We start from the raw sequence: 51,902 nt of genomic DNA, 5'->3' as shown, positions 1-51,902 counted from the left end.
CGATCCAGGGGAGGCTGGCCAGCGCTTCCCAGCGGGTGTCGGCCAGCTTGGCCTCCCAGCCCGGGGGCGCCACCACGTGGTAATGAAAGTGGGTCAGCTCACGCCAGGCCAGGGCGTCATGGGCTGGGCCTTCACCGGGCGGTGCCAGAAAGAAGCCCACATCCAGCTCGCTGTGCACCACGTCTTCCAGCACGCTGCCGCTCATGCCGTGGTGCAGCTCCGTTTCCAGCTGGGGCGCGCGGGCCATCAGGCGGCTCAAAAAATCGCCCAGGCGGATGAATTCAGGGTCCACGATGGTGCCGATGCGCAGCTTGCCACGCAGGGTGCTGTGCAGGGCACTGGCGCTTTGTTCGAATGCCAGCGCACTGGCCAGGGCGTTTTCGGCGGCGGGCAGCAGGGCATAGCCATCGGCAGTGAGGCGCAAGCCCTGAGGGCGCCGGGTGAACAGCGTCAGGCCAAGGTGTTGTTGAAGCTGCTTCAACTTTAGGCTGACGGCAGGCTGAGTGAGGTGAAGCTGTTCAGCGGCGCGAGACACGCTGCCGGTATGGGCAACGGCCACAAAGGCCCGTAGCGTGGCGTACTCCTGCATGGTCGATGACCTTCGTTGTCATGTTATTAGCAGAGCTTATATCCGGGTTAAAAATTACTCAATTGCTTGGCCTGTGGCGCCGGGTAGTCTAGGGCAGATTCTCCTCGTCACTTAAACGATGTTTATAAAGGTAGCGACAATGACAACTCACGCCATTCACCACTTCATCAACGGCCAGCGCAGCGAAGGCACCTCCGGTACTGCCCAGGACGTTTTCAATCCGGCCACGGGTCAGGTCACCGGCCGCGTGGCACTGGCGTCGGCGGCGGATGTGGACACGGCCGTGCAGGCGGCCCAGGCGGCCTTCCCTGCCTGGGCCGACACGCCCCCCATTCGCCGCGCTCGGGTGATGTTCAAGTTTCTGGAGCTGCTCAATACACACAAGGATGCGCTGGCCGAAGCGATCACCAAAGAGCACGGCAAGGTGTTCACCGACGCCCAGGGGGAAGTGGCGCGTGGCATCGATATCGTCGAGTTTGCCTGTGGCATCCCTCAGCTGTTGAAGGGTGACTATACCGAGCAGGTGAGTACCGGCATCGACAACTGGACCGTGCGACAGCCGCTGGGCGTGGTGGCGGGGATCACCCCGTTCAACTTCCCGGCCATGGTGCCCATGTGGATGTTCCCCATCGCGATTGCCGCCGGGAATACGTTCATTCTCAAGCCCAGCCCGCTGGACCCCAGCGCTTCGCTGATGATTGCCGACCTGTTGCAGCAGGCGGGCCTGCCGGATGGCGTGTTCAACGTGGTGCAGGGCGACAAGGACTCCGTGGAAGCGCTGATCGATCATCCGGAGGTGAAGGCGCTGTCGTTCGTCGGTTCCACCCCCATTGCCAACCTGATTTACGAGCGCGGCGCGAAGCACGGCAAGCGAGTGCAGGCGCTGGGCGGCGCCAAGAACCACATGGTGGTGATGCCCGATGCCCACCTGGACAAGGCCGTCGATGCGCTGATCGGTGCCGCCTACGGCAGCGCCGGTGAGCGCTGTATGGCCATCAGCGTGGCCGTGCTGGTGGGCGACGTTGCCGATAAAGTCGTGCCGATGCTCACCGAGCGAGCCCAGGCGCTGAAGGTCAAGGATGGCATGCAGCTGGATGCCGAAATGGGCCCCATCGTGACCCGTCAGGCCCATCAGCGCATTACCGGTTACATCGAAAAGGGCGTGGCCGAGGGTGCACGGCTGATCGTCGATGGCCGTGAATTCGACGGCGCCAACGCGGGAGAAGGCTGTGCCGAGGGGTTCTGGATGGGCGGCACGCTGTTCGATCACGTGACCCCCGACATGACGATCTATAAAGAAGAGATCTTCGGCCCGGTGCTGGTGTGCGTGCGCGTGCCGGACGTGGCCACCGCCATTCAGCTGATCAACGACCATGAGTTTGGTAACGGCGTGAGCTGCTTCACCGAAAGCGGTAGCGTTGCCCGTGAGTTTGGCCGCCGTATCCAGGTGGGCATGGTCGGTATCAACGTGCCGATTCCCGTGCCCATGGCGTGGCATGGTTTCGGCGGCTGGAAGCGCTCTCTGTTTGGCGATACCCATGCCTATGGCGAAGAGGGCGTGCGCTTCTATACCAAGCAGAAGTCGATCATGCAGCGCTGGTCTGACTCCATCGACGCCGGTGCCGAATTCGTGATGCCCACGGCGAAGTAACGCCCGCTCTTCACCGGAGTCACCCGCATGTCCAACAATACAACTACCCCCATGGCGGCTCATGCCGCCATGCAATGCTTTGACTATATCGTGGTAGGCGCAGGCACCGCAGGGTGCCTGATGGCCAACCGACTGAGCGCCGACCCGAACAATCGGGTGCTGCTGATCGAAGCCGGTGGCCGAGACAACTACCACTGGATTCATATACCCGTCGGGTACCTGTATTGCATCAACAACCCGCGCACCGACTGGCTGTTTCGCACGGAGCCCGACCAGGGGTTGAACGGTCGCTCGCTGATCTATCCGCGCGGCAAGACCCTGGGCGGCTGCTCCAGTATCAACGGCATGATCTACATGCGCGGCCAGGCGCGAGATTACGACCACTGGGCGGAAGTGACCGGTAGCGATGCCTGGCGCTGGGAGAACTGCCTGCCGGACTTTATCAAACACGAAAACCACTACCGATTGGATAAAGGCAGCGACGGTGATGACACTCACCGCGCGTTTCATGGCCACGGCGGCGAGTGGCGGGTGGAGAAGCAGCGCCTGAAGTGGCAGGTGCTGGATGACTTTGCCGAAGCTGCCGTTCAGGCCGGTATTCCTCGAACCGAGGACTTCAATCGAGGCAGTAACGAAGGCGTTGCCTATTTCGAAGTCAACCAGCGCGACGGCTGGCGCTGGAACACGGTCAAGGCGTTCTTGCGCTCGGCCTTGAAGCGGGGCAACCTGACGCTGTGGCACTCCACCCAGGTGAACCGGCTCTGCTTCGAGCGTGATCAGGCCGTCCCGCGCTGCGAAGGAGTCGAAGTGGTGCGAGCAGGCAAGACTCTGCGTGTGCAGGCCAGCAAGGAAGTCGTGCTGTGTGCCGGCGCGATTGGCTCGCCCCACCTGCTGCAGTTATCGGGCATCGGTCCCGCCGAGCACCTTGCCGAGCACGACATCGAGGTCGTGCACGACTTGCCGGGGGTGGGTGAGAACCTGCAAGATCACCTCCAGATACGTTCGGTGTATCGTGTCAGCAATGCCAAAACGCTGAACGCCATGGCCAGCACGTTATGGGGCAAAGCCGGCATCGGATGGGAGTACCTCACGCGGCGCACGGGGCCCATGAGCATGGCGCCGTCGCAGTTGGGCGCCTTCACGCGTAGTTCCGACGACCAGCCGTATCCCAATATCCAGTACCACGTGCAGCCGTTGAGTCTCGAAGCCTTTGGGCAGCCTCTGCACCCGTACCCTGCGATCACCGCCAGCGTATGCAACTTGAACCCCACCAGCCGAGGCACCGTGCGCCTGAAAAGCGCCGACCCGCGCCAGCCACCGGCGATCGCGCCGAACTATCTGAGCACGCCCGAGGACCGCAAGGTGGCCGCCGATTCGCTGCGGGTGACGCGACGCATCGCCGAGCAGCCCGCCTTTGCCAGATACGCCCCGGAGGAGATCAAGCCGGGCGTGGAGTACCAGACCGACGAGGAACTGGCCCGCTTGGCCGGGGATATTGGCACGACGATTTTCCATCCGGTCGGCACCACGCGGATGGGAAAAGACGACGACCCCATGGCCGTGGTGGATGCGCAATTGCGGGTTCGCGGGGTGTCTGGACTGCGGGTGGCCGACGCGGGAGTGATGCCCACCATCACCAGTGGCAACACCAATTCGCCGACGCTGATGATCGCCGAAAAGGCCGCTGGATGGATTTTGGAAGAAAAGTCATTGCACTGACATTTTTTTCCATCATAGTGTTGACGTGCAGCGTCGTTAAGCGCATGCTGCATGCAGTTGGTTAGCAAGTCGAACGTAGTCAGCAGTATCGAAACGCTCTCGCGTTGAGTCTGGTGAAAGTTTCTTGTTCTACCCACTGCAACTCGGGTATTACCCGGCTCTTCATTAAGCTACATCGAGGATTTCGATCATGGCAACTGGTACCGTTAAGTGGTTTAACGACACTAAAGGCTTCGGCTTCATTTCTCCGGACGACAATGGCGACGACCTGTTCGCGCACTTCTCCGAAATTCAAGCTGACGGCTTCAAAACTCTGCAAGACGGCCAGAAGGTTTCCTTCGACGTCACCCAGGGTAAAAAAGGCCTTCAGGCTTCCAACATCAAAGTTCTGTAATCTGAACGAATGATGTTGTCAGGTGACCTACGGGTCAGCCTGTAAAAAAACCCCGCCTTCGTGCGGGGTTTTTTGTTTGTCACGATTTTCCCCTCACCCCTCATGGGTATATTCTATTTTGTTCTTACTGTGTTTCTAAAAATAACTTTTTAGAATATTGAGCAGGCGGCACAATATCCCCAGGTTCGTTTATCAAGGATATGGGTTTATGTCGCTGGATGCCTGGATTGCCGTTGGGGTGGTACTGACGATTTTCCCCCTCATGGCGCTGTCGCGCCTGGGCCCCGATATCATTCTAATGGGGGCCGTGGTGGTATTGCTGACCCTGGGGGTCATCGACCCGCAGCAGGCGCTGGGGGGCTTCTCCAACAGCGGCCTGTTCACCGTAGCGTTCATGTACGTGCTGGTGGCCAGCATCCGTGAAACCGGCGGCATCGATTTGATCATTCGCTATGTGCTGGGCCGCCCGGGCACCGAGCGGGGCGCCCTGACCCGGCTGCTGCTGCCGGTGGCAACGCTGAGCGGCTTCCTCAACAATACCCCGGTGGTGGCCACCTATATCCCTGCGGTGATGAGCTGGAGCCGCCGTTTGAAGCTGTCTCCCCAGCGGCTGCTGATGCCGCTGAGCTTTGCCTCCATCCTGGGCGGGACCATCACGCTGATCGGCACCAGCACCAATCTGGTGGTGCATGGGCTGCTGGTGGAGCGCTACCCGGAGCTGGCCATGGGACTGTTCGACCTGGCCTGGGTTGGCCTGCCGGTGGCTCTGGCCGGGCTTACCTACCTGATCGTGCTGGGTCCGCGCATCCTGCCTGCCCGTAAAGGCGTCGCCAATGCTTTTGCCAACCCGAGGGAGTTTACCATCGAGATGGAGGTGGACCCCACCGGCGTGCTGGTGAACCGCACCGTGGAGGAGGCGGGGCTGCGGCATCTTCAGGAGCTGTTTCTGGTCGAGATCGAGCGTGACGGTAACGTGGTCAGCGTGGTGGGGCCGGGCGAGCAGCTCAAGGGCGGTGACCGGCTGGTGTTCGTGGGCACGTCGGCGGCGGCCGTGGAGCTGCAGCAGATCCGGGGGCTGATTCCCTCTCGGGATGGTGCCTCCAGCCTGGAGAAGGAGTTCAAGGAGCGACGGTTGGTAGAAGCCGTGGTCTCCAGCCAGTGCCAGTTCATTGGCCAGCGCATTCGCGACGGCCGCTTTCGAACCCTGTACGGAGCGGCGGTGTTGGCGATTTGCCGCGGCGGCGAGCGGGTGACCGGCAACCTCGGGCAGGTACGCCTGCAGCCAGCGGACGTTCTGCTGCTGGAGGCTCGCCCGCCGTTCATCGAGCGCCATCGCCAGTCCAGAGATTTCCTGCTGATCAGTGAGCTCAACGGTGCGGCCAGGCCGGTGCATGAAAAGGCACCGCTGGCCTGGGCGATCCTGCTGGGGGCGGTGATGCTGGCGACCTTTGGCGTGCTCAGCATGCTCAATGCCGCCATGCTGGGCGCTGCCATGGTGCTGCTGACCGGTTGCTGTACGGTAGGCGCGGCCAAGCGGGGTCTGGATACTCAGGTCCTGCTGACCATTGCCGCCTCGTTCGGGGTGGGGGCGGCGCTGCAAACCTCTGGAGCAGCCGACGTACTGGCGGGCGGTATTCTCTCGCTGGTGGCAGGCAACCCCTGGCTACTGCTGTTGGGCACCTACTGCGTGGTGGCGCTGCTCACCGAGATGGTGACCAATAACGCGGCGGCGGTGATCATCTTTCCGGTGGTAATGGCGGCGGCCGAAAGCCTGGGCGTCAATCCCATGCCCTACGTGGTGGCCGTCATGTTTGCTGCGTCGGCCAGTTTCCTGACCCCCATTGGCTACCAGACCAATCTGATGGTGCATGGCCCAGGGGGGTATCGGCTGGGGGACTTTCTGCGCGTAGGAGGTGGATTGAACCTGCTGACCGGGGCCATTGCGGTGACGTTGATTCCGTGGGTGTGGCCGTTTTAAGCGGGGAAGGACTCGCCCAACGCGCCGCTTTACGCTAGGGTGGCGCTTTTGATAGCCACCAAGGAATGCGACATGACAGCTCCAGGCGAACTGATTATCGAGCCGCAACATGGTCAACCCGCCGATGCGTGCGTGTTCATCATTCATGGACTCGGTGCCGACGGGCACGATTTCGAGCCGCTGGTGCCTGCGCTGGCCTTGCCGGAAAGCGCCCATGTGCGCTTCATCATGCCCCATGCGCCGCGCCTGCCGGTGACCATCAATGGGGGCATGGTGATGCCCGCCTGGTACGACATTCTGGCCATGGACCTGGGGCGCCGGGTGGACGAAGTGCAGCTTAAAACCTCCGCTGAGCGTATTCAGGCGCTGATTCAGGAGCAGATCGATCAAGGCATCGATAGCCAGCGCATCATCGTGGCGGGGTTCTCTCAGGGCGGCGCCGTGGCTTATCAGGCAGCCCTCTCGTTTCCCCAGCCATTGGGCGGATTGCTGGCGATGTCGACCTACTTTGCCACCGCCGACAGCATTGAACTGGCCGAGGCCAACCGCCATATCCCCCTTGAGGTGCATCATGGTAACTTTGACCCCATCGTGCCTGAAACGCTTGGCCGCTCTGGCGTCGAGCGTCTCAAGGCACTCGGTTACTCGGTGAACTATCGTCAATATCCCATGGCCCACGCGCTCTGCCCGCAGCAGGTCAACGATATTGGCAGGTGGTTGAGCGAACGGCTCGCATAGCACGGCCTCCTTTTCGCTGGCCAATGCACAGGATAGGCGGGGGCACTTCATGATGTCGGTGGATATATTGGAAGCTGGGCTGGCGCTCTGCCTGGTGGCAGTGGCGCTTGACTGTCTGTTGGACCGCCACCTGCTGCGGACCTGTCGGCTGTTTTTGCTGTTTACGCTGCTGATGAGTCTGGCCTGGTGGCAGTGGCAGGCGCCCTGGCTGGGGCTGATGGAGCTGGTGCTGGGCGGCGCGCTCACCGGCGGCAGCTTCTTCTATGCCCTGAAGGCATTTCCCTCGGCTCACCCGGAGGCTGCCCACTACGACCGAGTGCAGCACGGGGCCGGGCATGTCATTAGCCGTGGGCTGCTGGCGCTGGCGTGGAGCGTGATGATCGGCGCCGCGCTGCGCTATCTCTTGCCCGACATGGCCTACTCGTTGAGCGAACACCCCTTGATGCTGGCGGCGGTGGTCATGGTCTCGGCGGCCATGGGGGCTTTTGCACTGCATCGACATTGGCTGCGTCGGCTGATGGCCTTCAACGTTCTGGGGTCGGGTGTGTTTCTGCTGTTGGCAGGCATGGCGGGCCCCTTGCCCAATGCCCAGGCGCTGATTGGCGTGGGCTTGCTGATTGCCTGGCTGGGCACCCTGCTGGGCGTGCTGTTGATACGACATCTGCTGCAGCTGGAAGGGGTGTCGGCGCTGGTCGATGAGCCGTCAGACTCCCAGGCAACCCGTGAGGCTTCACAATGAGCTGGCGTTTTGGCTTGTATGACAGCGCTCTGGACCCGTTGTGGTCAAGCCACTGGGCGCTGCTGGTCGTTCTGCTGCTACCTACCCTGATAGGCCTGCTGGGGGCCTGGTTGCGTCCCGCGCGCATGGTGCCCATCCTGCTGGCCTGTACGCCGGTGCTGGTGGCGGGCCTGTGGCTGGTCATGGATGCCCAGCAGGCGGGCGTGTTGCGCTGGCAGTGGCAGCTGGCAGGGGTGGATCTGGCGCTGCGCTTCAGTGGCGTGAGCGGTTTCATGCTGCTGATTACCCAATGGGTCGCGCTGGCCGCCGCGCTGTATACCCCCGGGCACCTGGCGCTTTCCCGGCCTGGCCCTCAGGGGCGATGGCTGTGGCCGCTCATGGGCGTTCTGGTGAGCACGCTGTCGTTGATCTGGATGGCGGCCGATTTGCTGACGCTCTACGCCGCCTTGGAGCTAATGGGGCTGGCCGCCGTCGGCATGCTGTTGCTGTCGGGCAAGGGCAGTGCGCTCAAGGCCGGTATGCGCTACCTGCTGCTGGCCCTGGTGGGGTCGTTGGCGTTCCTGCTGGGCATTGCCCTGCTGCTGGGGTACTGGGGGGAACTGACGCTGATGGGCCTGGCCCAGGTGGTCGAGCCAGGCCCGGTGAGCTGGATTGCGGCGGCGCTGATAGGCGCGGGGCTGGCGCTGAAGGCGGCGCTGTTTCCGCTACATGGCTGGCTGACCCCGGTGCACGAAAACGCTTGGACGCCGGTGAGTGCACTGCACGCGGCGCTGGTCATCAAGGCCTCGCTGTTCATTCTGCTGATGGTGTGGAGCGTGCTGCTGCCCGATACCCGGCTGGCCCCGCAGCTGGTGGGCTGGCTGGGGATGGCGGCCATCCTGTGGGGCGGGCTGGTGGCATGGCGGGCAGCGTCGCTGAAAACCCTGATCGCCTCGTCCACGGTGGGCCAGCTGGGCTATTTGATGGTGGCATTTCCGCTACTGCTGGGGCCGCAAACCTCGCCACTGCCCCAGGCGCTGGCCTGGGAGGGGTTCTGGCTACAGCTGATGGGGCACTCGCTGGCCAAGGCGGCGATGTTCCTGGCGGCCGGCAATCTGCTGCTGGCCACCGGCAAGAGCGCTCTGCAGGCGCTGGCGGGCACCAGCCGCCGACTGCCGCTCTCGCTGCTGACGTTCGGCATCGCGTCCATCACGCTGATGGGCCTGCCACCCAGCAGCGGTTTCACGGCCAAGTGGCTGCTGCTGCAGGCCATGGTGCTCACTCAGCAGTGGCTTGCCGTTGCCGCCCTGTTGGTGGGCACCCTGCTGACCGCGGCCTATGTGTTCAGGGTCTTTCGCTACTCGTTCGATGAAACCGCACCGCGCCATGACTACCAGCCGTTGGCACCGGGCATGGATGCGGTGGCACTGGCGCTCGCCCTGGCCGCGCTGCTGCTGGGTCTGTTGGCCCACTGGCCGTTGGCCCTGCTACAAGGAGGTGGCGCATGAACGCAGCCTGGTTACCGCTGACCACACTGGCGACCTCTCTGCTGGCCGCCGTGGCCATCTTTGCGCTACCCGAAGAGGCGCGGCGCTGGCGTACCGGCATCAACCTGCTGGCGGCGGTCAGCAAGATCGTGCTGGTCGTGCTGATGGTCGGGCGCGTGGCGGAAGGCTACGAGGACACGTTCAGCTTCCAGATTGTCGAAGGCGTCGATTTCGTGCTGCGCGCCGATGCGCTGGGCGTGATGTTTGCCGGGCTCTCATCGCTGCTTTGGCTGTGCACCACGGTGTATGCCATTGGCTACCTGGAGCATGCGGCCAACCGCAAGCGCTTCTTTGGCTTTTTCAGCCTCTGCGTGGCCAGCACGCTGGGCATTGCGCTCTCCGGTAACCTGTTTACCTTCCTGATCTTCTATGAACTGTTGACGCTGTCGACTTACCCGCTGGTAGTGCATTCGGGCACCGCCAAGGCGCTGGCGGCAGGGCGCGTGTATTTGCGTTACACCCTGACCGGCGGGGTCGTGCTGTTGTTGGGGGTCGTGCTGCTGTATAGCCTGACAGGCGACCACTCCTTTGCCTCCGAGCGGGGGCTGTCGCCTTACCTGACCGACCACCGTGGCCTACTGACGCTGATCTTCGCGCTGCTGGTCGGCGGCCTGGCGGTCAAGGCGGCCATGGTGCCGCTGCATGGCTGGCTGCCCAGAGCCATGGTGGCGCCTGCGCCGGTGAGCGCGCTGTTGCATGCCGTGGCGGTGGTCAAGGCGGGGGCCTTCGGCATTCTCCGCGTGATCTATGACCTCTACGGTATCGAGCTGAGCGTCGAACTGGGGGTGACCACGGCCTTGGCCATCGCGGCCTCCATCACCATCATCTACGGCTCGCTGAGGGCCATCGCCCAGCAGGAGCTCAAGCCACGACTGGCCTTCTCGACCATCAGTCAGGTGTCGTATGTGATTCTGGGGGTCAGCCTGTTTGGGCCTTTCGGCACTATCGGTGCGCTCGCCCATCTGCTCCACCAGGGGCTGATGAAGGTCACGCTGTTTTTCTGCGCGGGCAACTACGCCGAAGAGCTGGGCATTCACCGCATCGATGAGATGGACGGTGCTGGCAAGCGCATGCCGCTGACCAGTCTGGCCTTTACCGTGGGGGCACTGGGCATGATCGGGCTGCCGCCCATTGCGGGGTTCATCACCAAGTGGTACCTGGGCATTGGCGCCATTCAGGCCGAGATGTATTGGGTGGTGGCGGTACTGGTGACCAGCAGCACGCTGAACGCCATTTACTTCCTGCCGATCCTGCATCGACTCTGGTTCCGGCAAGGGCCCGGTCACGGGGTGGGTGCGTGGCCCAACGAGCAGCGTCTGGGGCGCCTGGAAACCCATGGCTGGCTGTTGTGGCCAGCCGTGTTTACCGCGCTGGCCAGCCTGGGGGCCGGGTTGCTGGCAGGCTTGCCGTTTAGCCCCCTGGACTGGGCAACGCGGGTGGCGGTAGGGGAGTATCTACCATGATGACGACACTGCTGCTGGTCGTGGCCTTGCTCTGGCCGCTGTGCGTGGCTGCCGGGGCGGTATGGCATGCCTACCGCACCCCGTCAGCGCAGCGGCGCTACTGTTCGTGGCTGTGGGTCAGCGCCGCCTGGCCTGCGTTACTGCTGGCTTATATGGGTGAAGGCCGTTGGGTGCTGGAAGCCTGGATGCTGGGGGGCTGGTGGGAGCTGAATGCGCTCAGCCGCCCCTGGCTGGCCTTCAGCGCGCTGCTATGGAGCCTGGCAGCGCTGCATGCCCGGGGCTACTTTGCCGCCGAAGAAGCCTTGGCCCGAGGGGGCGATGACGACGCCCAGCGGCGCTTGCAGCGGTTGACGCTGCTGTGGCCATTGGCCCTGCTGGGCAACGTCCTGCTGATCCTTGCCCAGGACATTGCCAGTTTTTACCTGGGCTTTGCGCTCATGACCTTTGCCGCTTACGCGCTGGTGGTGCATAGCGGCAGCGCCGAGGCACGGCTGGGGGCTCGAGCCTACCTGATCCTCGCCGTGCTGGGCGAAGGGCTGATTCTGGGGGGGCTGCTATGGGCGGCTGGCTCCATCGACACCTTGACCCTGGAGGGCGTTCGCGAGGCCATTGCCCGCTCGGAGCACGGTGCCTGGATGGCACTGCTGCTATGGCTGGGGTTTGGCGTCAAGGCCGGGGTGGTGGGGCTGCATGTGTGGCTTCCGCTGGCCCACCCGGTCGCCCCTGCGCCTGCCAGCGCGGTGCTCAGCGGTGCCATGATCAAGGCCGGGCTATTGGGCTGGCTGAACGTGCTGCCCTTGGGCGAGTCGGGTCTGGCACCTGAACTGGTACTGCTGGGCCAGACCATGATGGCGCTGGGGCTGGCCGCCGCGTTCGGGGCTGCCCTGTATGGTGTGTGGCAGCGTCACCCCAAGGCCGTGCTGGCCTATTCGAGTATCAGCCAGATGGGTATGCTGACGGCGTTGGTAGGCACCGGGTTGACGGTGCCTCAGGCGTGGCTACTGCTGCTGCCCGGGCTGGTGCTGTTTGCGGCCCATCATGCGCTGGCCAAAGGGGCGCTGTTCATGGGGACCAGCGTCAGCGAACACATGCCCCGCTGGCGCGTACCACTTGTGTTTGCGCTGATGGCGCTGCCGGGCGTATCGCTGACAGGTGCCCTGGCTGCCGGGCTGGTCAGCAAGTGGGGAGTCAAGTCAGTACTTTACGATGCCCAACTGACCACGCTGGTGCTGTTGCTGACCTGGGCGGCCGTGGGCACCTCGCTGCTGGTGAGCGTTTGCCTGTGGCGGCAGTGGCAGCTGCGCAAGAGCGGGGGCAGCCACCCCATGCAGTGGGGCGCCTGGTTGGCCGCCGTGGTGGCCGCGCTGGCCACCCCGCTGTGGCTGCCGCTGCACGGTGCCGAGGTGCCGCCGTTGGCCGAGTGGGCCGGGATCGTCTGGCCTTTCCCGGTGGGTCTGTTGGCGTTGGTGGTAGCACTTTCCCTGCGCCAGCGTGTGAAAGTTTCTCCACCGCCAGCGGGCGATCTATGGTGGCTATACGCGCCGCTGGCAGGCTATGCCCTGCAGGGCTGTCAGCGCTTCAGTGATACGCTGGGGCGCGTCAAAGCTGCGTCGGTGGCGCGCGGTCTGGCTTTCGAGCGCGCTGTCATGCAACTGCTCAGGCGAAGCCTGGATGCAGAGCCCTGGCTGCGCCAGCACGGCAGCGGGTTGATGATGGCCATGGCCGTGCTGCTGGCGCTACTGTTGATGTGGGAGGGGCTGGCATGAGCAAGCCGCAGACGGGGTCGCAAGCATACCAGGAAGACCGAGGGCGTCAGGCCGTGACGCCGGATGACATACCCCGACAGGGCTGGCTGGATATCGGCTGGCGCGTGTTGAGGGCGGCCCGCCGAGACCGGGTGACCATGTACGCTGCCTGCGTGGCGTTCTACGCCTTGCTGGCGCTGTTCCCCACCATCGCCGCCGTGATTTCCATCTGGGGGCTGCTGTTCGACCCGGTAGAAGCAGGGCGGCAGCTTTATGAAATCAGCCGTTTCATGCCGCCCGATGCGGCCAACCTGATCGACCAGCAGGCCCAGGAGGTGGTGGAAAGTGCCCAGCGTGGCAACGTCATGGCCGCCCTGGCTGGGTTGCTGGTGGCCATGTACATCGCTTCCAAAGGAGTGTCGGCGCTGGTGGTGGGGCTCAACGTGGTTTACGGCGAGCGTGAGAAGCGGCCCGCACTGTTGCGCCTGGTCGTGCTGGTGGCGCTGACGTTCGGGCTCATCGGCATGACGCTGGTGTCGCTTGGGTTCATTGCCGTGGTGCCCATGCTGGTGGAGTGGCTGATGGTGGAACCGCCCTTTGACAGGCTACTGCAGTGGCTGCGCTGGCCAGCGCTGCTGGTGCTGATGAGCCTGCTGATTGCGCTGCTGTATCGCTTTGCACCGTACCGTCGCGCGGCCAAGTGGCGCTGGCTGAGCTACGGCACGCTGCTGGCTACCGCTACGTGGCTGCTGGGATCTGGGGGGTTGTCGCTTTACGTGCGCTACTTCTCCACGTTCAGCGAGCTCTACGGTTCACTGGGCGCCGTAGTGGCGCTGATGCTGTGGTTCTGGATGTCGGCTTTCGTGGTGCTGCTGGGGGCCGAGATCAACTGCGAAATGGAGCGCCAGACCTACCAGGACACCACCACTGGCGAGCCGCGCCCGCTGGGTGAAAGAGACGCCTTTGCCGCGGATACGGTGGGCGTGAAGACCCCCTGGCAGGATCGCGACTCTCAGGATTGAGCAGCGGCGACCGCCCAGCCAGGCTGGGCGGTCGTGGGTTGGAGGGTGGGTGGGGACGTTAGCGGCTGTTCAAAGCAGCTCTTCTGCTGCCAGTGCCAGCCGTGAGCGCTCGACGCTTTTCAGCGTTATGTGACCTGCATGGGGCCAATCCCGGAACCGCTCCACCACGGCGGCCATGCCGCAGGTATTGGCGGTCAGGTAGGGGGTGTCGATCTGTCCCACGTTGCCGAGGCAGACGATCTTGGTGTTACGCCCTGCTCGCGTCACCAGCGACTTGAGCTGCTTGGGCGTAAAGTTTTGCGCCTCGTCGATGATCAGAAACGTATCGTTGAGCGTGCGCCCGCGCATGAAACTGGGCGAGCGGATCTGCACTCGCGAGCCGATCAGCTGCCGCGTGGCACCGTTGTCCCAGCTCGACTCTCCCTCCTCGTTGCGCAGCAGGTTATCCATATTGTCATGGAAGGCCCCCATCCACGGCGACATCTTTTCCTCTTCCGTGCCCGGCAGAAAGCCGATGTCTTCGCCCATGGGAATGGGGGCTCGAGTGAACACGATGCGCTCGAAGTGTTTGCTGTCCAGGGTCTGCTGAAACGCGGCGGCCAGGGTCATGAAGGTTTTACCGGTGCCCGCATTACCGGCAATGGTCACCAGGTCGATCTCGGGGTCCATGAGCAGGTTGAGGGTGAAGTTCTGGCGGCTGTCATGGGCGTGCACCCCCCAGACGCCCGCGTGGTGGCGGTAGTTGGTAAGCAGCTGCAAGCGGGCAGAGGAGGGCGATAGCTCCCGAACGATGGCTTCGAATTCCGCGCCGTTTTCGCTATCCGACACCAGCATGCCCACATGCCAGTCCCGGGGCATGGTGCCGCTGAGCTGGTAGAAAGTGTGGTGCGCGACGCGCTCGACATTGACCTCCACGTTGAGACTTTCCCAAAGCGAGGCACCGCCCAGGCCTGCGGCCTCGTACACCTTGGCCCCTTCGATCATCGCATCGCTATCGGAGAAGGCGCGGTCGTTGAGGTAGTCCTCGACGGGCACTTTCAGCGCGGCAGCCTTGACGCGAAGATTGATGTCCTTGGTGATCAGAATCACCGAGGCATCCGGGCGCTCGTCACGCAGGCGGCAGGTCTCTGCCAGGATGCGGTTGTCGGGACTGTCATCCAGCGCGTCGAACGGCTTCAGGTCGTTGTAGCATAAAAAGTGCAGCCGACCGGACTCCCCGCTGATACGCGGAATGGGGATGCCTTTCTGGATTTCATCGAAGGTGACCTGATTGGTCAGGTCGGACAGGGTGCGGCTGATCTGGCGAGCGGTGCGGGCAATTTCACGGATGCCGTTCTTGTGCTTGTCCAGCTCTTCAAGCACGGTCATGGGGATGACCACATCGTGCTCATCGAAATGATAGAGCGCGGCGGGGTCGTGAATCAGGACGTTGGTATCTAGCACATACAGCCTGGTGGCTTTCTTATCGAGTCGTACCATCGCGGAAACTACTCCTTGGTTGACGGCAATACCGACACTGGCAGATGCTCTTTACGCTTGGATGACACTTACCTGTGCCGCTTCGCTAGCGTGTCCTGCTCCTCCTTGTTAAGTACTTGCTTATAGCGTGGAAGGCTTTGGCCATTTTCGCCACAGCGTTATTTCAACGCAGTCATTGATCCATATTGCGATGACGTTCGAGGCCTAGCGGGTCGCGCTCAGAAAACGCGTAACGCTGGTCAATAGCGCGGTGGCTACCACGCCAAGGCTTTCTCCCTCCACGTAGCGGTAGTAGTGGCTCTCCAGCGCCAGGTCATGATTGAGCGCGCAGAGCTGGCCGTTGGCCAATGCTTCTTTGACCAACGGGTAGGGCAGGAGTGCCCAGCCGGTGCCGTTGATCGCCGCATCACGGATCACCTCGAACATCGTCAACCCCAGGTAGTTGGTCGAAAACAGCGCTTCGCTGACCAGCCTGTCGCCCTGGTCGAAGGTCAGGCACACCTGCGTGTACTGGGCCAGATCATCTCGAGTGACGCTGGGCAGGCGGCTGAGCGGGTGATCGGCAGCGGCCACCAGGCTCATGCTGACCGGTGCCAGATGATTGGCCTTCACCGTGGTGCCCTCGGCGGTATACAGGCCGAAAGCGATGTCCACGGTTTGGCGCACCACGAACTGCGGGTGCTCTTGCGGGGGCAGCAGGTACACCGAAATGGCGGTCAGCGGGTAGCGCTGCTTCAGTTCGTGCATGACCTGACGCCAGAAGGCTTCGGGCAGCGCATCGTCGCGGGCAATGCACAGCTGGCTCTCGACGCCTTGCAAATGCTGCTGGCAATGCTTCTTGATCCGGCTGGCACTGGTCAGCAGGCGGTAGCAGTCCGGCAGCACGCTTTCGCCCACCGCCGTGAGCTGCAGGCTGTTGCCCGAGCGTTCGAACAGCGCCACCCCCAGGCTATCTTCCAGGGCGTTCACGGCCGCACTGAGCGTGCTGCGTTTCATGCCGGTATGCCGAGCCGCCGCCGCAAAGGAGCCGTGTTCGGTCACTTCGATAAACGCTTCCACCTGTTCTGCGCGCATGATGTTGCCTTCCTGGGTGCCAATAATATTGGCGCTGAGCGATTGGTTTAACGTAGCAGGTCTCCCTATGATACCCCGCGCTATACCTACTTTTCATGGAGCAATTCGCGTGACCCCCTTCATCGCAGAGCGCCGTGCGCTCAGATTTTCCGCTATTTCTGCCAGTCTGTTCGCGTTTACCGGCCTTGCGCTCGGTCTGGCCAGTGGCTCGATCACGATACTCTTCGACAGCGGCTATTCGCTATTAAGTTTAGTGCTGGCCTCGCTGTCGCTGTTTGCCCTTCAGCAGGCGCGCAAGCCCGCTGATGATCACTACCCCTTTGGGCGGCTGACGGTAGAGCCGTTGGCAGTGCTGCTCAAAGGCGTGGTGATTGCCCTGGTCTGTCTGTTTTCGCTGGTCTCGGCGCTGTGGAGCCTGGCTCAGGGAGGTCGCCTGGTGACCCTGGACCTGGCTCTGATCTTTGGGGTGGTCAACGTCACGGGGTGTCTGGTGACGTGGTGGTGGCTGGCGCGTCATGCGCGGGTTGCCCAGTCTTCGCTATTGAATGCCGAGCTTCGTCAGTGGCAGATGGATACCTGGCTGAGTGCCGCCGTGATGCTGGGGTTCGCGCTGACCTGGGGGCTGACGTTGACGCCCTGGGCGCATCTGGCACGCTTCGCCGACCCGGTCATGGTGCTGATTATCGCGGGCTATTTCCTGCCCATGCCGATTCGCATGGTCAAGGATGCCTTGCGTGAGCTGATGTTCGGTGAGCCCGTGGGCAGCGTGCGTCAGGAAGTGATTCAGGAAGTGGCGGATTTCGATATTGCCGACGACGATGTGCGCCTGGCCCAGGTGGGCAGTTTCCTGATGGTGGATATCCAACTGGACAAGCAGCAGATCGATGACGCCGAAGAGATCGTGGAAAGCGTCGAACAGCACTGCAAGCAGCGTAATTTGCGCCCGGTCATGAGCATTACACTGGTGACCTGAGCCCGCATCAAAAAAGATTGACGGTGGCGCTGGGCGAGTGGTATCTAGCGCTACCGACAACTGGTGTCGGTTTATCACTGCTTGTGAGGGTTGTAAAAACATGCCATTGCGCCGCTGTTTGCCCGTACTGCTGGCTACCGTCCTGGTGGCTGGCTGTGCCAGTAATACCGTTGCCCCCCGTTACACCACGGATAACCCGGACGTCATGCGTATCGGTGGCGAGCGCCCCGCCAGCGCTGACCCGCGCACGGAAGATGCAGGCTCCTACTGCCTGGAAACCACCGAGCGCTGGAACGAGCACGGCCGCACGCCGGATGGCCAGACGCTATGGGCCAAGGATACCCTGCGTCGCGTGGTGCCTTGCCCCTGAGCGAAGGCACCTAAAGCCTCGCGCCAGCCTGCGTGCTGGCGCGGTACTCACGCTTCGCGTTTTTGTGGTTTCCCCTTGCGTGGCGTGCCTGCCTGTCGGTTGACTGCCAAAGCGTTGGCACGCTATTAAGTTTGGCAGTAGACGATGAGATGTCCACCGCTTCAACTCACGAGACCTCCATGACCCCGGCCATCAATAGTGCACGGCAAGCAGGCATTGCCTTTCAGGTACACGACTATCCACATGATGCAGCGGCCACGTCCTACGGCCTGGAAGCCGCCGAAAAGCTGGGTGTTTCACCGGCACAAGTGTTCAAGACGCTGGTGGTCAGCCTGGATGGCAAGCAGCTGGCCGTGGGGATCGTACCGGTCGATTGCCAGCTGGGGCTGAAGCAGATTGCCAAGGCCGCAGGGGCCAAGAAGGCGGCGATGGCAGCGCCGGAAGCAGTGGAGCGCAGCACCGGTTACGTGCTGGGCGGCGTCAGCCCGCTGGGCCAGAAAAAGCGTTTACCCACCTTCATCGATGCCTCTGCAAAGGCGTGGCCCACGCTGTATGTCAGTGCCGGGCGCCGCGGGCTGGAGATCGAGCTCTCCCCCGATGACCTGGCGGCCTTGAGCCAAGGGCAATTCGCGGCGCTCTCCGCCTAGGCTTTGTACGAAAACTGCCTACGCTCGCCCATACGGCGTTAAAAATCGGCTCGTGCGCGAGTCCGATCAAAGTACTCATTTACACCTTGTAAACTCCGTCTTTTCGCCGATTTTTGCCTTGTCTGGCCATCGCTCGCCGACTTTTCGTACAAAGCCTGACGCCATGCCAAGGGCGGCCCGCTCCCAGTCAGGCAGGGCAGGGCGCTTTCTGGTATGGTGCTTCACATTATCGAATCGCTGGGCCTTATGCCCCTTCAGGAATTTCTTGTGTCAGATACCTCTTTTGCATCTCTTGCGCTGTCGCCTGCGCTGCTTGCCACGCTGGACTCCCTTGGCTATCACCAGATGACGCCGGTTCAGGCGCAGAGCCTGCCGCCCATGCTGGCGGGCCGCGACGTGATGGCCCAGGCCAGGACCGGCTCGGGTAAGACCGCCGCGTTTGGCCTGGCGCTGCTCTCTCAGCTCCGGGTGGAAGCGTTCAGCGTGCAAGGGCTGGTGCTGTGCCCGACCCGGGAGCTGGCAGACCAGGTAGCCGAAGAGCTGCGCCGTCTGGCGCGCGGCATGGCCAACGTGAAAGTGCTGACGCTGTGTGGCGGCGCCGCCTTTGGCCCGCAACTGGCCTCCCTGGAGCACGGTGCGCATATCGTGGTGGGCACGCCGGGGCGCATTGACGAGCACTTGCGCAGAGGCTCGCTGACGCTGGGGTCACTGACCACCCTGGTGCTGGACGAAGCCGACCGCATGCTCGATATGGGCTTTCAAGCCACCATCGACGACATCATTGCCGACACGCCTGCCGACCGCCAGACGCTGCTGTTCAGCGCCACCTTCCCGGACGAGCAGTCGACCGAAGGCCTGGCCATCATGACACGGGGTGTCATGCGCGACCCGGTCAGCGTCAAGGTGGAAGAGACCCACGATGCCACCACCATCGAGCAGCACTTCTACGCCGTGGCCAACGACGACGCACGCTTTGCGGCGCTGAAACAGCTGCTGCTGGCCACGCGCCCCACCACCAGCGTGGTGTTCTGCAACACCAAGCGCGAAACCCAGGCGGTGGCCGATAGCCTGGTCGATGCGGGTTTCAGTGCGGTGGCCCTGCACGGCGACCTGGAGCAGAAGGATCGTGATCGGTTGCTGGTGCTGTTCGCCAACCAGAGTGCGTCGATTCTGGTTGCCACGGACGTGGCCGCCCGTGGACTGGACATCGCCCAGCTGGATGCCGTCTTCAACTACCAGATCGCCCGCGAGCTGGAGGTTCATGTTCACCGGGTCGGGCGCACCGGGCGTGCCGGTGCCAGCGGTATCGCCTGCACGCTGGTGACCCCGCAGGAGCAGTATCGCCTCGAACGCCTTGCGGAGCTGCTGGGCGAGCCGCTGACCACCGAGCCGCTGCCCAAAGCGTCCGACAGCACTCCGTTCGAGCCACCCATGGCCACGCTACAGCTGGCAGGTGGCAAAAAAGACAAGCTGCGCCCTGGCGACATTCTGGGCGCCTTGACCAGTGAAGGCGGCCTGCGGGGTGATCAGGTGGGCAAGATCAAGGTACTGGCCCGCAGCGCTTACGTGGCGGTGGAGCGCGGTGCCGTTCAACGCGCCCAGGCCAAGCTGGAGCGGGATAAACTCAAGGGGCGTGCTTTCCGAGTGCGCCGCATTCGTCACTAACAGGATCAGCGCAGCAAGCCATGAAAACACCCAAACGATTACAGCCCCTGGTCGACGATGGCCTGATCGATGAGGTGCTGATGCAGTTGATGAGCGGCAAGGAAGCGCAGGTGTACGTCGTACGCTGTGGTGACGAGACGCGCTGCGCCAAGGTCTTCAAGGAGGCCAAGCAGCGCAGCTTCAAGCAGGCGGTGCAGTATCAGGAAGGGCGCAAGGAGCGCAACAGCCGCCGCGCGAGGGCCATGGCCAAGAAGACCCGCTACGGTCAGAAAGAGCAGGAACAGGCGTGGCTCACCGCCGAGGTGGACGCGCTGTATCGTCTGGCCGCTGCCGACGTGCGGGTTCCCAAGCCCTATGGTTTCGTGGATGGCGTGCTGCTGATGGAGATGATCACCGACGCCGCAGGCGACGTGGCCCCGCGCCTTGACGATGTCACCCTGACCCACGAGCAGGCGCTGCGCTATCACGCCAAAGTGATCCAGGACGTGGTGCGTATGCTGTGTGCCGGTCTCATCCACGGCGATTTATCCGAGTTCAACGTGCTGGTGGATGCCGACGGCCCGGTCATCATCGACCTGCCCCAGGCGGTGGATGCCGCAGGTAACAACAGCGCCGCCGCCATGCTCGAGCGCGACGTCAACAACATGCGCGCCTATTTTGGCCGTTTTGCTCCGGAGCTGCTGGACACCCACTACGGCAAGGAGATGTGGGCGCTCTATGAGTCCGGCGAGCTGCACCCCGAAAGCCAGCTGACCGGCCACTTCGAGTTCGACAGCCACATTGCCAACGTGGCAGAGCTGATGGAAGTCATTGACGACGCCAAGGAAGAAGAAGCCGAACGCCTGGCGCGCCTGCGCGGTGATGACGACGAAGACTAGCCGCCGATATCGTGTACACTAGGCTATCCATTAGCAGGGTAACGACATGCGCGGGTGTCGGCGGCCAGTCGCCGGTGCTTGAGTAGGTCACGTTTCAGGGAGGGGCGCGTGAAGGGAAGTCGTTTCAGTGCAGCAAGTGCCAGAGCGCTGGCTGTGTCGCTGGGTGTCGGCGCCCTGGGCGGCCTGCTGTTTCAACTGCTGAACCTTCCCCTGGCCTGGATGCTGGGCCCGCTGGTGGCCAATCTGCTGGCCTCCGCCAAGGGCGCCAGCGTTGCAGTGCCCGAGCCGCTGCGCAACGTGTTCCTGGCCGTCATGGGGCTGGTGCTGGGCAGCCAGGTAACGCCGGAGCTGGCACATCGTGTGCTGGACTGGCCGCTGTCGGCGGCGCTGCTGCTGCTCGGGGTGGCCGCCTCCACGGCGGTGGCCTCGGCCTGGTACCGGCGCTGCGGGTTCGACCCGGTGAGCGCCTGGTTTGGTGCCGCTCCGGGCGCGATGACGGCAATGATTCTGCTGGGCGAAAAGTGTGGTGGTGACCCTCAGCGCATCGCCGTTGCCCAGTCGCTGCGCATTATTCTGGTCATTCTCTTCCTGCCACCGCTGTTCTGGGCCTTTGAAGGGGGCGAAGGCTCGTTGGGGCCAGCCGCTTCGTCGCTGGAACACGGCTGGATGCTGCTGACCATTCCCCTGCTGATACCGCTGGGCCGCTGGCTGCGCATCCCCAGCTCGGCGCTGCTGACTCCCTTGCTCATGGCCGCCCTGCTGTCGGGGCTGGACATGGCCAGCCTGGCGCTGCCCCAGTGGGGCATGAACCTGATGCTGTGGGTACTGGGCAGTGCCATTGGCTCGCGTTTCCAGGGCATGACCCGCAGGTTGCTGGGCCGCTACCTGTGGCAATCGGGCGTGGCGACCCTGCTGGCCCTGATGGCCCTGGCGGTATTCGCCGAACTCATTCATCGTACCGTGGGGGTGGGCCGAGATGTGGCGCTGCTGGCGCTGGCCCCTGGCGGCATCGGTGAAATGGCGATTCTGGCCGTTGCCCTGGATATCGACCCGGTCTTCGTGGCATTTCATCACCTGCTGCGCATGATTACTCTGATGGTGTTCGCGCCGTTCTGGGCGCGCTGGCTGTTGAGCCGCCGCCGAGCGCACTGACAGACGCCATTCGGCTCTCTTCAAAGGCTCCTTCGTCAAGGACTTCCCATGTTGTCACGCCTGCTGTTGCCGCTGTTCCAGTTTTTTGAACGCCGCGTAAACCCCTACCCGGAAGGTGAGGTGTCGACGCCTCCCCACGGGCTGCTGCCGTTTATCTGGCACTTTTCGCGGCCAGTCTGGCCCTGGCTGCTGCTGATGTCGCTGATGACTGCCGTGGTGTCAGCCGCCGAGGTGATGTTCTTCAGCTACATGGGCGAGCTGGTGGATTGGCTGGGCCGGGTCGAGCGGGCCGACTTCTGGGCGCAGCACGGGCTGTGGCTGGCGGGCGTCGGGCTGGCGGTAGTGGTCGGGCTGCCCCTGCTGGTGCTGGGCCAGTCGCTGATCACCCACCAGAGCATTTTTGGCAACTACCCAATGATCGGCCGCTGGCTCTCGCATCGCCACATGCTGAGCCAGAGTCTGGCGTTCTATCAGGACGAGTTTGCCGGGCGCGTGTCGCAGAAAGTGATGCAGACGGCGCTGGCCGTGCGGGAGACCGTCACCAAGGTCATGGACCTGATGGTCTACGCCATCGTCTACTTTACCGGCGCGGCGATTCTGCTGGGGCGGGCCGACCCCTGGCTGCTGCTGCCGCTGGGTGCCTGGCTGGTGGGCTATCTGGGCATCATGCGCTACTTCGTGCCGCGCCTGCGGGACGTTTCCATGGCCCAGGCGGATGCCCGTGCGCAGATGACCGGCCGGGTCGTCGATAGTTATAGCAACATTCAGACCATCAAGCTGTTTGCCGACACCCAGCGCGAAGAGCGCTACGCCAAGGATGCCATGGAAGGCTTCATGATCACCGTACACCGTCAGATGCGGCTGGTCACGGTGATGAGTGTCTGCCTGACGCTGCTCAATACGCTGCTGCTGGTCGGCACCGCCGGTATGGCCATTGCGGCCTGGTTCCTGGAGGCGATCTCGCTGGGGGTGTTGGCCATTGCCATTGCGCTGGTGATGCGTATCCGCTTCATGTCGGACTGGATTCTCTGGGAGGTCGCCGGGCTGTTCGAGAATATCGGTACGGTGCAGGATGGCATGAACACCATCGCCCAGCAGCCGACGGTCAAGGATGCCCCCAACGCCAAGGCGCTGAGCGTGCCCAAAGGCGAAATCGTCTTCGACGCCCTGCGCTTCCAGTATGCTCAGGCCAAGGGGCAGAGCCGACACGTGTTCGACGGGCTGAGCCTGACCATTCGGCCCGGCGAGAAGATCGGCCTGATTGGCCGCTCCGGGGCGGGTAAGTCGACCCTGGCGAACCTGCTGCTGCGTTTTTACGACCTGCAGGGAGGGCGCATTCTGATCGATGGTCAGAACATTGCCGAGGTCACCCAAACGTCGCTGCGCCACCAGATCGGCATGGTCACCCAGGACACGTCACTGCTGCATCGCTCATTGCGCGACAACATTCGTTACGGCAGCCCGCAGGCCAGCGACGACGATGTGTGGCAGGCGGTGTGCCGCGCCCATGCCGATACGTTCGTTCATGATCTGGTCGACCCGCAGGGGCGCCGGGGCCTGGATGCCCATGTGGGCGAGCGGGGCGTCAAGCTCTCCGGGGGCCAGCGTCAGCGCATCGCCATTGCTCGGGTACTGCTCAAGAATGCGCCTATTCTGGTGCTGGACGAAGCCACCTCGGCGCTGGACTCCGAAGTGGAGGCCGCCATTCAGGAGCAGCTGGATGCTCTGATGGAAGGCAAGACCGTCATCGCCATTGCCCATCGGCTTTCGACCATTGCCATGCTGGATCGCTTGATCGTGGTGGATGAAGGCCGCCTGGTAGAGAGCGGCACCCATCAGGAACTGCTGGCCCGCAACGGCATTTACGCCGGCCTGTGGCAGCGCCAGTCGGGCGGTTTTTTGGGCAATGACCTTGATTCTGAACAGGCGACCCCCATGTAGCCGTAGAGAGTCAATACTAGACCGGTCGCCTATTTTTGGCGCATGCAAAGGAGATAATGATGCAAGCCATACAGCTACGCGCCCCCGGTGGGCTGGACCACCTCGATGTCGTCGACCTCGCTGCGCCCGGCGAGCCCGGCCCAGGCGAGATCAAGGTGCGCCTGCACGCCAGCTCGCTGAACTTCCATGACTATGCCGTGGTGGCGGGGATGATCCCTGCCGCTGATGGCCGTATCCCCATGTCGGATGGGGCCGGGGTCGTGGAGGCCGTGGGCGAGGGAGTAGAGGAGTTTGCCGTCGGTGATGCAGTGGTCTCGACGTTCTTCCCCGATTGGCTGGAAGGCCCCGCTCGGGTAGGCGATTTTGCCACCACACCCGGCGATGGCGTCGATGGCTATGCCCGTGAGCAGGTGGTGCGTCCGGCCAACTGGTTCACCCACCAGCCGAAGGGTTACAGCCATGCCGAGTCCGCCACGCTGACCACGGCGGGGTTGACCGCCTGGCGTTCACTGGTGGTAGACGGCGGGCTGAAAGCGGGCGATAGCGTGATGGTGCTGGGCACCGGGGGCGTCTCCATCTTTGCTCTGCAGTTTGCCAAGCTGATGGGCGCCCGGGTCATCGCCACCTCGTCGTCCGATGCCAAGCTGGAGCGCCTGCGTGAACTGGGCGCCGAGCACACCATCAACTATCGTGACACGCCGGAGTGGGGCAAGCGCGTGCTGGAGTTGACCCACGGTGAAGGGGTCGATCACGTGGTGGAAGTCGGTGGGCCGGGCACCTTGCCGCAATCCATCGACGCCGTGAAAATCGGCGGGCACATTTCGCTGATCGGCGTGCTGACCGGCCGTGAAGGCGAGGTGCCCACGGCAAAGCTGATGGCCAAGCAGGCACGTTTGCAGGGGCTGATCGTGGGCAGCCGCCGCCATCAGATGGAGATGATCAAGGCGATCGAGGCAGCCAATCTGAAGCCGGTGATCGACCGGGAGTTTGCGCTGGCCGATATCGCGGATGCGTTTCGTCATCAGGAGTCTGGCAAGCACTTCGGTAAAATCTGCCTCAGCTATTGATCGGGTGACCGCTTGATCGAAGGCAAAGTGATCGAACCCGAGCAGATCAAGCCCGTGTCAGATAGCGACAAGCACAACGCCCGCCACTATGGCGGGCGTTGGTGGCGGGCGTTGTGTTTCATACCAGCGAAAAGGGAATGACGCTGAACGGGCTCGCTACGCTTTGCAGCTGAATACCACGCCCTTGACCTCGAGCTCCCAGATATCATCGTAGGGCACGGTGACACCATCTATATCCCCGGGGTCACCGGTGCTGTTCTTGATGAAGGTCTCCGGGATCACTTTGACCCCCGTCATACCCACATGCTGTATGCGCGCGCTGAACCGATTACCGTCTTGTTCGATCAGCACCCGCTCCCCAGCAATGCACTTCGCAAGCTTCTCGTGTAGCTCTTCCCTGGTGACGTCAACCACGCTCATCGTTGCCTCCTGCGCATCGCTCATCAATGTATTGGCCTTATCCTAACGACTTTATTCTAGACGATAAGTTCGGCTATCTGCGTGGTCGTACGTGGGGCATGCTAATCTTGATCTACTTTACCGGCGCGAGGCGCGATATGGATCAAGGCCCGACGAATGCAGCGCCAGCTCCGTGGGAAGTAGTGGAACTGGAAGCCTTTCAAACACCGCAGCATACCCAGGCCAGCCAGTGGCAGCGCAGTTGGCGCGTGGCCACTGCCTGGATGCTGGGAAACCGTGCTGACAGGCGTCAGGCGGCACTGGAGAGTGAGCTGCGCGCCTTGCCGGAAGTGAAACTCGCCCACTGGGCGCCTCCGGTGGATTGGACGCCTGCCGCGATGAGCTTGCATCGGGCGCTGGCCGCCTATCAAGAGGCACCGCTGGTGCTGTTCGTGTCGCCTCCCCACGGTGGGCATGCGGATATCGTTGGCCACTGGGCGGGCCAGCACGGCATCGAGTGCCTGGAGGTGCCTACCTTTGCCGAGCGCATGGCTGGAGAGCTGGCGTGGGTAACGGCGGCTGCCCCGGCAAAGCGCTGGGCCATTCCGGCGCTGGAGCGGCATTTCCTGCGTCATGCCTACGGTTTGCAGGGCGTGCGCGCGCTGGTGGAGCGTGCCCAGGGCGGGCGGCTGGGGCAGGGCGTGTTGGGGTGTGATAGCTGGAGTTACGCCTTTCTGAAGCAGGCCGTTGGGCTGGAAGGGGTTCCCGTGTTGGCGCTGCAAGGGCTAGAAGGCGCACAGCTGGCGGACTATTTTTCCCAGGCTGCAGGCCAGTGCCCGCCCGTTTACAGCACCCGTACTCGCCAGCCCGTGCTGGAGGACTCCCCCAAACAAAAGGGCGTGTTCAAGGAGCTCCAGCAGTTGGCGGCCCATAGTCGCGGCCACCTGGGAATTGCCTGGCACTATTGGCGTGAGCGCCTGCGTGAACCGGCCGAGGACGCCCGCGCTCACTCGGGCAACCGTTCCGATCATGGCGAAACATCGCTATGGCTGCTGGATACGCTGGCGGATGCGGAGCTCCCCGCCGACACCGGCGATCTGGCCACCCTGCTGCTGCACACCCTGTTGATCCATGGGGGGCTGGAGGATCAGGCGTTGGCCCACGTGCTGCCTTTCTCGGAACACGAGATAGTGAGCGTTCGGTTCGCGCTGGCCAGTCGCGGCATGCTGCACTGCCATCAGGGGCGGTGGCAGGTAGCACCCTTGAGCTACGCCAGCGTTCGGCAACTGCTGGAATCGAGACACTACCTGGTAGACCCGCTTTAGGAGCCCCCATGGACGATCACGAACAGTATGCCCGCCTGTTTAACGAACTCGACAGCGAAGCCTTCATCACGCTGGGGCTGCTGCTGGCAGGTGCCATCGTGCTGATCATTGCCAGCCAGCGGGGGCTCAACTGGCTGGCCAATCGGTTGCATGGCCCGATCAGGTTTCGGGTTTTTGCGCTGGTGCCACTGACGCGTCTGCTGATCCTGATCACGGTCCTGGCCGTTGCGGTGCCCATCGTCATCGAGCCCTCTTTACGCAACATGGTGACGCTGTTGGGGGCCATAGGCCTGGCCATCGGTTTTGCCCTGAAGGAGTATGTCAGCAGCCTGATTGCGGGCGTGGTCTCTGCCGTCGAGCTGCCCTATCGGCCCGGAGATTGGGTCAATATCGAAGGCACCTACGGAGAGGTCAAGCATGTGGGGATGCGTACGGTAGAGATTCAAACGCCGGACGATGATCTGGTGGCCGTGCCGCACTTGAAGCTTTGGGATTCGGCCATCTACAACGCCAACAATGGCGGCGCCAGCCTCCAGTGTGTGGCCAGCTTCTACCTGCACCCCGAGCACGAAGGCGGCTGGGTGCGCCAGGCGCTGCGCGACGTGGCGTTGACCAGCGCCTACCTGACGTTCGACAAGCCCATCATCGTCGTGGCCGAGGAGAAACCCTGGGGAACGCACTATCGCATCCGTGCTTATCCCGTCGATCCGCGTCAGCAGTTCCTGTTCGTGACCGATTTGACGGTACGCGGCAAGGCGATTCTGAGCGATGCCGGTATTCGTCCCGCGCTACTGTCCCCTGAGATGCTGATGGATGCCCAGGGCGCGGGGCGGACATGAAGGCGCAGGACGAGAAGCTCTACATCGGCTGGGACGTGGGCGGCTGGAATTGCGACCATAACCCGGCCAGCCGAGATGCGCTGGTGGTACTCGATGCGTCACTGACCCTGGTGGGAGCGCCCTGGCGGGGCAATCTGCGCGAGACGCTCAATGACGCCGCCTCGCCTGGTGATCTGATCACGCGCCTGTTGGGGCTCTGCCAGCACATGGCGGACGGTGGTGAACGGGTCTTCATGGCGGTGGATACACCACTGGCGCTGCCGCAGGCACTGCTGGCCCTGGCCAGAGGGGAAGCCGTCGCGGCACTGGGCCGCTCTCAGGAAAATCCCTATCTCTACCGACACACCGAGCGTTGGCTGTTCGAACGTGGCGTCACGCCGCTATCGCCCATCAAAGACATGATTGGCAGCCAGGCCACCAAAGGCATGCACGTGCTGGCGCGTTTTGCGCCGCATAGCGTGGCGTGCGGTCAGTGGCAGAGCGAGCAGGGGGAGCTGACTGTCGTGGAGGGGTATCCATCCCCCGCCAAACGCTCCAAGGGCTTTGCCGCTTTGCGCCAGCGCTGCGTGATCCCGGCCCAATGGCAGGCGGTGCTGCACCAGCCCACCCCCCGCCAGCAGGACATGCACGATGCATGGCAGTGTGCGTTGCTGGCCTGGGCACTGGAGCATGCGCCCCAGCAGGTTGCCTGGCCGCCAGCGGAGATGCCGACGGCCGAAGGGTGGATTTTCGTTCCTGATGATGCGCTGAAGGGCTAGCCGCTCAGGCGTTCTCTTCCGGCAGTTCGGCGCTGTGAAAGACGTTCTGCACGTCGTCCAGCTCGTTGAGCATGTTCAGCAGCTTTTCGAACATGGCGGCGTCGTCACCTTCCACCGGCGTGGTGTTCTGTGGCAGGAACTGGATTTCATCCACTTCGAAGTCGATCTCGCCAAAGGCGTCCAGCAGTGCCTGCTTGGCCTTGGCGTAATCGGTGTTCGGAGCAAATACCGTGATACGACCGTCTTCCTGCTCGATGTCGGTGACGTCCACGTCGGCTTCCATCAACGCTTCCAGCACGGCTTCTTCATCGCCACCGGTAAACGAGAAGATCGCGCAGTGATCGAACATGTGGCTCACACTGCCCGGCGTGCCGATCTTGCTCTTGGTCTTGGTAAAGCAGCCGCGCACATCGCCAAAGGTGCGGTTGGGGTTGTCGGTGAGGCAGTCGACGATGACCATGGCATTGCCGGGGCCGAAGCCCTCGTAACGAGCGGGCGAGAAGTCCTCGCCTCCGGCACCGCTGGCCTTGTCGAGGGCCTTGTCGATGACGTGGGATGGCACCTGATCTTTCTTGGCACGCTCCATCAGGCCGCGCAGCGCAAGGTTGCCATTGGGGTCGGTGCCCCCTGCTTTGGCGCAGACGTAGATTTCACGCCCGTACTTGCTGTACACCTTGGTTTTCGCAGCGGCCGTCTTGGCCATGGATTCCTTACGGTTCTGAAACGCCCTACCCATATTGAAGTCCTTTATTAACCATGAACTGCCTGCACGGCAGGCGTCATTGATCGGCGTTGCCGAACGTTCTGAAAAAGGAAAATTTTACCCAACAGCGTACCATGCTAACAGCGTTATTTAAGGCCGTATTCAAGGCCGGGGGAGGATTCCACGACGCGCAGCCCAGGCAGCCACCCGACTGCGCTTGAGCTGGCGTATACTGGTGCGCTGATCAACCGCTGGACTCATGGAGAAACGCATGCCGCTGACGCTCTGGTTATCGCTGGCCGCCATCTGTGCCATGGGGGCCATGTCCCCGGGGCCAAGCCTTGCGCTGGTACTGCGCCACACCCTGGGGGGCGGGCGGCTGCCCGGCGTGACCGCGGCGGTGTTCCATGCCCTGGGCGTGGGTTTTTATGCCCTGTTGACCGTGCTGGGGCTGGGCGCGCTGGTGGTACGCCACCCCGAGGTCTTTCAGCTGATCACCTGGGGTGGGGCCGCCTACCTGGCGTGGCTGGGGATCAAAGCCTTGCGGGCCGGGCGCGCCAGCTCGCTGGCGGCCAATGCGGTGGCCACCACGCCAGGCCAGGCGGCCCGAGAAGCGGTGCTGGTGGCTCTGGGCAATCCCAAGCTGATCATCTTTTTCGTGGCCCTGCTCAGTCAGTTCGTGACGCCGGACATGAGCCCGTTGGCCAAGGGCATCATCGTGGCCACGGCGATGGTCATCGATGGCGGCTGGTACGTGCTGGTGGCCGTGGGGCTGTCGCACTCGCGGGTGCTGCCTTGGCTGCAGCGCCACGCCCACTGGGTCAACCGTGTTACCGGTGTGCTGCTGATCGCGCTGGCGCTGAGGGTCGTGGCGGGGCCACTGCTATAAGCGGCCATGGTGGAAAATTCGCGCAGGCGTGAGCCGCCGGGCTGGTGCTGGCAGGCCGCCTCGTGGCAAGGTAGCGTCAGACGATAGCAAGAGGGTGTGTGATGAGCATTTACGAACAGGATTGCTACACCCATCAGGGCCAGCCCTTCAATCTGCGTGCGCTGCGCGGCCAGGTGCTGTTGGTGGTCAACGTCGCCAGTCAGTGTGGCTTTACCCCCCAGCTCAAGGAGCTGGAAAGCCTTTACCAACGCTACCGTGACCGTGGCTTTACCGTGCTGGGTTTTCCCTGCAACCAGTTTGGGCGGCAGTCGCCCGAAAGCGCCGAAGCATTCTGCACCTTCGGGGAGCAGCAGTTCGGGGTCAGCTTTCCGCTCATGGAGAAGGTGAACGTCAACGGGGGCAACGCGCATCCGCTCTTTACGCTGCTCAAGCAGGGAGCGCCAGGCGTGCTGGGCACGCGGGCCATCAAGTGGAACTTCACCAAGTTTCTGGTCGCCAGAGACGGGCAAGTGCTGGCGCGTTTTGGCCCACGAGACCACGGCCCGCGCCTTCGCCTGGCCGTGGAGGCGGCGCTGGACAAGGCGTGAAGGGGCTAGAGTTCGCCCCGGCTGACCATCAACCGCTGCATCAGGTCGTTCCAACGGTGGCGTACCATCATGGTGGTCAAGCCCGAAAACAGCGCCCAGGTTTTGCGCCGCCAACCCTTCAGGCGCAGGTTGTGATTGACCAGCTGCTTCATCAGCTTGTAATCATCGAACTTGCGCCACTCGCTGGCCACCGACAGTTGATGGCGTGACAGCACCGGGGCCAGCTCGATACGGAACACCCACTCGAGCTCCTTGAGCGGTAGCCCGTGCTGTTCGATGACCTCGATCATGCGGGCGTAGTCGCGCTCGGTGGGTTCGCGGTCCAGCCAAAGCGGGGCGAGCGCCAACCAGAGGTCGCCGCGTTCATCGACTAGCTGCTGTGCATTCATCACGGTTCTCATCGGCAGGAAGTGGGCAGGGCGCTATCCTGCCGTGAATCCCCCATAACCTCAAGAGCGGACAGGGCGCGCCGAGACCGCTAGAATAGCGCCTACTGGCAAGTGAGCACGAGGGTGCTCCGATGATACTCATCCGATGAAGGGGTCCAATGTGATCATTAAACCGAAAGTTCGGGGCTTTATCTGCACCACTACTCACCCTAAAGGCTGCGAACAGAACGTTCTCGAACAGATCGAAGCGACCCGCGCCCGTGGTTTGGACAAGCACCAGGGCCCGAAGAAAGTGCTGGTGATCGGGGCTTCCAGCGGCTACGGCCTGGCGGCGCGTATCACGGCGGCCTTCGGCTACGGTGCCGATACCCTGGGCGTGTTCTTCGAAAAGCCCGGCAGCGAGAAGAAGCCCGGCACGGCGGGCTGGTACAACAGCGCGGCCTTCGACAAGTTTGCCAAGCAGGAAGGGCTGTACAGCAAGTCCATCAACGGCGATGCGTTCTCCCATGAAGCTCGCGAGAAAGCCATCGAGCTGATCAAGCAGGACATGGGCGAGATCGACCTGGTGGTTTACTCACTGGCCTCGCCGGTGCGCAAGATGCCCGATACCGGCGAGCTCAAGCGCTCCAGCCTGAAGCCCATCGGTGAGACCTACCGCGCCACGGCCATCGATACCAACAAGGACGTGATCATCGAAGCCGAGGTGGAGCCGGCGACGCAGCAAGAGATCGACGACACCATCACCGTGATGGGCGGCGAAGACTGGGAGCTGTGGATGAGCGCTCTGGCAGACGCAGGCGTGCTGGCCAAAGGTGCCCGCAGCGTGGCGTTCAGCTATATCGGCACCGAAATCACCTGGCCGATCTACTGGCACGGTGCCCTGGGGAAAGCCAAGGAAGACCTGGACCGCGCAGCGGCGGCCATCGATGCCAAGCTGCAAGAGAGCGGCGGCGGTGCCAACGTGGCGGTGCTGAAATCCGTCGTTACCCAGGCCAGCGCGGCGATTCCGGTGATGCCGCTGTACATCGCCATGGTGTACCGCATCATGAAAGAGCAGGGCCTGCACGAAGGCACCATCGACCAGTTGAACCGTCTGTTCGGCGAGCGCCTCTACTCAGGTCAGCCCGGTGAGATGGCCACCGACGAGCAGGGCCGTCTGCGTCTGGACGACTGGGAGCTGCGTGACGACGTTCAAAAAGCCTGTCAGGACCTGTGGCCAAACGTCACCACCGAGAACCTGTTCGACATTACCGACTATGCTGGTTACAAGCATGAGTTCCTGAAGCTGTTTGGCTTCGAACGTGACGATGTGGACTACGATGCCGATGTGAACCCCGATGTGGCGTTCGATGTCGTAACCTTGTAACGCTTGGGGCGACGGAGTGAGCGCCGCGCTGTTTCATCTAACCGGTCAGGAAGAGGTGGCGTATGGATACCAGAGAGAGCAAGACCCCGGAAGAAGAGAAAGAGCACGTACTGAACCAGCGGTTGCCCGAAGATTTCGACAAGGCGGCGCCCCATAAACAGCCGGAAGCCAAAAAGCCCCCCAGCGGCATGCACAAGCTGCTGCCCGTGGTGATCATTGGCCTGGGCCTGGTGGTGGCGGCCTTCGTGATCTTTGGCATGGGCAACAGCGGCGGTTGACGCAGCACCTTCGTTTGCCGGGCCAGTGGCCCGGCAATTTGCATTTATCGTGTTTTTGTTCCTGCGGTCATGGCGCTGCCTTCCGCGCCGCAATTGGGTAAGATGACGTTTGATTTGAACACGTTATCTCGACAGCCAGCGGCGGTTTCCATGCAGTGCCTCTCACCTTGTCACATCTTCACATGCCCACTCGGCCGTTGACGCCTTCCCCCGATCAGCGTCGGCGGGTTGCCTTTGTGCTGCTTCCCGGGTTTTCGTTATTGGCCCATGCCAGCGCCATCGAGCCACTGCAGATGGCCAATCAGCTCAGTGGCCAGATGCTGTATCACACGCTGACGCTCAGCCTGGATGACGAGCCCGTGCGCAGTGCAGCGCAGCTTTCGCTGCTGGCCCAGCACTCGTTGGAAGCCGCTCTTGGGCCGCTGGACATGCTGCTGGTCTGTGCACCGACACCGCTACCCTACGTACTGCCCGCCAGGCTTCACGAGTGGCTGCGCGGTCATCAGGGCAGGGGCGTGGCGCTAGGCGGCCTGGCCGGGGGCACCGAAGTGCTGGCCCGCTGCGGGTTGCTGGAAGGCTATCGCGCGACGCTGCCCTGGCAGCGCTTCGACGCATTTGCCCAGGCGTACCCCCAGGTCACGCTTTCCCAGCAGCTGTTCGAGATCGACCGTGACCGTCTGACCTGCGCGGGCGGCACCGCCGCCATGGACATGATGCTGACGCTGATCGGCAAGCATCACGGCCCACGGCTGGCAGAGCAGGTCTCGGAGCAGTTCGTGTGCGATCGCATTCGCCTTGCCGATGAGCGCCAGCACGTCCCCCTGCGCCACCGCCTGGGCCACGCCCCACAAAGCCTGGTGGATGCGGTCACGCTGATGGAAGCCAATATCGAAGAGCCGCTTTCGACCCTGGAACTGGCCGAACACCTGGGCATTTCCCGGCGTCAGTTGGAGCGGCTGTTCAAGAAGTTCCTGCAGGCGGTGCCCAGCCGTTATTATCTGGACTTGCGGCTGCAGGAAGCCCGCAAACAGCTCAGAGAGAGCGACCGTCCCGTGGGCGACATTGCCCTGATGACCGGTTTCTCCTCGGGCGCGCACTTTTCCACTGCCTACCGTAACCACTTTGGGATCACCCCGCGGGAAGAGCGGCTGGGGTAGGCGCAGCTTTTCATAATTTAGCGTCCCAATCGTGAAAGCAGGGCGGCCACCGCCCCTCGTATACTGATGTCATCGCTGACTCCACCGGAGGATTTGTTTCATGAGCCACACCCCAAGTCGCCAGGATTTCGACCACTACATGATGCCCAACTACTCACCGCAACAGAGCATTCCGGTGCGTGGTGAAGGCAGCCGCCTGTGGGATCAGCAAGGCCGTGAATACATCGATTTTGCCGGGGGGATTGCGGTGAACTCGCTGGGCCACTGCCACCCGGTACTGGTCAATGCGCTGAAAGAGCAGGGCGAAAAGCTCTGGCACTTGTCCAACGTGTTCACCAACGAGCCTGCGCTCAAGCTGGCCAGGACGCTCACCGAGCGCACCTTCGCCGACAAGGTATTCCTGTGCTCTTCCGGCGGTGAAGCCAACGAGGCGGCGCTGAAGCTGGCGCGCCGCTGGGCGGTGGATCACCACGGCGAGCACAAGGACAAGATCATCTCGTTCTACCAGTCGTTCCATGGCCGCACCTTCTTCACCGTGAGCGTGGGCGGGCAGCCAAAATACTCCCAGGGCTTTGGCCCGGTGCCCGGCGGCATTCTGCACGCCAACTTCAACGACCTGGAGAGCGTGCGCAAGCTGGTGGGCGATGACACCTGCGCCATCATGGTCGAGCCCATGCAGGGGGAGGGCGGCATCGTGCCTGCCACCCAGGAGTTCCTGCAGGGCCTGCGCGATCTGTGCGACGAGCACAGCGCGCTGCTGATTTTCGATGAAGTGCAAACCGGCGTGGGCCGCAGCGGCGAGCTGTACGCCTACAAGAACTTCGGTATCACTCCGGACATTCTCACCAGCGCCAAATCGCTGGGCGGTGGCTTCCCGATCGGCGCCACCTTGACCACCGACGCCATTGCCAAGTCGCTGGTGATCGGTACCCATGGCTCCACTTACGGCGGCAACGCGCTGGCATCGGCGGTGGCCCTGGCGGCGGTCGAGTTCATCGACACCCCCGAAGTGCTGCAAGGGGTCAAGCAGCGTCACGACCTGTTCCGTGAGCACCTGGAAACCATCAACCGCAAGCACGGCGTGTTCAAGGAAATCCGCGGCATGGGCCTGTTGATGGGCGCACAGATGTCCGATGCCTTCGAAGGTCGCGCCAAGGATATCCTGCCGCTGGCCATGGAAGAGGGCGTGATGGCGCTGATCGCAGGTCCCAATGTGCTGCGCATGGCGCCGTCGCTGGTGATCCCCGAGGCCGACATCGCCGAAGGCATGGCGCGTCTCGAACGAGCCATCGAGCGCCTTGTTGCCAGCGCATGAGCAGGCCGCAAACGTTACCAGAAGGAGCGTTGAGCATGCTGGTTATCCGTCCGGTCACTCTGGCCGACCTGCCTGCCCTGGAACAGCTGGCCGAGCACGCCGTTCCTCGGCTGACCAACCTGCCCGCCAACCGAGAGCGGTTAGAGGAGCGCATCCTGCGCTCCCAGGAGGCGTTTGGCAGCGAGGTCGATTTTCCGGGTAACGAGCAGTACATGTTCGTGCTGGCGGACGATCATCGTCATGAAGTGCTCGGTACCGCCACCATCCGCGCCCAGGCGGGGGCCGCCGAGGCCTATTACACCTACCGCCAGGAGACGCTGATCCACGCCTCGCAGCAGCTCAACGTGCGCCGGGAAGTACAGACCCTGGCGCTGTCCCACGAAGTCTCGGACGCCACGCTGCTCTGTGCGCTGTCGCTCAACCCGCGTTACAAGGGCACCAGCGCCGAGAGCCTGCTGCGGCGGGCGCGGCTGATGTTCATTGCCCAGTACCCGGAGCGCTTCTCGCGGATTCTCGCCGTGGCGTTTCCGGGGTACCTGGATCGCCAGAATGAATCGCCCTTCTGGGAGAGCGTGGGCCGCCACTTCTTTGCCCGCGGCTTCCAGGAGATGAACCACATGGCCGGGGTGCGCTCGAAAAGCTTCATTGCCGAGGTGATGCCCCAGTTTCCGCTCTACCTGCCGCTATTGACGCCGCCTGCCAGGGCAGCCATAGGCCGTGAACATCCGGCCCATGAAGCAGCGCTGGCGGAAATGCTGGCGGAAGGCTTTGTCCGTTCCCGGCATGTGGATATTTTCGATGCCGGGCCCATCGTCAAGGCCGAGCGCGAACGGCTGGAAACCTGTCGTCGTGCTGCCTGGCACCCGGTGCGGGTGCGCCCGGAGCATGCCTTGCCGGATGCCGAACCGGCGATGATCGCCAACCAGACGCTGAGCGATTTTCGCTGCATCGTGGCGCGCTATGCACTTTCGCCCACCGGACAGCTGATGCTTTCCCCGCAGCATGCGCAGCGTCTGGGGGTGGAAGAGGGGCGCGCCGTACTGGCAGCGCCGTTAGCCCTGCCCAGCGCCGTCGATGCGCTCGATGAAGGAGAGATGTAATGCGCATTCGCCCCATTGCCCGTGATGATCTGGATGGGCTCCAGGCGCTGGCGCAGCAGGCAGGCGTTGGCTTTACCTCGCTGCCGGATAACCGTGAGTTCCTGGCGGGCAAGATCGACGCCGCCGCCCGTGCGTTCGAAGAGCGCACGCCAGTGGACGACCGGCTCTACTTTTTTGTACTGGAAGATGAGTCCAACGGCGAGCTGGCAGGCTGCTGCGCCATTGAAGGTCAGGTGGGGCGCGAGGTGCCGTTCTACAACTACCGGCTTGGCACCCTGGCCCACTCTTCGGTACAGCTCGACCTGCATCGCACCATCGACACGCTGTTTTTGAGCTCGGACCATACCGGCGATGCCGAGGTGTGCTCGCTGTTCCTGCGCCCGGAGTACCGTGGCGAGGCCAACAAGCATTTGCGCAACGGTGCGCTGCTTTCCAAGGCGCGCTGGCTGTTCATGGCTCAGTTCCGCGACCGTTTTCCCGAGAAGGTGCTTGCCGAAATGCGCGGCGTGTTCGATGAAAACAACGTCAGCCCGTTCTGGCAGAGCCTGGGCAAGCACTTCTTCCCCATGGATTTCAGCGAGGCAGACCGGCTGACTGGCCTGGGGCAGAAAAGCTTCATTGGCGAGCTGATGCCCAAGTTTCCCATTTACACCACGTTCATGTCGGAAGAGGCGCGGGCCTGTATTGGTCAGGTACATCGCCACACCCGCCCGGCGCTGGAGATGCTCAAGAAAGAGGGGCTGCGCTGGGAAGGCTACATCGACATCTTCGACGGCGGCCCCACGGTGGAAGCCTATATCGATGATGTGCGGGCGATCCGCAATTCACGCTGCTATCAGGTGGAGGTGTCGCCCGACGCTGCCGCAGAAAGCGTCAGCCGCTGGCTGGCGGCCACCACTCAGATGCAGCACTTTACCGCTGGCTGGATTGGCCGAGGCCCCGCCGACGAAAGCACCGTCGTCCTGACCCCTCAGGAGGCCGAGCGGCTGGGCGTCGCCACGGGCGACACGCTGCGTCTGCTGGAAACCTGATCTGCCCACATACCCGACTACCCGGCTCAGCAAAGGAGAGCGTCATGCATAACCCGAACGCACGCACCCCGCGTATGCCCGCCCAACAGCAGCAGTTGATCGATGGGGCCTGGGTGGTCGGCGAGGCCGCCCCCGTGACCAAGCACGACCCCGTGGCAGGCACGCTGCTCTGGCAAGGGGCTTCGGCGTCGCAGCCCCAGGTGGGGCGGGCAGTCGAGGCCGCCAGGGCCGCCTTCCCCGGTTGGGCGCGCACGTCCCTTTGCCGAGCGTCAGGCGCTGGTGGAGCGGTTCGTCGAGGTGCTCAAGGCGCGCCAGGAAGACCTGGCCGTGGCGATTGCCACAGAAACCGGCAAGCCGCTATGGGAAGCGCGTACCGAAGTCGGAGCCATGGTGGGCAAGGTGGCGCTCTCCATCAAGGCGTACCACGAGCGCACCGGCGAACGTGAAAAAGAGGTGGGTACCGCCAGGGCGGTCCTGCGCCACCGGCCCCACGGGGTGATGGCCGTGTTCGGCCCCTATAACTTCCCTGGGCACCTGCCCAACGGCCACATGGTGCCCGCGCTGTTGGCGGGTAACACGGTGGTGTTCAAGCCCAGCGACCAGACCCCGCTCACCGCGGATTTGACCCTGCAGTGCTGGCTGGAAGCCGGCTTGCCCGCCGGGGTGATCAACCTGGTACAAGGCGGTGTGGCCGTGGGGCAGGCGCTCTCTGCCCACCCGGGTATCGATGGCTTGCTGTTTACCGGCAGCGCCAAAGTGGGCGGCCTGTTGCAGCAGCAGTTTGCCGGGCAGCTGGATAAAATCCTCGCGCTGGAGCTGGGGGGCAACAACCCGCTGGTGGTCAAGGAGGTGGATGACCAGCGCGCAGCCGTCCTGACCATTTTGCAGTCGGCGTTTCTTTCCGGCGGCCAGCGCTGCACCTGCGCCCGTCGTCTGATGATTCCCCAGGGGGAGGCGGGAGATCGTCTCATCGACGCGCTCTCAGAGGCGATTGCCAAACTGCACGTGGCCGGGCAGTTCGACGAGGAGCCCGCGCCGTTCTATGGCGGCCTGGTGAGCGTGGCCGCGGCCGATGGCCTGCTCAAGGCGCAGGACGAACTGGAAGCCATGGGCGGCACGGTGATCAACCGTATGCAGCGCCTGGCAGAGAACACCAGCCTGCTCAGCCCCGCGCTGATCGACGTGACCGGCCTGGAGGTGCCCGATGAAGAGCACTTTGGCCCGCTGCTGAAAATCCATCGCTATGCCGATTGGGACGAGGCGCTGGCACTGGCCAACGACACCCGCTATGGCCTTTCGGCGGGGCTGATCGGTGGCGAACCGGCGGATTGGGACGACTTCCTGCTGCGTATTCGCGCAGGCATCGTGAACTGGAACCGCCAGACCACGGGGGCATCGGGGGACGCGCCCTTCGGCGGCGTAGGCGATAGCGGCAATCACCGCCCCAGCGCTTTTTATGCCGCCGACTACTGCGCCTACCCCGTTGCCTCCATGGAAGCCGACAGTCTGGAAATGCCCGAAACCCTGCCACCGGGAGTCACCCTATGAGCGTTCACAGCATTCGGGAAGTCAACTTCGACGGTCTGGTCGGGCTGACCCACAACTACTCGGGACTGGCCCACGGTAATGTGGCCTCCATGAGCCACGGGGGCCTGGTTTCCAACCCCCGAGAGGGCGCGCTGCAGGGGCTGGCCAAGATGAAGTCGCTGATGGACGCAGGCTACGCCCAGGGTGTTCTGCCCCCGCAGCAGCGGCCGGACCTGGGCGCGCTGCGCGACTTGGGCTTCAGCGGCAGCAACCGCGAGATCCTCGCTCAAGCGGCGCAGCAAGCGCCACAGCTGCTGCGGGCGGTGTGCTCGGCGTCCAGCATGTGGACCGCCAACGCGGGCACCATTACGCCCGGCGTGGATGCGCCGGATGGAAGGGTGCACTTTACCCCGGCCAACCTGCAGTCGAGCTTCCACCGCTACCTGGAGCCGCGCACCACGGGGCGCGTACTCCAGGCGATTTTCCGCGATGAGCAGCACTTCGCCCACCACCCGGTGCTGCCCGCCACCCCCGCGTTTTCCGATGAGGGGGCGGCCAACCACACCCGGCTATGCGGTGAGTACGGCGAGCCCGGCGTGCACCTGTTCGTGTATGGCCGCCAGGCGTTTGGCGGCGGGCGCAGCGAGCCCAAGCGCTATCCCGCCCGGCAAACGCTGGAAGCCAGCCAGGCGGTGGCACGCCAGCACGGGCTGAGCGACGCCCAGACCGTGTTCGCCCAGCAGCACCCGGAGGCCATCGATGCGGGCGTGTTCCACAACGATGTGATTGCCGTGGGCAACGGCCCGGTGCTGCTCTACCACGAAATGGCGTTTCTGGACGAGGCGCGGACCCTGGACGAGCTACGCGCCAAAATGAGTACGCCGCTGATTCCCATTCGGGTCTCGGCGGAAGCGGTGAGCATGGAAGACGCGGTGGCGTCGTACCTGTTCAACTCCCAGCTGCTTTCCAACCCGGATGGCACCATGACCCTGGTGGTGCCCAGCGAGTGTCAGGAGCGGGAAGCCGTGTGGCGCACGCTGCAGGATTTCATCCTGGCAGGCAATAACCCCATTGGCGAAGTGATCGTCAAGGACGTGAAGCAGAGCATGCGCAACGGCGGCGGCCCCGCCTGCCTGCGCCTGCGCGTGGTACTCAGCGACGCCGAGCGCGCAGCCCTCAGCGGTCGCGTGCTGCTCGACGATGCGCTCTATAACGACCTCACCGCCTGGGTGAGCCGCCACTACCGCGACCGCCTCGCCACCGACGACCTGGCCGACCCGCAGCTCACCACGGAAGTCCTCATCGCGCTGGATGAGCTGACGCAGCTGCTGAACATTGGCTCGGTGTATCCGTTTCAACAGGGGTAAGCGCCCTGCCACACAGCCCATCATGAGATTCTCTCATGATGAGTTGAATTAATGTCGCTTTTCATTCATGTGGTGGTCTGGCATAAAGAACACATCCTCTTCGATGACGTGGCGCTAACGCCCGTGTATCGAAACGTCACATATGGCATCGAGCGCTGAGCTGCATTGCGGCGCCGTCGCCAATCTCGACCAACAGGGTGTTTGTTCGCGATGAGCTACGACTTTACCTTCGATATCAAGAGCGTCCGGTTCGACGAAAACTACCGTCCTGCCGAGAGCACGCGTACCACGACCAACTTCGCCAATCTGGCGAGAGGCGAGCGCTGCCAGGAAAACCTGCGCAATGCGCTGACCATGATCAACAACCGCTTCAATACCCTGGCGCATTGGGATAACCCCAGGGCAGATCGCTACGCCGTCGAGCTGGATATCATCACCGGCGAGCTGAACATGGCAAACGCGAGCGATGCCTTCCCCGCGATTGAAATGCTGAAGACGACCATCATCGATCAGCATCTCGACAAGCGCATCGAGGGCATGATGGGGAACAATTTCTCTTCCTATGTTCGCGACTACGACTTCAGCGTGTGGCTAGCCGAGCACAATCAGGGGCGCTCGGAGTTTGGCATCCCGGAAGGGTTTGGCGACCTGCATGGCAAGCTGTTCAAGCGTTTCATTCATTCCGACGCCTACCGCGCATCGTTCAGCAAGGCGCCGGTCATCTGCCTGAGCGTGTCCCACAGCAAGGTGTATCGTCAGACGGAAAATTGCCACCCCGTGCTGGGCGTCGAGTACGTCAACGACGAGCCGTCGCTCACGGATTTCTACTTCGCCAAGATGGGCCTGCAGGTGCGCTACTTCATGCCGCCCCATAGCGTGGCGCCATTGGCATTCTATTTCTCCGGCGACCTGCTGGCCGATTACACGGATCTCGAACTGATCAGCGCCATCAGCACCATGGAGACGTTTCAGAAGATTTACCGCCCCGAGATCTATAACGCCAACTCGGCGGCAGGCAAGCTCTATCAGCCTAGCCTGAAGCACCAGGACTACTCGCTGACGCGCATCGTGTACGACCGTGAAGAGCGCAGCCAACTGGCCATCGAGCAGGGGCGCTTTACCGAGCAATATTTCATCAAGCCCTTCCGCCAAATACTCGACAAGTGGTCGGCCGATTACGCCCTTTGATCCCCTCATCATGAAGGTTATTTCTTATGAAGACACTGTTGCCCACCTCGACCGCTGGTAGTTTGCCCAAGCCCGCCTGGCTGGCCGAGCCCGAGACGCTCTGGTCCCCCTGGAAACTGCAGGGCGACGAGCTGGTGGAAGGCAAGCAGGATGCGCTGCGGGCGTGCCTGCACGATCAGCGTCAGGCAGGCATCGACATCGTCAGCGACGGCGAGCAAACCCGCCAGCACTTCGTGACAACGTTCATCGAGCACCTCGATGGTGTCGATTTCGAGCAGCGCAAGACGGTCAAGATCCGTGATCGCTACGAGGCCAGCGTGCCTTCGGTGCTGGGCCCTGTCTCGCGGGAAAAACCGGTCTTCGTCGACGATGCCAAATTCCTGCGTCAGCAGACCGACCAGCCCATCAAGTGGGCGCTGCCAGGCCCCATGACCATGGTCGACACTCTCTATGACGGCCACTACAAGAGCCGTGAAAAACTCGCCTGGGAATTTGCCAGGATCCTCAACCAGGAAGCCCGTGATCTGGCGGCGGCGGGGGTAGACATCATTCAGTTCGATGAGCCCGCCTTCAATGTCTTCTTCGATGAGGTCAACGACTGGGGCATCGCCGCCTTGGAAAAAGCCATCGAAGGTGTCACCTGCGAGACTGGCGTGCATATCTGCTACGGCTACGGCATCAAGGCCAATACCGATTGGAAGAAGACGCTGGGGTCCGAGTGGCGCCAGTACGAGGAAATCTTCCCCAAACTGCAGGCCTCGAACATCGACATCGTCTCGCTGGAGTGCCAGAATTCCCACGTGCCCATGGAGCTGATCGAGTTGACTCGCGGCAAGAAGGTGATGGTCGGGGCCATCGACGTGGCCACCCACACCGTCGAAACCCCGGAACAAGTCGCCGATACCCTGCGCAAGGCGCTACGTTTTGTGGACGCCGACAAGCTCTACCCCTGCACCAACTGCGGCATGACGCCCCTGCCGCGCAAAGTGGCGCAAGGCAAGCTGAAGGCATTGAGCGCAGGTGCCGACATCGTGCGCCAGGAGCTCTCTCGATAACAGGCTTCTCGATAACCAGGCGCTTGGATAACCAGACTCGATAGCCTTGCCCGATAAACAAGCCAAATCCTTATCGAAACACCTGTGCCGCACGCCATTGGGGTGCCATAGGCAAGTCACCGGCTCTCTCGCGCCTCGCCGACGAGGCGCATCAAGCCGCCGTGGTGGCCCAAGAGGTTAATGCGAGGTTATTGGCCGCTTGCCGCACCCCCCACGATGCCACTGCGGAAGCCGCCCTGGCGAGCGTTGGCGTGATCCAGATGGTTGGCCACGGCGTCTTCCGGGGTGCCCGCCATTTCGCGGAACATGCCCATGGAGCCCAGCAGCGCCGAGGATTCGTAGGGCACGAAGACGCGCTCGCCGTCCTTGGCCATGGTGGGCAGCACCTTGATGTAACTCTGGCCGAGCAGGTAGCCCACTACCGTACGCTTGTGCTCGTCGCTGTCGCCAATGGCGCTGAGCACCAGCTTGATCGACTCCTGCTCGCCCTGGGCACGCAGAATGGCCGACTCTTTATCGCCCTGGGCGTTGAGGATGGCAGACTCACGCTGGCCTTGGGCCATGGCAATGGCTGCTGATTTTTCGCCTTCGGCTTCGGTGACCGTTGCACGACGCTTACGCTCGGCAGCCATTTGCAGGCGCATGGCCGACTCCACCTCTTCCGGCATGGCGATGTCCTGAACTTCGACCCGGGAGATCTTGACCCCCCACTTGGAAGCAGGCTCTTCCATGGCAGCCTGAATCTCGTTGTTCACCTCGGCCCGGGATTCGAACAGCTTATCCAGCTCCATCTTGCCGACCACCGAACGCAGCGTGGTCTTGGCCAGTACCTCCACGGCCTGGCTCATGTTCTCGACTTCATAGACTGCTCGCTTGGGGTCGATGATCTGATAGTAGAGCGCGCCGTTGATCCGCACCGTGACGTTGTCGGTGGTCACGACCGGCTGGCCCGGAAAGTCCATGACGGTTTCCCGACGGTCGATACGAATTTCATCGCTGGTGATGGGGTGATACTCCTCGCCCATCTTCTTGTAGCGAATCATGGTGATGGCGCGGGGCTGCTCGATAAAGGGAATGATGATGTTGATGCCGCTCTCCAGCACCCGGTGAAACGAGCCTAGTCGCTCGATCACCATGACTTCCGATTGGCGAACGATCACCAAGCCCTTGGAAATGATCAGAATACCGATGACCACGATGATCAGGCTGATCAACAGGCCTGGGCTGATGGGTAGATCCATGGTTAAAGCTCCTTGTGTTGCGAATGGTCGTCCTGGGGAACCGGGTTGCTGGCAGGGGCCAGCATGACCAGGGCGGTGGTGCCCTCGAAACGTTTGAACACCACCGGAGTGCCGGAGGGCAGCTCGGTGGCTCCGCTCTCCAGCACGCGTAGTCGATAGAAGTCGCCATTGACCTTGATGCCGGTGGCATTATCGAAGTCGCGGGTCAGGGTGACATAGTGTTGGTTCTTTTCCACACCGGTACCGGTGGTGCCGTAGGCGACCCCCTTGGGCGAAAAGCGCGGGCGAATCACCATCACGCCCACGGGCACCAGAATACCCGCGAAGATGCCCATGCTGAGCAGTTGCCAGGGCAGTGTCAGCCCCAGCGCGGTGACGGCGGCGGTCAAGGCGGCGGCGATGCCCAGCGCCAGGAGGACCATGGCGCCAGAGGTCAGCTCGCCGAGACTGAGCAGCAGCGCGATGACTAGCCAGGTGTAGGCCGGATTCCAATCCATGAGCACTCCTTATCAAGTGGACTCCCCCAAGGGTAACGTACCTTAGGCCTAGCGTCTCCCCACTTTTCCACAGGTGGTGCTGTAACTGCCTGAATAGCGTTGAAAATTTCAGTGCTATCAACGAGATCGGGGCTTTCCCGCCGGTATCATGTTGTTACCCCTAACACCATGAACCAAAAGGAAAGCCCCGATGCTTCAAGATGCCAAAGACCGCGCCAAATGGAAAGCTCGCCTGATCGACTGGTGTGACGACCTGTCGGATCACCTCGCTCGACCCGTCGTGAAGCTGGCGGCAGAAACGCTCTTTGGCATCCTGGCCAGCGGTAGTTTGCGCCAGGCCGAGATCGCCCGCGCCTTGAAGGAACCCTGTCGGCTACACCACACGCAGAAGCGGTTGTCGCGCATGCTGTCCCGGCACAGCGAGCTTGCCTGGGCCGCGGAGCAACTGCAGCTCCAGCGGATCACGCCCTATATCACCGATGACATGGTGCTGGCCATCGATCCGGGCGACCTGAACCGGGATGGCGCCCCGACCAGTGAATACCGAACCCGCGTTCGCGACGGTGATACCGGCGAGATCGTCGGCGGTTATCCGCTGATCAGCGTGGTGGCACGCGACCTGAAGCGGGGCACCACCTGGCCACTGCTCACGCGGCTGCTATCGCCGGCTCGCGGCGGCTACCGCAGTGAAAACACCGATATCCTGAGCGTGATGGATACCGTGCAGCGCCATGTGGAGGGCCGGCCACTGTGGGTCATCGATCGTGGCGGCGATCGAGGGCGGCTGTGGGATGCCTGGCTGCGCGCCGAGCGTCATGTGCTGGTCCGGGCCGCCAATCAGCGCTTCTGGCAGTGGCGAGATACCGCCAAGACGTCGCAGCAGATTGCCCGAGATCTGCCACTGAAGCACCGCGGCCACTTGCGCCGTGGGCAGCATATCCCGGTGCGGTTCGGCATCACCAAGGTCACACTGCGGGAGCATCCGGAGACGCCGCTGTGGATGATCGTTGTCGATCATGAGAAGTCGGAGCGCCTGGTGCTGGTGACGACGCGCCCGGTGCGTGGTCGCCGCCAAGGCGAGCGGATGATTCAGGCTTACCTGGATCGCTGGGCCTGCGAGGAGGGGTACCGGTTCACCAAGCAGGGGTTCGACCTAGAGGGTGTCCAGGCACGCCGTTTCACGACGCTGCAGAACCTGGTGGCGCTGGCCAGCCTGGCCTGGGCACTGCTTGTCATTTTCAGCAATTAGTGCGACCCTCAGGGCGTAATATCGGGCTATTATGGTAGTCTGTACAGGATTGAGTGCGACAGAATTAATAGCAATTGATGCGACAGGTCTTGTTTTATTCAACATTTGGTGCGACTGCCCATGCCACTGCCTACATCCGTTCGTAAAATCGGCCCTACCCGACGAAGTGTGTCTGGCTACTATGCCTTTCGCGGGGAGGAGTCTATTGCGTTCGAGTCGACGCTCGAACGTGATTTCCTCATCAAGGCTGACTTTGATGTGAGCGTCCTTGGTGTGATATCCCAGCCGTGCGAGATCCCGTTTCATCATCCCGTGACCGGTAGGCGCTACACCTACACACCTGACTATTTGGTTTATTACCGTCTCGGTAACCGTCATTACAGGGATTACCCAAAACCTCTCCTGGTGGAGGTCAAACCACGGGAAAAGTGGCAAGCACATTGGCGTGAATGGTCGCCTAAATGGAAGGCGGCGATACGGCATGCCAACAATGAGGGCTGGGCGTTTCGCATTCATGATGAAAGCCGCATTCGTGATAAGACCTTGGACAACATTACCTTCCTAGCGCGCTACAAGCGGATGGTGTTTCCCTCTGTCGAAAGCCAGGCAGTCCTCAACACGGTGAGGGAAATGGGGGTGGCGACCTTGGATTACCTGCTTTCTCGGCACTTTATGGGCGATATTTACCGGGCAGAGGGGATTGCGCATTTATGGCATCTACTGGCGACTCGGCAGTTAGATTGCGATATGGCCCAATCCTTCAGTCCTCTATCGGAGGTATGGGTACCCGATTATGAATAACCATCGTGGCAGCGCAACTGAACCCAATAACGGCGTCGCCCAAACACGCCAACACTTGCAGATTATGGTGGGTGAGCAGGTTCAGAAAGATGGCACCGTTTACCGAATTTCCCAGGTGCTCGATTTTGAGACAGTCATTGGCATTGCCGTTGAGTCCGGGCGTAGTTGCCCGCTTCGCATCAAAGAACTAGCGCCTCTCAATAGCGGGTCCGTATCCCCTGAGCAGGATATGTCCGAGATTGGGGATGCCGATTGGCGGGAGGCCGAGCATCGCTTTTCCATCATTAAGCCCTTGGTGGATCGCCATACGGTGGGGCGGGATGCAGCGGAGGAGCGTGCGAAACAAACGGGGGTTGATACGGCTACGATCTACCGTTGGTTGAAGCGGTATAAAGCGACGGGCTCGGTGCTCGCATTGATTCCTCAAAAGCCAGGGTGGAAGAAGGGAAAGTCGCGTATTCCCGCGCATGCCGAGGCAGTGATTCAGGAAGTCATCAAAGAGGTGTATTTGACGCTGCAGCGTCCGTCCGCACAAAAAGCGGTACAGGAAGTCATGCGGCGCTGCCATGAACGGCGCATCGACCCGCCGAGCCCTGGTACCGTTCGTGCTCGTCTGCGTGATATCCCAGAGCGTGACCGGTTGCGTGGCCATGGTTTTAGAGACAAAGCCATTAACAAGTTCCAGCCGGCTGCCGGAAAATTTCCCAATGCGGACTATCCGTTAGCCGTTATGCAGATTGACCACACGCCTGCCGATATTATTTTGGTCGATGACGTGTATCGCAAGCCGATTGGTCGCCCATGGATTACGTTGGCCATGGACGTGTTTACTCGCATGGTCACGGGGTATTACTTGTCGTTTGACCCGCCCTCTGAAACATCTGTCGGCATGTGTGTGGCGCACTCCATGCTTCCTAAAGATGAGTGGTTGCTACTGCATAATGTGGAGGCTGAGTGGCCGGTATGGGGCACACCCGCCACGATTCATGTCGATAACGGCCCAGATTTTCGCTCTGAGACGTTTCGGCGCTCATGCCTAGCCTATGGGGTCAACCTTGAGTTTCGGCCTGTTAAGCAGCCTCGTTATGGTGGCCACATTGAGCGGGTACTGGGCTCTCTTCTAAAGGAAATCCATAACCTGCCTGGGACGACCTTCTCCTCCATTAAAGAGAAAGAGGGATACGATCCAGAGAAGCACGCGGCCATGACGAAAAGCGAGTTTGAAGAGTGGCTGGTGACGTTGATTTGCAAGGTTTACCACCAGCGCCTTCATTCTGGGATTGGTATGTCGCCGATGAAAAAGTGGGAAATTGGTGTGTTTGGCAATGCGGATGTGCAGGGAGTGGGATTAGCGCCGAGGCCTGCTGACAGGCTCTCTGTATTGCTCGATTTTTTGCCCAGCTTTCAGCGTACGATCCAGACCTTTGGTGTGACCATCGATGGCATAAACTATTACGATGAAGCGCTAAGACCTTGGATCAATGCCAAAGATCCAGACATGCCAGACAAGAAACGCACCTTTGTTTTCCGGCGCGACCCTCGCGACATTAGTGTCATTTGGTTCAAAGACCCGGAGCTCGGGCACTATTTTCGCGTGCCCTTTGCCAATCTTGCCCTCCCCTCGATGAGTGTTTGGGAGTATGCCCAAGCTAAAGCGCGCCTTCGGCAGGAAGGAAGAAACTCGGTCAATGAGACTGAAATTCTACGCGCTATTAGTGAGCTGCGAACCCATGTGGAGGAGTCGCAAGCACGTACTAAGCGAAGTCGCCGTCAGGCACAACGACGTAAAGAGCATGAGAAGAAGGTGACGCCTGCAGATCCCCTTTTACATGCGCCCTCAACTGCGGCCCCTAAAGAGACACCCGCTCAAGGGGACGGTCTTTTAACGGGTGATATCGATGTGAACTGGGACATAGCATGAGCACACACCTTCATCCTGATCTTCGTCACGTCTTGGGGCTGTCCGCTAAAGAGCGAATGGAGTTTATGGATCAACCGCGCTGGTTGGGCTATCCATTGGCCAATCGTGTCATTGAGGTCATGCGTGGGTTGATGGAGAAGCCCAGTCGTCCTCGTATGCCTAACCTCTTGCTCGTGGGTGACTCCAACAACGGAAAGACAAGTTTCGTAAGCAGTACGGTGAAGGCTACGTGAATGAAGACGTAGAGCCCGTGAAGCCTGTTGTTGTCACTCAGGCTCCCCCGAGTGCCGATGAGAAAAGTCTGTATATCGCAGTGCTAGAGAGTTTCTGGGCTCCCTACCGGCCTACAGATCCTGTTCCCAAGCTGCGCTACCAGGTGATTCATCAACTGCGTGCTTGCCATACGCGCTTACTGATCATCGATGAGTTTCACTCTCTGTTAACCGGTGGTGCTGTTAAGCAGCGCGAAACGATGAATGCCATTAAGCTTTTATGCAATGAGCTAATGATTCCCATCGTTGGTGTGGGGACGCAAGATGCTGTGCGTGTGCTGCATTCAGACCCACAGCATGCGAGTCGCTTTGATGTGGTCGCGTTACCAAAGTGGGAGCTCAATCAGGAGTTTCAGAAGCTGCTCGCTGGCTTTGAGAAGATATTACCTCTCAAACATCCTTCCCAACTGCATGAGCCCCAATTGGCGACCCAGCTCCACGCGATTTCTGGCGGTAATTTGGGTGACCTGCACCGGCTGCTGATTGAGTGTGCAAATGCCGCTATTTTGTCTGGAGCTGAGTGCATCGATGAGAAAATTATTCAGAGTAAATCATGGGTGCGGCCCACCCGTGGCATTAGGGAAGTGATGCTGTAATGACCTGGGCGCTGAGTGTGCCCCTGCTGCCTGAGGAGTCCCTTTCATCATGGCTCGTTCGGGCGGCGTTGCGACAGGGGTGTGATCCTTTGTCGCTCACCGGGGCTATTTGGCCAACATGGCGTATATGGACGAGGGACATTGATAGGGAAATACCCCTCGCAAGAATGCGCCCATTAGTGAATGCCTCGGGGATATCTTCCGCTAAGTTTCAGAAAGCGGGGATGCGGGACGATTGTGAGAAAGTGGTCGGTTACTCGTTACCGGAAACCCGGACTTGGCCCTGGTTGTTGGCACTCGGCAGCCGAAATCGAACCCGCCATGGAGGACAACAGGTATGCACGTTGTGCTTGGCAGAGGACTCAACCCCCTACTTGCGCCGGCACTGGCGATTCGCTTGGCACACTGGGTGCCGCTTTCATGGGGTGCAGCTGGTAGATGAGTGCCCAGCATGCAAGGCCCCTATAGAGCCCCATCGCCTGACAGCGGAAGATCAACATTTAGCTCAATGCAGCCGGTGTCATAACGATTTTAGAAAGGCGGTATGCACGTCGCCTTTACCTGAAGCGTTCAGTGTTCAAGTGATGGCTGATCGTGTGTTAGAACAGGATAAGGTGACGTTTAGGCAGGCCTCTATCGCACCCGCCGATTGGTTTTCTATGGTGGCCTTTTTTATTGGCGTTATACGGCGTGCAAGTCGGCGGCCTGTGTCACCCCTGGCCGATGCGCTTCTTTCATTGGGCATTTCGGTTACGGATTGCCGAATGCCTGTGTCTGGCCTGGCGTTTGAGCTGCTGGCTGTCAGCGAGCGTAGTGCCTTATTGGTAGCGTTGGAACGCTTGCTCAGTATGGGCCTTGAAGAAACGTTCAGCGTTCTGGTCGCGTGCAATGTCAAAACGAGCGCGCTTCATGATCCCCGAAGGTCGCCCCCCGTTGTGTTGTTGCCGCTGCTATCACGGTTATCTCACCACCCTCATGGGCCGCATCGCCGCCGTGTTCCCCCGGCTTGTCGCCCCATGTCGGAACGCGCTGTTAGAGCCTCATGGGCGCGTTTAAAACGCAGAATGAAAGCGGAGCCAACCTCTTGAATCAACACCAAACGGTCGACTGCGATGAGTGTGGCCGAGAAGTCTCCAAATTGTGGCGACGCCATAAAGGGCACGGCTACTGTTCAACTTGCTATGCTCGTGTGTTTAAGCGGCGGATGTGCCCACGATGTGGTGAGTTAGCCCGTCTGCCTAAGAATGACCCAGACGCCGTCTGTCGTCAGTGCAACGTTGACAAACCGTGTGCACGATGTGGAAAAGCCAGTTCAGACTACAACATCGGCAAGGTCACTCCCTACGGCCCTGTCTGTATCGCCTGCGCTCCCTATTTCAAAGAACCAGAGCCCTGCGAGGCGTGTGGGAAAGCATCTCAACGTCTTACCCGAGTGGCGCGTATGGGGCATGATCATCGCTTATGTCCACGCTGTTCGACAGCAGACCACGGTACCTGTTCTGCATGTCGTCGACATCGTTTATTGGTGGTGGCACCCAACGGGGATGCGTTGTGCAAAGCCTGTAATGAGCAAGGGGAAATTGCCTGCCCATCGTGTGGTAATCCCATGCCAGCGGGTCGAGGTGATGCCTGTGAGCCCTGCTATTGGACGCGAACATGCCGTAAACGCATCACCATTGGCCAAGCCGGTATCACTACCAAAGCGTTAAGTGAGGCCTTTGGGGAATTTGGTGAATGGCTGATTCGTATCACTGGGCCGCATAAGGCTGCCCTCAAGATCAATCATTTCTTCTCGTTCTTCCTTGAGCTCGACCAGGCATGGTCACGGATACCGAGCTATTCGGAGCTACTTCATCACTTCGGGGCGGAGGGCTTGCGGCGTGTGAGGCTTCCCATGCGATGGTTGCATGAAGAGCAAGGGGTAGAGCCGGATCACCAAGCAAAGCGGATCGACTCAGAGAAAAGACGTATTCAAGCGTGTCTCAGTTCTATGCCGTTCGCTTCGCTATCAGACCAAGTGCTGCAAGCCTATTGGCTGCAATTGGAAACCCGTATAGAGGCGGGCAAAACGTCCCACACCTCCGCACGACTTGCACTAAGAGCGGCAGCCGCATTGCTACTCGCTACTGACCGGGAGGGGCAGCGACTGCCTCAACAGGGCGATGTGGACAACTATTTGCATGCGGTGCCCGGACAAGCAGCCTCGGTCACGGGGTTTACTAATTTCTTAAATCGCCAACATGCCACCACGTTGGCTCCTCGGGTGGATGTAAAACGGGCAAGAAAGCGGCGAAAAGAAACACTAGCCCGCACCCTGATGACGATGGCCCGGTGTGCTGATCAAGGAGAGGCCTGGAGGGAGGCATGGATCGTTGCTGCCATGGAGTATTTCCATGACACAAAATTAACGCAGAAAATGCTTCGACAACAGACCGTAGAGCGGACGACAGACGGGATACAGGTGGTAGTGGGTGGCGTTACCTACTGGCTGCCTCTGGATATTGAGTGCTAAGACACTGATAGCGCGCAGTCACTTGGAGGGCCCCGCGACTCTGTAGGCGAATGTCGCCCCGCCGTTTGGACGGGGCTATGGCTCTCTACCTATATGCCAGGGCTCAACGGGGTGCCAAAAGGCGTGTCATGACCGTTGAGATGACGTCAAAACCAGGTCTTCATAAATGCCCTTGATAGCCTTCTCTTCTGGGCTGTGGCGCTGTGGCTCCTGTTCCTGCTTTGGATGTAGTGGGGTTATAAGCCCGTTAGAGAGTGACAGGACATCGCTGAGCTGCTCGTAATCGAGGTTTACGTTATCGACATTGTATTGGTTAAGGCGTGTCATGGTCTCTGTGAGTGCGGTCATACTGTGCTCTTCTTCTCCAAGCGGCGGAAAGGCTTGAATCAGCGGCTGACCGCCTTCCCAACCTATCTTGATCGGCTGATTGATGATGTTGACTTGGGTGCCGGGTGGAATGCGGTCAAATATAGATTCGATGTCTTTGGGTAACATGCGGATACAACCTCGGCTTGCGCGCATGCCAATGCCATCGGGCTGGTTGGTGCCGTGAATCAAATAGCCATCGAAGCCTAGGATGATGGCATGGTCTCCTAGCGGGTTATCGGGGCCGGGCGGTACAACGCTTGGTGCGGTTTCGCCGCGTGCTTCCGCTTCACGTTTTACCGACTCAGGCGGGTACCATGCGGGGTTTTTAATGTTCATGGTGGTCTCGGTCACACCAAGGGGT

At 61.7% G+C, this 51,902-nt stretch carries 46 protein-coding genes and 2 pseudogenes; 39 read left to right on the top strand and 9 right to left on the bottom strand.

Annotated elements, in window-relative coordinates; all coding sequences use genetic code 11:
* Positions 1–589, bottom strand: a 589-nt coding sequence (locus B7L72_RS02690; RefSeq protein WP_139788431.1) for a LysR family transcriptional regulator, incomplete at its 3' end; no start/stop codon positions are given.
* Between the two features lie 139 nt (positions 590–728).
* Here B7L72_RS02690 and B7L72_RS02685 point away from each other — a divergent pair.
* The 10 genes from B7L72_RS02685 to B7L72_RS02640 all read left to right on the top strand — a co-directional run bounded on the left by B7L72_RS02685 (position 729) and on the right by B7L72_RS02640 (position 13,564).
* Positions 729–2,240 carry a CoA-acylating methylmalonate-semialdehyde dehydrogenase gene (locus tag B7L72_RS02685; protein WP_016916379.1) on the top strand — a complete coding sequence of 504 codons (1,512 nt, stop codon included), beginning with the start codon at positions 729–731 and terminating at the stop codon, positions 2,238–2,240.
* Positions 2,241–2,291: 51 nt separating this feature from the next.
* A complete protein-coding gene (locus B7L72_RS02680; protein WP_081192823.1) occupies positions 2,292–3,959 on the top strand; it encodes a GMC family oxidoreductase N-terminal domain-containing protein in 1,668 nt (555 codons plus the stop codon).
* Positions 3,960–4,149: 190 nt separating this feature from the next.
* Positions 4,150–4,353: a cold-shock protein gene (locus B7L72_RS02675; protein ID WP_009101184.1), complete on the top strand. Its 204-nt coding sequence runs from the start codon at positions 4,150–4,152 to the stop codon at positions 4,351–4,353.
* Between the two features lie 208 nt (positions 4,354–4,561).
* Positions 4,562–6,331, top strand: a complete 1,770-nt coding sequence (locus B7L72_RS02670; protein ID WP_081192388.1) for an SLC13 family permease — start codon at positions 4,562–4,564, stop codon at positions 6,329–6,331.
* Between the two features lie 72 nt (positions 6,332–6,403).
* The gene (locus B7L72_RS02665; protein ID WP_081192386.1) at positions 6,404–7,069 is read left to right on the top strand and encodes an alpha/beta hydrolase; all 666 of its coding nucleotides are present in this window, start codon (positions 6,404–6,406) and stop codon (positions 7,067–7,069) included.
* 49 nt (positions 7,070–7,118) lie between these two features.
* Positions 7,119–7,808 carry a hypothetical protein gene (locus B7L72_RS02660; protein ID WP_081192384.1) on the top strand — a complete coding sequence of 230 codons (690 nt, stop codon included), beginning with the start codon at positions 7,119–7,121 and terminating at the stop codon, positions 7,806–7,808.
* Positions 7,805–9,295 (top strand): complex I subunit 5 family protein, encoded by a 1,491-nt coding sequence (locus tag B7L72_RS02655; protein ID WP_081192382.1) that lies wholly within the window; start codon positions 7,805–7,807, stop codon positions 9,293–9,295. The genes B7L72_RS02660 and B7L72_RS02655 overlap by 4 nt, the downstream gene beginning before the upstream one ends.
* Positions 9,292–10,797: a complex I subunit 5 family protein gene (locus tag B7L72_RS02650; protein WP_016916385.1), complete on the top strand. Its 1,506-nt coding sequence runs from the start codon at positions 9,292–9,294 to the stop codon at positions 10,795–10,797. The genes B7L72_RS02655 and B7L72_RS02650 overlap by 4 nt, the downstream gene beginning before the upstream one ends.
* On the top strand, positions 10,794–12,563 hold the full coding sequence (locus B7L72_RS02645) for a proton-conducting transporter transmembrane domain-containing protein (RefSeq protein ID WP_081192380.1): 1,770 nt from the start codon (positions 10,794–10,796) through the stop codon (positions 12,561–12,563). Before B7L72_RS02650 ends, B7L72_RS02645 begins: the two co-directional genes overlap by 4 nt.
* The gene (locus tag B7L72_RS02640; RefSeq protein WP_081192378.1) at positions 12,560–13,564 is read left to right on the top strand and encodes a YihY/virulence factor BrkB family protein; all 1,005 of its coding nucleotides are present in this window, start codon (positions 12,560–12,562) and stop codon (positions 13,562–13,564) included. The genes B7L72_RS02645 and B7L72_RS02640 overlap by 4 nt, the downstream gene beginning before the upstream one ends.
* A gap of 69 nt (positions 13,565–13,633) precedes the next feature.
* Here B7L72_RS02640 and B7L72_RS02635 read toward each other — a convergent pair whose 3' ends face one another.
* Positions 13,634–15,043, bottom strand: a complete 1,410-nt coding sequence (locus tag B7L72_RS02635) for a PhoH family protein (protein ID WP_016916388.1) — start codon at positions 15,041–15,043, stop codon at positions 13,634–13,636.
* Between the two features lie 204 nt (positions 15,044–15,247).
* Positions 15,248–16,117, bottom strand: coding sequence for a LysR family transcriptional regulator (locus B7L72_RS02630; protein WP_016916389.1), 870 nt, complete (start codon positions 16,115–16,117; stop codon positions 15,248–15,250).
* Between the two features lie 109 nt (positions 16,118–16,226).
* On the opposite strand from B7L72_RS02630, the gene B7L72_RS02625 reads away from it, so the two are divergent.
* The 8 genes from B7L72_RS02625 to B7L72_RS02590 all read left to right on the top strand — a co-directional run bounded on the left by B7L72_RS02625 (position 16,227) and on the right by B7L72_RS02590 (position 24,810).
* Complete coding sequence (locus tag B7L72_RS02625) at positions 16,227–17,090, top strand: cation diffusion facilitator family transporter (RefSeq protein ID WP_016916390.1); 864 nt, start codon at positions 16,227–16,229, stop codon at positions 17,088–17,090.
* A 100-nt stretch (positions 17,091–17,190) separates the two neighbouring features.
* Positions 17,191–17,460 (top strand): hypothetical protein, encoded by a 270-nt coding sequence (locus B7L72_RS02620; protein ID WP_016916391.1) that lies wholly within the window; start codon positions 17,191–17,193, stop codon positions 17,458–17,460.
* A 179-nt stretch (positions 17,461–17,639) separates the two neighbouring features.
* Entirely contained in the window at positions 17,640–18,107 is a 468-nt protein-coding gene (gene ybaK, locus B7L72_RS02615) for a Cys-tRNA(Pro) deacylase (RefSeq protein WP_081139034.1), read from the top strand.
* Positions 18,108–18,374: 267 nt separating this feature from the next.
* Positions 18,375–19,772: an ATP-dependent RNA helicase DbpA gene (gene dbpA, locus B7L72_RS02610; RefSeq protein WP_081192821.1), complete on the top strand. Its 1,398-nt coding sequence runs from the start codon at positions 18,375–18,377 to the stop codon at positions 19,770–19,772.
* Between the two features lie 20 nt (positions 19,773–19,792).
* Entirely contained in the window at positions 19,793–20,650 is an 858-nt protein-coding gene (locus tag B7L72_RS02605) for a PA4780 family RIO1-like protein kinase (protein WP_081139037.1), read from the top strand.
* Positions 20,651–20,758: 108 nt separating this feature from the next.
* Complete coding sequence (locus B7L72_RS02600; RefSeq protein WP_081192376.1) at positions 20,759–21,802, top strand: AbrB family transcriptional regulator; 1,044 nt, start codon at positions 20,759–20,761, stop codon at positions 21,800–21,802.
* 48 nt (positions 21,803–21,850) lie between these two features.
* Positions 21,851–23,743 (top strand): ABC transporter ATP-binding protein, encoded by a 1,893-nt coding sequence (locus B7L72_RS02595; protein ID WP_081192374.1) that lies wholly within the window; start codon positions 21,851–21,853, stop codon positions 23,741–23,743.
* Between the two features lie 59 nt (positions 23,744–23,802).
* Complete coding sequence (locus B7L72_RS02590; protein WP_081192372.1) at positions 23,803–24,810, top strand: zinc-dependent alcohol dehydrogenase family protein; 1,008 nt, start codon at positions 23,803–23,805, stop codon at positions 24,808–24,810.
* Between the two features lie 156 nt (positions 24,811–24,966).
* Here B7L72_RS02590 and B7L72_RS02585 read toward each other — a convergent pair whose 3' ends face one another.
* Entirely contained in the window at positions 24,967–25,230 is a 264-nt protein-coding gene (locus tag B7L72_RS02585; protein ID WP_016916399.1) for a hypothetical protein, read from the bottom strand.
* A gap of 137 nt (positions 25,231–25,367) precedes the next feature.
* Here B7L72_RS02585 and B7L72_RS02580 point away from each other — a divergent pair, with 137 nt between their 5' ends.
* From B7L72_RS02580 to B7L72_RS02570, 3 genes are read left to right on the top strand one after another with little or no spacing between them, the layout of a single operon-like run.
* Positions 25,368–26,534: a hypothetical protein gene (locus tag B7L72_RS02580; RefSeq protein WP_081192819.1), complete on the top strand. Its 1,167-nt coding sequence runs from the start codon at positions 25,368–25,370 to the stop codon at positions 26,532–26,534.
* Positions 26,535–26,542: 8 nt separating this feature from the next.
* Positions 26,543–27,373 carry a mechanosensitive ion channel family protein gene (locus B7L72_RS02575; protein ID WP_081192370.1) on the top strand — a complete coding sequence of 277 codons (831 nt, stop codon included), beginning with the start codon at positions 26,543–26,545 and terminating at the stop codon, positions 27,371–27,373.
* Entirely contained in the window at positions 27,370–28,131 is a 762-nt protein-coding gene (locus tag B7L72_RS02570) for a hypothetical protein (RefSeq protein WP_016916402.1), read from the top strand. Before B7L72_RS02575 ends, B7L72_RS02570 begins: the two co-directional genes overlap by 4 nt.
* Positions 28,132–28,135: 4 nt before the next feature.
* Here the strand turns inward: B7L72_RS02570 and B7L72_RS02565 are convergent, their stop codons facing one another.
* On the bottom strand, positions 28,136–28,867 hold the full coding sequence (locus B7L72_RS02565; protein WP_016916403.1) for a YebC/PmpR family DNA-binding transcriptional regulator: 732 nt from the start codon (positions 28,865–28,867) through the stop codon (positions 28,136–28,138).
* A 238-nt stretch (positions 28,868–29,105) separates the two neighbouring features.
* Here B7L72_RS02565 and B7L72_RS02560 point away from each other — a divergent pair, with 238 nt between their 5' ends.
* Complete coding sequence (locus B7L72_RS02560; RefSeq protein WP_139788418.1) at positions 29,106–29,723, top strand: LysE family translocator; 618 nt, start codon at positions 29,106–29,108, stop codon at positions 29,721–29,723.
* Between the two features lie 101 nt (positions 29,724–29,824).
* Positions 29,825–30,310, top strand: coding sequence for a glutathione peroxidase (locus B7L72_RS02555; RefSeq protein WP_016916405.1), 486 nt, complete (start codon positions 29,825–29,827; stop codon positions 30,308–30,310).
* A gap of 5 nt (positions 30,311–30,315) precedes the next feature.
* Here the strand turns inward: B7L72_RS02555 and B7L72_RS02550 are convergent, their stop codons facing one another.
* Positions 30,316–30,699, bottom strand: a complete 384-nt coding sequence (locus B7L72_RS02550; RefSeq protein ID WP_039175751.1) for a DUF7079 family protein — start codon at positions 30,697–30,699, stop codon at positions 30,316–30,318.
* A 160-nt stretch (positions 30,700–30,859) separates the two neighbouring features.
* Between B7L72_RS02550 and fabV the strand changes: the two genes are divergently transcribed.
* From fabV to B7L72_RS02500, 10 genes and pseudogenes are all read left to right on the top strand, one after another.
* Positions 30,860–32,065, top strand: a complete 1,206-nt coding sequence (fabV, locus tag B7L72_RS02545; RefSeq protein ID WP_026002006.1) for an enoyl-ACP reductase FabV — start codon at positions 30,860–30,862, stop codon at positions 32,063–32,065.
* Between the two features lie 62 nt (positions 32,066–32,127).
* Positions 32,128–32,343: a hypothetical protein gene (locus tag B7L72_RS02540; protein WP_039175752.1), complete on the top strand. Its 216-nt coding sequence runs from the start codon at positions 32,128–32,130 to the stop codon at positions 32,341–32,343.
* A 182-nt stretch (positions 32,344–32,525) separates the two neighbouring features.
* Positions 32,526–33,500 carry a GlxA family transcriptional regulator gene (locus B7L72_RS02535; RefSeq protein ID WP_026002007.1) on the top strand — a complete coding sequence of 325 codons (975 nt, stop codon included), beginning with the start codon at positions 32,526–32,528 and terminating at the stop codon, positions 33,498–33,500.
* Positions 33,501–33,600: 100 nt separating this feature from the next.
* Entirely contained in the window at positions 33,601–34,815 is a 1,215-nt protein-coding gene (locus B7L72_RS02530; RefSeq protein ID WP_081139042.1) for an aspartate aminotransferase family protein, read from the top strand.
* A gap of 35 nt (positions 34,816–34,850) precedes the next feature.
* Positions 34,851–35,915, top strand: coding sequence for an arginine N-succinyltransferase (locus B7L72_RS02525; protein ID WP_081139043.1), 1,065 nt, complete (start codon positions 34,851–34,853; stop codon positions 35,913–35,915).
* A complete protein-coding gene (gene astA / locus B7L72_RS02520; protein WP_016916412.1) occupies positions 35,915–36,946 on the top strand; it encodes an arginine N-succinyltransferase in 1,032 nt (343 codons plus the stop codon). Before B7L72_RS02525 ends, astA begins: the two co-directional genes overlap by 1 nt.
* 74 nt (positions 36,947–37,020) lie before the next feature.
* Positions 37,021–38,494, top strand: a pseudogene (gene astD, locus B7L72_RS02515) (succinylglutamate-semialdehyde dehydrogenase).
* A complete protein-coding gene (gene astB, locus B7L72_RS02510) occupies positions 38,491–39,840 on the top strand; it encodes an N-succinylarginine dihydrolase (RefSeq protein WP_081192366.1) in 1,350 nt (449 codons plus the stop codon). The pseudogene astD and the gene astB overlap by 4 nt, the downstream one beginning before the upstream one ends.
* 210 nt (positions 39,841–40,050) lie before the next feature.
* Positions 40,051–41,028, top strand: a complete 978-nt coding sequence (locus tag B7L72_RS02505; RefSeq protein WP_081192364.1) for a DUF1852 domain-containing protein — start codon at positions 40,051–40,053, stop codon at positions 41,026–41,028.
* 26 nt (positions 41,029–41,054) lie between these two features.
* Entirely contained in the window at positions 41,055–42,083 is a 1,029-nt protein-coding gene (locus B7L72_RS02500; RefSeq protein WP_081192362.1) for a methionine synthase, read from the top strand.
* 188 nt (positions 42,084–42,271) lie between these two features.
* Here the strand turns inward: B7L72_RS02500 and B7L72_RS02495 are convergent, their stop codons facing one another.
* The gene (locus B7L72_RS02495) at positions 42,272–43,324 is read right to left on the bottom strand and encodes an SPFH domain-containing protein (protein ID WP_016916418.1); all 1,053 of its coding nucleotides are present in this window, start codon (positions 43,322–43,324) and stop codon (positions 42,272–42,274) included.
* Between the two features lie 2 nt (positions 43,325–43,326).
* Positions 43,327–43,821 (bottom strand): NfeD family protein, encoded by a 495-nt coding sequence (locus tag B7L72_RS02490; RefSeq protein WP_039175771.1) that lies wholly within the window; start codon positions 43,819–43,821, stop codon positions 43,327–43,329.
* A gap of 190 nt (positions 43,822–44,011) precedes the next feature.
* Between B7L72_RS02490 and B7L72_RS02485 the strand changes: the two genes are divergently transcribed.
* The 6 genes and pseudogenes from B7L72_RS02485 (at position 44,012) to B7L72_RS02460 (ending at position 51,172) form a co-directional block, all read left to right on the top strand.
* On the top strand, positions 44,012–45,070 hold the full coding sequence (locus B7L72_RS02485; RefSeq protein WP_016916420.1) for a transposase: 1,059 nt from the start codon (positions 44,012–44,014) through the stop codon (positions 45,068–45,070).
* Between the two features lie 120 nt (positions 45,071–45,190).
* Positions 45,191–45,871, top strand: coding sequence for a heteromeric transposase endonuclease subunit TnsA (locus B7L72_RS02480; RefSeq protein WP_022521280.1), 681 nt, complete (start codon positions 45,191–45,193; stop codon positions 45,869–45,871).
* A complete protein-coding gene (locus B7L72_RS02475) occupies positions 45,864–47,792 on the top strand; it encodes a Mu transposase C-terminal domain-containing protein (RefSeq protein WP_016916422.1) in 1,929 nt (642 codons plus the stop codon). The genes B7L72_RS02480 and B7L72_RS02475 overlap by 8 nt, the downstream gene beginning before the upstream one ends.
* Positions 47,789–48,660, top strand: a pseudogene (locus B7L72_RS02470) (TniB family NTP-binding protein). The gene B7L72_RS02475 and the pseudogene B7L72_RS02470 overlap by 4 nt, the downstream one beginning before the upstream one ends.
* On the top strand, positions 48,660–49,748 hold the full coding sequence (locus tag B7L72_RS19050) for a TniQ family protein (protein WP_081139052.1): 1,089 nt from the start codon (positions 48,660–48,662) through the stop codon (positions 49,746–49,748). Before B7L72_RS02470 ends, B7L72_RS19050 begins: the two are co-directional and overlap by 1 nt.
* A gap of 806 nt (positions 49,749–50,554) precedes the next feature.
* Complete coding sequence (locus B7L72_RS02460; protein ID WP_232068200.1) at positions 50,555–51,172, top strand: hypothetical protein; 618 nt, start codon at positions 50,555–50,557, stop codon at positions 51,170–51,172.
* A gap of 126 nt (positions 51,173–51,298) precedes the next feature.
* Here B7L72_RS02460 and B7L72_RS02455 read toward each other — a convergent pair.
* Positions 51,299–51,902: L,D-transpeptidase (locus tag B7L72_RS02455; RefSeq protein WP_176212822.1), on the bottom strand; the 604-nt coding region annotated here is incomplete at its 5' end.

The sequence above is a fragment of the Halomonas sp. BC1 genome (assembly GCF_002078135.1).
GTDB classification, from domain to species: Bacteria; Pseudomonadota; Gammaproteobacteria; order Pseudomonadales; family Halomonadaceae; genus Vreelandella; species Vreelandella stevensii.
The sequence above is the reverse complement of the archived record's forward strand: the minus strand, read 5'-3'. Positions and strand labels throughout refer to the sequence as shown.

Coding starts and splice junctions, on each gene's coding strand:
- B7L72_RS02680 (WP_081192823.1), top strand. CDS start 2,292: ATGGCGGCTCATGCCGCCATGCAATGCTTTGACTATATCGTGGTAGGC.
- B7L72_RS02475 (WP_016916422.1), top strand. CDS start 45,864: ATGAATAACCATCGTGGCAGCGCAACTGAACCCAATAACGGCGTCGCC.
- B7L72_RS02655 (WP_081192382.1), top strand. CDS start 7,805: ATGAGCTGGCGTTTTGGCTTGTATGACAGCGCTCTGGACCCGTTGTGG.
- B7L72_RS02650 (WP_016916385.1), top strand. CDS start 9,292: ATGAACGCAGCCTGGTTACCGCTGACCACACTGGCGACCTCTCTGCTG.
- B7L72_RS02560 (WP_139788418.1), top strand. CDS start 29,106: ATGCCGCTGACGCTCTGGTTATCGCTGGCCGCCATCTGTGCCATGGGG.
- B7L72_RS02535 (WP_026002007.1), top strand. CDS start 32,526: ATGCCCACTCGGCCGTTGACGCCTTCCCCCGATCAGCGTCGGCGGGTT.
- B7L72_RS02635 (WP_016916388.1), bottom strand. CDS start 15,043: ATGGTACGACTCGATAAGAAAGCCACCAGGCTGTATGTGCTAGATACC.
- B7L72_RS02505 (WP_081192364.1), top strand. CDS start 40,051: ATGAGCTACGACTTTACCTTCGATATCAAGAGCGTCCGGTTCGACGAA.
- B7L72_RS02660 (WP_081192384.1), top strand. CDS start 7,119: ATGATGTCGGTGGATATATTGGAAGCTGGGCTGGCGCTCTGCCTGGTG.
- B7L72_RS02570 (WP_016916402.1), top strand. CDS start 27,370: ATGAAGGCGCAGGACGAGAAGCTCTACATCGGCTGGGACGTGGGCGGC.
- B7L72_RS02595 (WP_081192374.1), top strand. CDS start 21,851: ATGTTGTCACGCCTGCTGTTGCCGCTGTTCCAGTTTTTTGAACGCCGC.
- B7L72_RS02575 (WP_081192370.1), top strand. CDS start 26,543: ATGGACGATCACGAACAGTATGCCCGCCTGTTTAACGAACTCGACAGC.
- B7L72_RS02585 (WP_016916399.1), bottom strand. CDS start 25,230: ATGAGCGTGGTTGACGTCACCAGGGAAGAGCTACACGAGAAGCTTGCG.
- B7L72_RS02685 (WP_016916379.1), top strand. CDS start 729: ATGACAACTCACGCCATTCACCACTTCATCAACGGCCAGCGCAGCGAA.
- ybaK (WP_081139034.1), top strand. CDS start 17,640: ATGACCCCGGCCATCAATAGTGCACGGCAAGCAGGCATTGCCTTTCAG.
- B7L72_RS02580 (WP_081192819.1), top strand. CDS start 25,368: ATGGATCAAGGCCCGACGAATGCAGCGCCAGCTCCGTGGGAAGTAGTG.
- B7L72_RS02525 (WP_081139043.1), top strand. CDS start 34,851: ATGCTGGTTATCCGTCCGGTCACTCTGGCCGACCTGCCTGCCCTGGAA.
- B7L72_RS02530 (WP_081139042.1), top strand. CDS start 33,601: ATGAGCCACACCCCAAGTCGCCAGGATTTCGACCACTACATGATGCCC.
- B7L72_RS02555 (WP_016916405.1), top strand. CDS start 29,825: ATGAGCATTTACGAACAGGATTGCTACACCCATCAGGGCCAGCCCTTC.
- B7L72_RS02540 (WP_039175752.1), top strand. CDS start 32,128: ATGGATACCAGAGAGAGCAAGACCCCGGAAGAAGAGAAAGAGCACGTA.
- B7L72_RS02480 (WP_022521280.1), top strand. CDS start 45,191: ATGCCACTGCCTACATCCGTTCGTAAAATCGGCCCTACCCGACGAAGT.
- B7L72_RS02645 (WP_081192380.1), top strand. CDS start 10,794: ATGATGACGACACTGCTGCTGGTCGTGGCCTTGCTCTGGCCGCTGTGC.
- B7L72_RS02500 (WP_081192362.1), top strand. CDS start 41,055: ATGAAGACACTGTTGCCCACCTCGACCGCTGGTAGTTTGCCCAAGCCC.
- B7L72_RS02630 (WP_016916389.1), bottom strand. CDS start 16,117: ATGCGCGCAGAACAGGTGGAAGCGTTTATCGAAGTGACCGAACACGGC.
- B7L72_RS02590 (WP_081192372.1), top strand. CDS start 23,803: ATGCAAGCCATACAGCTACGCGCCCCCGGTGGGCTGGACCACCTCGAT.
- B7L72_RS02495 (WP_016916418.1), bottom strand. CDS start 43,324: ATGGATCTACCCATCAGCCCAGGCCTGTTGATCAGCCTGATCATCGTG.
- B7L72_RS02640 (WP_081192378.1), top strand. CDS start 12,560: ATGAGCAAGCCGCAGACGGGGTCGCAAGCATACCAGGAAGACCGAGGG.
- B7L72_RS02620 (WP_016916391.1), top strand. CDS start 17,191: ATGCCATTGCGCCGCTGTTTGCCCGTACTGCTGGCTACCGTCCTGGTG.
- B7L72_RS02485 (WP_016916420.1), top strand. CDS start 44,012: ATGCTTCAAGATGCCAAAGACCGCGCCAAATGGAAAGCTCGCCTGATC.
- B7L72_RS19050 (WP_081139052.1), top strand. CDS start 48,660: ATGACCTGGGCGCTGAGTGTGCCCCTGCTGCCTGAGGAGTCCCTTTCA.
- B7L72_RS02460 (WP_232068200.1), top strand. CDS start 50,555: ATGCGATGGTTGCATGAAGAGCAAGGGGTAGAGCCGGATCACCAAGCA.
- B7L72_RS02565 (WP_016916403.1), bottom strand. CDS start 28,867: ATGGGTAGGGCGTTTCAGAACCGTAAGGAATCCATGGCCAAGACGGCC.
- B7L72_RS02490 (WP_039175771.1), bottom strand. CDS start 43,821: ATGGATTGGAATCCGGCCTACACCTGGCTAGTCATCGCGCTGCTGCTC.
- B7L72_RS02665 (WP_081192386.1), top strand. CDS start 6,404: ATGACAGCTCCAGGCGAACTGATTATCGAGCCGCAACATGGTCAACCC.
- astB (WP_081192366.1), top strand. CDS start 38,491: ATGAGCGTTCACAGCATTCGGGAAGTCAACTTCGACGGTCTGGTCGGG.
- astA (WP_016916412.1), top strand. CDS start 35,915: ATGCGCATTCGCCCCATTGCCCGTGATGATCTGGATGGGCTCCAGGCG.
- B7L72_RS02675 (WP_009101184.1), top strand. CDS start 4,150: ATGGCAACTGGTACCGTTAAGTGGTTTAACGACACTAAAGGCTTCGGC.
- B7L72_RS02670 (WP_081192388.1), top strand. CDS start 4,562: ATGTCGCTGGATGCCTGGATTGCCGTTGGGGTGGTACTGACGATTTTC.
- B7L72_RS02605 (WP_081139037.1), top strand. CDS start 19,793: ATGAAAACACCCAAACGATTACAGCCCCTGGTCGACGATGGCCTGATC.
- B7L72_RS02550 (WP_039175751.1), bottom strand. CDS start 30,699: ATGAATGCACAGCAGCTAGTCGATGAACGCGGCGACCTCTGGTTGGCG.